Annotated in this window: 44 protein-coding genes; 14 read left to right on the top strand and 30 right to left on the bottom strand. The window is 42.2% G+C overall.

Translation table 11 applies throughout. The features are described from left to right. From ACLU24_RS05835 to ACLU24_RS05920, 18 genes are all read right to left on the bottom strand, one after another. A partial coding sequence (locus ACLU24_RS05835) for a DNA cytosine methyltransferase (protein ID WP_412610979.1) occupies positions 1-1,225 on the bottom strand: 1,225 nt, incomplete at its 3' end. After that, a complete protein-coding gene (locus tag ACLU24_RS05840; protein ID WP_412610980.1) occupies positions 1,218-2,474 on the bottom strand; it encodes a site-specific DNA-methyltransferase in 1,257 nt (418 codons plus the stop codon). The genes ACLU24_RS05840 and ACLU24_RS05835, both read right to left, overlap by 8 nt. Beyond that, positions 2,471-3,256, bottom strand: coding sequence for an S-adenosylmethionine synthetase N-terminal domain-containing protein (locus tag ACLU24_RS05845; RefSeq protein ID WP_412610982.1), 786 nt, complete (start codon positions 3,254-3,256; stop codon positions 2,471-2,473). Before ACLU24_RS05845 ends, ACLU24_RS05840 begins: the two co-directional genes overlap by 4 nt. A gap of 146 nt (positions 3,257-3,402) precedes the next feature. Further along, entirely contained in the window at positions 3,403-3,948 is a 546-nt protein-coding gene (locus ACLU24_RS05850) for a terminase (protein ID WP_412610984.1), read from the bottom strand. A 375-nt stretch (positions 3,949-4,323) separates the two neighbouring features. Further along, a complete protein-coding gene (locus ACLU24_RS05855) occupies positions 4,324-4,671 on the bottom strand; it encodes an HNH endonuclease signature motif containing protein (RefSeq protein WP_412610986.1) in 348 nt (115 codons plus the stop codon). Between the two features lie 94 nt (positions 4,672-4,765). Beyond that, positions 4,766-5,206 (bottom strand): hypothetical protein, encoded by a 441-nt coding sequence (locus ACLU24_RS05860; protein ID WP_412610988.1) that lies wholly within the window; start codon positions 5,204-5,206, stop codon positions 4,766-4,768. A gap of 186 nt (positions 5,207-5,392) precedes the next feature. Further along, entirely contained in the window at positions 5,393-5,902 is a 510-nt protein-coding gene (locus ACLU24_RS05865; protein WP_412610990.1) for a sigma factor-like helix-turn-helix DNA-binding protein, read from the bottom strand. Between the two features lie 104 nt (positions 5,903-6,006). Beyond that, on the bottom strand, positions 6,007-7,359 hold the full coding sequence (locus ACLU24_RS05870; protein WP_412611321.1) for a DEAD/DEAH box helicase: 1,353 nt from the start codon (positions 7,357-7,359) through the stop codon (positions 6,007-6,009). Beyond that, entirely contained in the window at positions 7,343-7,633 is a 291-nt protein-coding gene (locus tag ACLU24_RS05875; protein ID WP_412610992.1) for a VRR-NUC domain-containing protein, read from the bottom strand. Before ACLU24_RS05875 ends, ACLU24_RS05870 begins: the two co-directional genes overlap by 17 nt. Continuing rightward, the gene (locus ACLU24_RS05880; protein ID WP_412610994.1) at positions 7,620-7,940 is read right to left on the bottom strand and encodes a hypothetical protein; all 321 of its coding nucleotides are present in this window, start codon (positions 7,938-7,940) and stop codon (positions 7,620-7,622) included. The genes ACLU24_RS05875 and ACLU24_RS05880 overlap by 14 nt, the downstream gene beginning before the upstream one ends. A 142-nt stretch (positions 7,941-8,082) precedes the next feature. Then, complete coding sequence (locus tag ACLU24_RS05885; RefSeq protein WP_412610996.1) at positions 8,083-9,618, bottom strand: YfjI family protein; 1,536 nt, start codon at positions 9,616-9,618, stop codon at positions 8,083-8,085. A gap of 66 nt (positions 9,619-9,684) precedes the next feature. Then, positions 9,685-10,599, bottom strand: a complete 915-nt coding sequence (locus ACLU24_RS05890) for a hypothetical protein (protein WP_412610998.1) — start codon at positions 10,597-10,599, stop codon at positions 9,685-9,687. After that, positions 10,596-11,483, bottom strand: a complete 888-nt coding sequence (locus ACLU24_RS05895; protein WP_412611000.1) for an HNH endonuclease — start codon at positions 11,481-11,483, stop codon at positions 10,596-10,598. The genes ACLU24_RS05890 and ACLU24_RS05895 overlap by 4 nt, the downstream gene beginning before the upstream one ends. A 16-nt stretch (positions 11,484-11,499) precedes the next feature. Beyond that, on the bottom strand, positions 11,500-11,907 hold the full coding sequence (locus ACLU24_RS05900; RefSeq protein WP_412611002.1) for a DUF7768 domain-containing protein: 408 nt from the start codon (positions 11,905-11,907) through the stop codon (positions 11,500-11,502). Positions 11,908-12,082: 175 nt separating this feature from the next. Next, positions 12,083-14,059, bottom strand: coding sequence for a DNA polymerase (locus ACLU24_RS05905; RefSeq protein ID WP_412611004.1), 1,977 nt, complete (start codon positions 14,057-14,059; stop codon positions 12,083-12,085). Positions 14,060-14,128: 69 nt separating this feature from the next. Further along, positions 14,129-14,710 (bottom strand): DUF2815 family protein, encoded by a 582-nt coding sequence (locus ACLU24_RS05910; protein ID WP_412611006.1) that lies wholly within the window; start codon positions 14,708-14,710, stop codon positions 14,129-14,131. Between the two features lies 1 nt (position 14,711). Continuing rightward, positions 14,712-15,842, bottom strand: coding sequence for a DUF2800 domain-containing protein (locus ACLU24_RS05915; protein ID WP_412611008.1), 1,131 nt, complete (start codon positions 15,840-15,842; stop codon positions 14,712-14,714). Continuing rightward, positions 15,835-16,218, bottom strand: coding sequence for a DNA ligase (locus tag ACLU24_RS05920; RefSeq protein WP_412611010.1), 384 nt, complete (start codon positions 16,216-16,218; stop codon positions 15,835-15,837). Before ACLU24_RS05920 ends, ACLU24_RS05915 begins: the two co-directional genes overlap by 8 nt. A gap of 460 nt (positions 16,219-16,678) precedes the next feature. On the opposite strand from ACLU24_RS05920, the gene ACLU24_RS05925 reads away from it, so the two are divergent. From ACLU24_RS05925 to ACLU24_RS05950, 6 genes are all read left to right on the top strand, one after another. Beyond that, positions 16,679-17,518, top strand: a complete 840-nt coding sequence (locus tag ACLU24_RS05925) for a hypothetical protein (protein ID WP_412611012.1) — start codon at positions 16,679-16,681, stop codon at positions 17,516-17,518. Between the two features lie 56 nt (positions 17,519-17,574). Continuing rightward, positions 17,575-20,301 carry an ATP-dependent DNA helicase gene (locus tag ACLU24_RS05930; protein ID WP_412611014.1) on the top strand — a complete coding sequence of 909 codons (2,727 nt, stop codon included), beginning with the start codon at positions 17,575-17,577 and terminating at the stop codon, positions 20,299-20,301. Positions 20,302-20,474: 173 nt separating this feature from the next. After that, on the top strand, positions 20,475-22,664 hold the full coding sequence (locus ACLU24_RS05935; RefSeq protein WP_412611016.1) for a type I restriction-modification system subunit M: 2,190 nt from the start codon (positions 20,475-20,477) through the stop codon (positions 22,662-22,664). Beyond that, positions 22,661-23,971, top strand: a complete 1,311-nt coding sequence (locus tag ACLU24_RS05940) for a restriction endonuclease subunit S (RefSeq protein ID WP_412611018.1) — start codon at positions 22,661-22,663, stop codon at positions 23,969-23,971. The genes ACLU24_RS05935 and ACLU24_RS05940 overlap by 4 nt, the downstream gene beginning before the upstream one ends. Position 23,972: 1 nt before the next feature. Next, positions 23,973-25,142 carry a protein kinase family protein gene (locus ACLU24_RS05945; protein WP_412611020.1) on the top strand — a complete coding sequence of 390 codons (1,170 nt, stop codon included), beginning with the start codon at positions 23,973-23,975 and terminating at the stop codon, positions 25,140-25,142. Positions 25,143-25,162: 20 nt separating this feature from the next. Beyond that, positions 25,163-28,159 carry a type I restriction endonuclease subunit R gene (locus tag ACLU24_RS05950; protein WP_412611022.1) on the top strand — a complete coding sequence of 999 codons (2,997 nt, stop codon included), beginning with the start codon at positions 25,163-25,165 and terminating at the stop codon, positions 28,157-28,159. Positions 28,160-28,383: 224 nt separating this feature from the next. Here the strand turns inward: ACLU24_RS05950 and ACLU24_RS05955 are convergent, their stop codons facing one another. Together ACLU24_RS05955 and ACLU24_RS05960 are read right to left on the bottom strand one after the other, a co-directional pair. Continuing rightward, positions 28,384-30,102: a recombinase family protein gene (locus ACLU24_RS05955; protein ID WP_412611024.1), complete on the bottom strand. Its 1,719-nt coding sequence runs from the start codon at positions 30,100-30,102 to the stop codon at positions 28,384-28,386. Continuing rightward, complete coding sequence (locus ACLU24_RS05960; RefSeq protein WP_412611026.1) at positions 30,092-30,283, bottom strand: hypothetical protein; 192 nt, start codon at positions 30,281-30,283, stop codon at positions 30,092-30,094. Before ACLU24_RS05960 ends, ACLU24_RS05955 begins: the two co-directional genes overlap by 11 nt. Before the next feature lie 384 nt (positions 30,284-30,667). Between ACLU24_RS05960 and ACLU24_RS05965 the strand changes: the two genes are divergently transcribed. Beyond that, a complete protein-coding gene (locus tag ACLU24_RS05965; protein WP_412611028.1) occupies positions 30,668-30,919 on the top strand; it encodes a site-specific integrase in 252 nt (83 codons plus the stop codon). Between the two features lie 94 nt (positions 30,920-31,013). Here the strand turns inward: ACLU24_RS05965 and ACLU24_RS05970 are convergent, their stop codons facing one another. From ACLU24_RS05970 to ACLU24_RS05985, 4 genes are all read right to left on the bottom strand, one after another. Next, positions 31,014-31,769 (bottom strand): HD-GYP domain-containing protein, encoded by a 756-nt coding sequence (locus ACLU24_RS05970; RefSeq protein WP_412611029.1) that lies wholly within the window; start codon positions 31,767-31,769, stop codon positions 31,014-31,016. A gap of 99 nt (positions 31,770-31,868) precedes the next feature. Continuing rightward, positions 31,869-33,080: an NADP-dependent isocitrate dehydrogenase gene (locus tag ACLU24_RS05975; protein WP_412611323.1), complete on the bottom strand. Its 1,212-nt coding sequence runs from the start codon at positions 33,078-33,080 to the stop codon at positions 31,869-31,871. 5 nt (positions 33,081-33,085) lie between these two features. Continuing rightward, complete coding sequence (locus tag ACLU24_RS05980; RefSeq protein ID WP_412611031.1) at positions 33,086-34,426, bottom strand: citrate/2-methylcitrate synthase; 1,341 nt, start codon at positions 34,424-34,426, stop codon at positions 33,086-33,088. 167 nt (positions 34,427-34,593) lie between these two features. Then, positions 34,594-35,862 (bottom strand): HAD hydrolase family protein, encoded by a 1,269-nt coding sequence (locus ACLU24_RS05985; protein WP_412611032.1) that lies wholly within the window; start codon positions 35,860-35,862, stop codon positions 34,594-34,596. Positions 35,863-36,128: 266 nt separating this feature from the next. Between ACLU24_RS05985 and ACLU24_RS05990 the strand changes: the two genes are divergently transcribed. From ACLU24_RS05990 to ACLU24_RS06020, 7 genes are all read left to right on the top strand, one after another. Further along, a complete protein-coding gene (locus ACLU24_RS05990) occupies positions 36,129-37,445 on the top strand; it encodes a circularly permuted type 2 ATP-grasp protein (RefSeq protein WP_412611034.1) in 1,317 nt (438 codons plus the stop codon). Further along, complete coding sequence (locus ACLU24_RS05995; protein WP_412611036.1) at positions 37,427-38,095, top strand: alpha-E domain-containing protein; 669 nt, start codon at positions 37,427-37,429, stop codon at positions 38,093-38,095. The genes ACLU24_RS05990 and ACLU24_RS05995 overlap by 19 nt, the downstream gene beginning before the upstream one ends. Before the next feature lie 87 nt (positions 38,096-38,182). Then, entirely contained in the window at positions 38,183-38,926 is a 744-nt protein-coding gene (locus tag ACLU24_RS06000) for a transglutaminase-like domain-containing protein (RefSeq protein ID WP_412611037.1), read from the top strand. A gap of 5 nt (positions 38,927-38,931) precedes the next feature. Next, entirely contained in the window at positions 38,932-39,861 is a 930-nt protein-coding gene (locus ACLU24_RS06005) for a M14 family metallopeptidase (protein WP_412611039.1), read from the top strand. Positions 39,862-39,875: 14 nt separating this feature from the next. Then, the gene (locus ACLU24_RS06010) at positions 39,876-40,826 is read left to right on the top strand and encodes a M14 family metallopeptidase (RefSeq protein WP_412611040.1); all 951 of its coding nucleotides are present in this window, start codon (positions 39,876-39,878) and stop codon (positions 40,824-40,826) included. Between the two features lie 35 nt (positions 40,827-40,861). Continuing rightward, positions 40,862-41,569, top strand: a complete 708-nt coding sequence (locus tag ACLU24_RS06015) for a gamma-glutamyl-gamma-aminobutyrate hydrolase family protein (RefSeq protein WP_412611042.1) — start codon at positions 40,862-40,864, stop codon at positions 41,567-41,569. A gap of 24 nt (positions 41,570-41,593) precedes the next feature. Then, positions 41,594-44,158: a PEP/pyruvate-binding domain-containing protein gene (locus ACLU24_RS06020; RefSeq protein ID WP_412611043.1), complete on the top strand. Its 2,565-nt coding sequence runs from the start codon at positions 41,594-41,596 to the stop codon at positions 44,156-44,158. Positions 44,159-44,493: 335 nt separating this feature from the next. Here the strand turns inward: ACLU24_RS06020 and ACLU24_RS06025 are convergent, their stop codons facing one another. The 6 genes from ACLU24_RS06025 to ACLU24_RS06050 all read right to left on the bottom strand — a co-directional run. Continuing rightward, positions 44,494-46,260, bottom strand: a complete 1,767-nt coding sequence (locus ACLU24_RS06025) for a hypothetical protein (protein WP_412611045.1) — start codon at positions 46,258-46,260, stop codon at positions 44,494-44,496. Next, on the bottom strand, positions 46,257-48,665 hold the full coding sequence (locus tag ACLU24_RS06030) for a helicase-related protein (protein WP_412611325.1): 2,409 nt from the start codon (positions 48,663-48,665) through the stop codon (positions 46,257-46,259). The genes ACLU24_RS06025 and ACLU24_RS06030 overlap by 4 nt, the downstream gene beginning before the upstream one ends. Continuing rightward, positions 48,666-49,097 carry a hypothetical protein gene (locus ACLU24_RS06035; protein ID WP_412611046.1) on the bottom strand — a complete coding sequence of 144 codons (432 nt, stop codon included), beginning with the start codon at positions 49,095-49,097 and terminating at the stop codon, positions 48,666-48,668. A 42-nt stretch (positions 49,098-49,139) separates the two neighbouring features. Then, positions 49,140-49,268, bottom strand: coding sequence for a phospholipase D-like domain-containing protein (locus ACLU24_RS06040; protein ID WP_412611048.1), 129 nt, complete (start codon positions 49,266-49,268; stop codon positions 49,140-49,142). Between the two features lie 235 nt (positions 49,269-49,503). Then, complete coding sequence (fic, locus tag ACLU24_RS06045) at positions 49,504-50,073, bottom strand: protein adenylyltransferase Fic (protein ID WP_412611049.1); 570 nt, start codon at positions 50,071-50,073, stop codon at positions 49,504-49,506. Continuing rightward, positions 50,070-50,357, bottom strand: a 288-nt coding sequence (locus ACLU24_RS06050; protein ID WP_412611050.1) for a PD-(D/E)XK nuclease domain-containing protein, incomplete at its 5' end; no start/stop codon positions are given. The genes ACLU24_RS06050 and fic, both read right to left, overlap by 4 nt.

Consider the following 50,357-nt stretch of genomic DNA (forward strand, 5'->3'; position numbering starts at 1 on the left):
AAAATCCGCTGTTTGGATTGTCGCTTTTCATAGCGTTGCTGTCTTTTGAGCAGATACCGTATGCTTCTACTACTGCTATCCCGCCCTGATTGGCATCGGGAGGAATACCGCCCGTATCGACTGTTCGTGCAGTATTGGTTTCATATACATTCTGCCTTGCGTTTTTCGTACCTTCGGAAGTAAAGCGGACATCGTATGTTTTCTCTACCACGAAGGGCTGATTGTTGCCGCCCATACCGTATGTAGCACTCACGGTTGGTGCTATATCATCAAGCACTTTATATCTTGTATCTTGACTGTGGTTATCTATCACTGCGGCAGGAACCACCCCTGCACGGAGCGTTGGAGATTTTTCTTTTTCATAACCGATGGAACGGCTCTTGGCTGAATGCTCCGTACAAAAGCCTGCCGATTCCATAACCACAGGGGGATGATGCGATTCGGCACGGAGGGTACAGGTCTTTTCCTCCGTAACATCCATTCGGCTTCCACCCTGATCGTTCAGACAGATCTTGCCTGACGCTCCAAAGCCTTGCGTAATACCTCCGGCAGCTGCTTGCCACGAGCGGAAGCTCTCCGCAGAATACCCAGAGAGGCCTTCGGACTCAAATAATATTTTTCCGGCACATCTGTCATTAAAATCTGCGACAAGATAGATGCGTTTTCGTCTCTGTGGGATTCCCCAGTATTGAGAGTCAAATACCCTCCATGCGATTGAGAAATCATCTCCCAGAATTTCTCCCGCGTTGTGCCATTTTGCAGGTCGAGCCGCATCAATTTCACAGCCTTTGACCGAGCAGAAGCTTTCGAGGACTGCCTGGAAATCCTCTCCTTTGTTGGAGGAGAATGCCCCGCATACATTTTCCCAGACTGCGTATCTCGGATATTTGCCATTACTTTTACACCTCATTTCTTTTATGATTCTTATAGCCTGATAAAACAGACCGCTTCGTGAGCCGTCAAGCCCGGTTCTCTTGCCAGCTATACTCATATCCTGACAGGGCGACCCAAATGTGATAATATCCACAGGCGGCAGGTCAGCACCGTTCAGCTTGTTTACATCTCCGTAATGCTTTACCTCCGGCAGACGCTTTTCCGTTACACGGATTGGGAACGGTTCGATTTCGGAATTAAAGACGGGCTTTATCCCGGCAAGGATGCCGCCCAGTTCAAAACCCCCGGAGCCTGAAAACAAGCTACCGAGGGTGAGTTCTTTATTAGCCACTACGCTCCACCTCTTTCACGAGATCGGAATAAGGTATTTTTTCTCCGTTGCGGATTACATACACCCCGTCTGCATCACCTGTATCCTCTACATATCTGCGGAGAATAACAGAGGCGTATTTTTCATCAAGCTCCATCGTGTAGCATATCCTGTTCATTTTCTCACAAGCCATAAGGGTAGAGCCGCTGCCTCCGAAGGTGTCAATGACTACTGCATTTTCCTGTGTTGAATTTCCGATAGGATAACTCAGAAGGTCAAGCGGCTTGGATGTAGGATGATCGGCATTTCGCTTTGGCTTTGCGAAATTCCAGATGGTAGTCTGCTTTCGGTCTGAATACCACTTGTGCTTTCCGTTCTGCAAAAAACCGTAAAGCACAGGCTCGTGCTGCCACTGATAATCGGAGCGGCCAAGCACAAGACTATCCTTCACCCAGATACAGCACCCGGCAAGATGCAGTCCGGCATCAACGAAAGCTCTGCGGAAATTCAGCCCTTCGGTATCAGCGTGAAATACATAAGCAGCGCCGCCGCTTTCAAGATGCTCGACCATACGCTGAAAGGCAGATAAAAGGAAACTATAAAACTCCTCATTTTTCATGCTGTCATTCTGAATAGTCAAGCCGGAGGAGCTTTTGAAAGATACACCATACGGCGGGTCGGTCAGAATAAGATTTGCCTTTGTGCCGTTCATAAGAGCAGCAACATCCTCTGCGGAAGTTGCATCACCGCATATCAACCTATGCCTGCCTACAGTCCACATATCTCCACGCTGAACAAATGCCGCTTTTTCAAGGGCAGCGGTCAAATCGAAATCATCATCCTTTGCGCTGGATTTATCATCATCAGCAAACAGGTCAGCAAGCTCGCTTTCATCAAAACCCGTCATACCGATGTCAAATCCCATTTCCTGCAAGGATGCCATTTCTACTTTCAGAAGCTCGTCATCCCATCCGGCATCGAGCGACATTCTGTTATCGGCAAGGATATATGCTTTCTTCTGTGCCTCGGAAAGATGCTCCACAAATACACAGGGTACTTCATTTATACCTTCTTCCTTTGCAGCAGCAATTCTTCCATGTCCGGCAAGCACATTGTATTCACGGTCGATAAGCACAGGATTGATAAAACCAAACTCACGCAGGCTTGAGCGCAGTTTTGTTATCTGCTCCGGCGAATGTGTCCGGGCATTGTTCACATAGGGTATCAGCTTGTTAATGTCAACAAGCTGCATCTGAGTTGTCGTTATCATCTGATCAGCCCCCATTCTGCAAACTTCTCAAAGCCGCCCAGATCATGTATGTATTTTCTCGCGATCTCAACTATGTCGGAGTAGGGCTTGCCATCAATGGTATCATCACCGATTGCACAGCTTATCTCCACAGGTTCTTTTCTTGCCTGCGCTTCAAGGAAAGCATAAATATTCACGCTGACATCAGCCTTTGACAGATCCTTACCGTGCAGACCGCCGCCTGTTATACTGTCGCCCATATCACTGCCGAGCTTGCGGTTGGTTGAACCACAGTCCACATCACTTCCGCCTGTCCAGTCACCGAGGGGATTTATCTCAGCTGCCGGAAACATCTTACGGAGATTTTCTGTATCTGCGTTGCTCTGGCAGATGACAAGACGATCGCCGTCAAGGATGTATTTGCCATCCTCACCGAAAGCAAAATAAAACTGTTTTGCAATGGCTGTCAGTCGCTCCTGTTCACCAGTTACGGGAACACCTTTGAAGATGCCGTTATCTCCGCAGCGGATACGACCGCTTTGGTTCTCCGACAAAATCGCATCCTGCTTTGTTTCCAGATAGTCTGTCATAAGGTCGGGTGCAAGCCTCTTTACGATTTTTGATATTTCGCTGCTATCGAAATGCACAGAAGTTTCTGCCATAATATGGCAAACACCGTGTCCGAGCAGAACTTCTACTGCTATTCTCGGATCCTTTTCTTTTGCATACGCCAGATCAACTATAGCTCCGGCAATTCTATCTGCGATTTTATCAGGGTGCCGTGGATTCACCTTTTCGTACATAAATTTTACCTCCTAACCGAATTTCCGTTTCAGGAACTTTTTCAGTCCCTTACGGGTGTCAAATATTTTTTCCTTCATAACCTGCGCAGGGGCAGGTCTTATTTTTTTGTTTTCTTCTGTTTTTCGATACCGTTTCCTGTGCTGCATCACTTTCCCTCCCTTGCACGGAGCAGCTTCTCCATCGGATCAACCTCACCACCGCTGTCAATATCCACAGTACAATTCTCTTTAACGACCTGGTATATTTGCAGCCACATCTGCTGCGCCTGTTTGAGATAGTTGTGACTCATTGATACGAACGGGCTTTGCACCACCGATGTTGTTACTGTCGGATGCTTGCCGACAAGACCGTATCTCGTTATAGCTTCTTCGCACTGCATCCATCTTGCTGCACACATCGAGTATTGTTCAACAAGCAGAGGATTCACAAATATATCGCAGCCCAGCTTTCCAAGCCATCGGCACATTTTTGTGTATATCTCGTCAGCACCGAGCGGCTTTCCGTCACGCTGCATTGCCGAGAGATAATCACTCGGCTTTGGCATATCAACACCTTCGATGTTTTCAGGAATATCAAGCCGCCTTAAGGGGTGGTTTCCGGGATTGCCGGCATCGAGTTTTTCTTTCAGTGCTTTTGGCTTGCGCCCTGCACCCGGTCTTGCACCTCCGCGATTGGTTCCGTCTTTTGCCACTGATTCAGCACCTCTTTCCAGAAAGAATTAGAAAAATCAAACGATGTTTGAAAAATAATCAAACCCCGATTGAAAAAATTGCAGCAAAAAAGCCCGATTGCGGTCGGGCTGATGTGTTTGAATTCTGTTTGATTATTAGGTTGTTATGGGGCTTTTCAAATTAAAATGCCATTGAGAAAAAATTTTAAAGAGTTCCGGGGCATATACCGTCTTTGAATTTGCGATTTTTAAGTACGAGAGGGGCGCCCGTTCCTGTGTAATTCACTTTTTAGAGATAATCACCGCCCCTGGGGGGTGGAAAAATCCCTAAAAATAGCCATTTTTAACCCTGTTGTGGGTGATTCGCCCAAATTGACATATCAGAGTGTAAGTCTGCTATCTGTCGCCACGTCTCCTGTGTATCTGCTCATGATGGTGGAAACAAACGCTCATAAGATTTGACTCGTCATTCGTTCCGCCCTCTGCTAAAGGTTTGATGTGGTGTATGATGTCAGCGTGACCAATGTACCCTTCCTTTAAACAAAGCTCACAGAACGGGTGCAGCTTTACATAACGAGCACGAACCTTCTGCCATGTATAACCGTAGCGTTCACTCCGTTTATATCTCCTGCCGTATCGCTCGTATTGCTGGTTAACTATTTTCTTATGCTCCTCGCAGTACATACCGTCCGTCAGCTTCGGACAATTCGGATAAGCACACGGTCTTTTAGGTTTTCTTGGCATGGGTTCACTTCCTTTTTGGGTATAGAAAAAGCCCTCGCAGGATTTATCCCACGAAGGCTCGGTTTTATTCATTACAGCTTTACAGCATCAACCGTCAAATAACCGTTTTGTGTTTTTTCTTATTATCTTCCGGCATTACCTTTTCAATTTCCTTTACTGCAAGGATATGATAGTAATGAATTTTATCGGCATCCAACTTTAGCTCCACTGCAATTTCTTTCCAAGAGCAGAAGTAAAGATAACGCAGAGAAAGCAGCTGCTGATAAAAAGAGTTATCAATTCTGTCGATAACATCCATAACAGCGTGTCTTGCTTTTTCAATCTTACCGAATTCGGAAACTATCTCTTTCTCAATTTTTATGCTGATGTCCATACACCTTGCAACAGGATTTTCTACATCATAATCAAGATCTTCTGTTATGTCATTTTTTCTCAGGCTGTTTTCGAGTTCAGTCCAATAGGTTAGTTCTCTTAATCCGAGCTTGATCTTAGCGTCAATATTTTTTGCCTGTTCCAGATATTCTATAGCGGTCATAATAAACCCTCCTGTTTAATATTTTCTTGACATTTATTAGGCATAGAAAAAGCCCTCGCAGGATTAACTCCCACGAAGGCTGTATTTATTCTGTTTTCCTGATTATAATTATATCAGATTGATTTTTGATAGTCAATGGGACAATGTTGGACATTAGCGGACATCAGTGGACATTTGCGGCTTTTTTTATGCTGCCGTATAATCTTTAGGTATAACAACTTTGCTTAAGGCATTGTCATGCCAGCGGCGGATTGTCTTTTCACTTACATTAAGCTTTGCTCCTATCTGCTTCCATGTCATGTTATGAATGTAACGATAACGAAGCACCATCTGTTCGTCATGGTTTTCAATCATGTTTATTGCGGAACGAATACGGTCTTTGATTCTGACCAAACCATCAGTTTCTGTTTTGATTCGTCTCTCCAAGATATCAATACTTTCGATACCCTTAACAAAAGGGGCTTCAGTAGAGTGATTAGGATTATAGCTTTGCTCCAGACTTGGAGAGGAAACCGAATAAATCATTTTTCTCAAATCTGCAAGTTCCTGTAAATTGCTACGAATCCTGATATCTAAATAATTCACCTGCTCCAAAAATTCTTTAGCAGTCATAGTTCGTACCTCCGAAATAGTAAGATTCCACTCGGATTGACTATGATTGACTATTATTGACTGTAATTTTACTCTGATTTTCATATTTTTACTCTGTTGCCGAATATTATTATACCATATTGGTCAACAATTGTCATCTGCGAAATTACTTATTTTGAAGAAAAATTATATCACTGCAAAACAGAATTTCATATATTCGCTTTGACCGCATCAATAAGTGCGGACTGTGTATGCTCTTTTTTCTCCAGAGCCGCCATGATGTTTTCATCAATGGTGTTTCTTGCAATGATATGCTGAATGATGACCGTATTTTTCTGACCCTGCCGCCATAGTCTTGCAACTGTCTGCTGATACAGTTCCAGACTCCATGTAATGCCGAACCAGACAAGGGTTGAACCTCCGCTTTGAAGATTAAGCCCGTGTCCTGCTGATGCAGGATGGATTAGTGCCACAGGTATTTCTCCTCTGTTCCACTTCTCGATACTTTCGTCAGTATCGAGTTTTGCGAATGGCACTTTTATTTCTGACAGCCTTTTTTCGATGCGATCATAATCGTGCTTGAACCAGTATGCCACTAACAGTGGCTTGCCGTTCATACTTTCAATAATGTCCTCCAAAGCATCTATCTTCCGGTCGTGTATCTGAATGGCTTTTTTGTCATCATCATAAATCGCACCGTTAGCCAGCTGACACAGCTTGCCGGACAGAGCTGCTGCATTTGCCGCTGTGATCTCTTCATCATCAACAGGCAGAACGAGGTCTTTTTTCAGCTGCTCATATTTCTGTCTTTCCGTTGGTGACAGCTCCACTTCGTACCTGCTGCTGATAAGCTCCGGCATCTGCAGATGGTCTGTTGCTTTCATGGATATGGTGATGTCAGAGATCTTCTCGTATATTCTTTCCTCTGCTCCCGGCAGCGGCTTGTAGGAATACACAATCATGCCGTTCATCTTATCGGGCTGAAAGTAGGTACTGCGGTATTGTCCAATAAAGCGACCGAGCCGCTGTCCTTTGTCAAGCAGTTTGAATTCTGCGAATAAGTCCATCAGACCGTTGCTGCTTGGTGTACCTGTCAGACCTACAATGCGTTTAACCATAGGTCTGACTTTCATTAAGGCTTTGAACCTTTTAGCCTGATGATTTTTGAAAGATGATAATTCATCGACTACCACCATGTCATAGTCAAATTTGCTGTTCTCTATCAGCCACGGCAGATTTTCACGATTGATGATGTAAATATCAGTTTTCTGCTGTAATGCAGCTCTGCGTTCTTTTTCCGTGCCAATAGCAACACTCAATTTCAGGGATTTGAGATGCTCCCATTTATCCACTTCATTTTTCCATACCTGACCTACTCTCAGCGGACATACTACAAGCACCTTATGTATTTCAAACCTATCGTACATCAGATCGTTAATGGCAGTCAAAGTAATAATTGTCTTGCCGCAGCCGCAATCCAACAGCAGAGCCGATGCTGGATGATTGATTATGAAGTCCACACTGTATTTCTGATAGTTATGCAGGTCAGCCCTTGATAACATCATTGATTATCCCTCCAATCTGGTCTTTGTTATCCAGCACATACACTTTGAAGCCTAATTGGCGAAGCTGTTTGTGCCTGACTGTCTGTATTGCTCTCGGTCTTTTTCCTGGGGCTTTCACCTCAACAAAGCCCAGCCTGCCGCCCGGAAGTAAAACCAGACGGTCAGGCATACCGACAAATCCCGGTGATACGAGCTTCACGGCAATTCCGTCGTAGGACTTGACAGCTTTGTTGAGGGACTGTTCAATTGTTGTTTCTCTAAAAGAGTTCATCAGCCATTGTCCTCGCCATTTCAATTACTGTTCTGTCTACATCATTTCTTGGTGTTTCGTTAATGCTGCCGAAAAATACATCAGTATATGTCCCGTCAAGGTTCGGATAGTTGTGGAACATATTATCTTCGGCTTTCGTGCAAACCTCTCCAATCATTCTCAAGGCTTTCAGGAACTTGTCTGTATCTGCGGCAGACAGAACATAGCTCACATCAACTGCCACCCTGCCGCCAATAGTCTTAAGCAAACGCATCTCAGCACCTGCTTTCATATAACTCTCTAATGTTCTTTCTTTTTTGTTCAACATAAAAAATTCCTCCTTGTATTATTTTTGTCAGGCTGTCACGCATTTCTTTAGTAAACTCTATAAATAAATATTATTATTATTGTAAATACATATACATTACTCTGCCTACATCTCGGTGACAGCATGACAAAAAATGCTTTTTTTATTCAAAAATTTTTGGATTGACCGAATAAACGGCATTTTTTGGTCTGCCGCAGCGCAATTTGTCTGATGCATCAACAGAAATCATTTTGACGTAACCATAATCCTCAAGGTTGTTTAGGATGTTTTGTGCCTCATCAGCAGATCCTATCCAGCTGCAAAAACGCATAAGTTCTCTGCGTGTGATGTTTTCAGCTTTTTTCTCCTTCAGCTTTCCAACGACCATAAGGAGTGATTTGAAATCAGATCTTATTCCCATGTTGGCATAGGCGTTCACAGCATGGATGAGAAAGTATCTGCCTATTTTTATGGCGTTGCTCATTATGACATCATCTATCAGTACGGCATTGTCGCACTCGAAAATCGCATCCCCCACATCTTTTTTAAGAATACTGCATCTTGCAAGCACTCCTGCTATGCGTAATGTGTTTCCTACAAGTTTGCCGAGCCAGTCGCTGTACATAGAGAATTCACCAACAAGCCTTTTTTCCACCCAATCATAGTACTCGTTCAGAAGATACTTTGCTCTGCCTGTGAGATGTATTATTTCAGGTGTCGGACTGGAATTTTCCTGCAGGATGTTATAAATAAGTGATTTATACCTTGATGCTGTCGCAGCTGACACAGGTTCACAGTTAAGAGAACGGGAACCCACCAAGGATACCGGAGTTGTATAAAGAAACCTTGCTGTAAGCCCTCTATGCCTGAACTTTTTATTACTCATAAGGTCAGATATCACTATAGGCTGTGCGGAAAGCAAGATCGTAAGGCAGGCATTTTCTACTGATATAGATTGACGCATTATTCTGTCAACAGAAATGTTCTCACCTGAGTAGGCTTTAAGGAACACATCTATGTTAACCTTGTTTGAATATGTACCGGATAGAACATCAAAGATACCGCCCTCGGAAGAAATAATAGAAATTGCACTGTCGTTTTCAGCAAGAGCTTCTGTCAGTTTTTCGGGTGTTACATCGTCAACATATATTCTGATGGGCTTAATATCCTTGAAATTCACGATCTGATCCACCAAGCTTCTCAGTTCATCATCAAAATCTTCTGACGATTTATCCTCACCCTTGTTTTTTCTCTGGGAAATAAGAGCATTCTTTTTGTTTTCAAGCCGCTGTTTTTGTACCCTTGACATTTCTATTTCTACGCTGTGTGCCTTGTTATACTCTTTTACAAAATCATCAATGGGCTTTGTTACAAACCTTATGACCGATGATTTTCTTTCAGAAGGTTCTGCTATAATTACACTGTAAAGATTGGTGGGTTCGTGCCAGTCCGGCTTGCCTTCGACCTTATAATGATTTCTCATGCAAGCAGATGCCGCAGTGAGACAGGCTACAGCGGCCATATCCACAGGTGTCTGAGTTGATTTGCTTATTTCCATAGAGTAATCTCTGATAGTTGGCGGCAGAGCATCTGTCGGGAATGAGGGCATTTCTGCGTTTTCAAACGGCAGTGGATCATCCCAGGATGACGATATTACCTTGAAGTCATCTGACGCTTGCTGTAATCTTTCTTTTTCCAACACTTCCTTGACAAGCTCGTCATTTTCAGCAAGCTCACACATTTTCAGAAAAGATGTTTTATCATCCTAATTTCCGAAACGGTGGAGCCTTACAAGGTCAAAGGCATTGAGCAGCTTTCCGCCTGCGGGGTCTGTGGCATGGTGGCTGTATGCAAACTTATCATCGTATACAACAACACCTGCTGTACCTTCTCCTGGGATATAATCATAACGACCTTCCATAGCAGACGGTGCATATACATCTGACAGGAATTTGCTTATGGTATCCTGAATGGTATAGGTTCTGCAGAACACGCCCACAATTCCGTCCTTGGTGAGAGGGTCTTCCTGCTTTTTGCCGTCATGTGTTTTTATTTCTTTTTCCTTGCTTGATATAGGGAGCTTGGAGCAATCTCTCCAGTCCGGATAAGCGTCAAGAAACTTCATAGCATTGAGAAAAGGACCATTTACAACCTTGCAGATATACTCACCATCGGATGGTGTTGTAGGCCAGTACATCAGCTGATTTATGCGGTAGGAGCATTCGTCAAACTGGTCAATACCCCACATAGCCGTAAAGTATCTTGCGACAGCAGCATAGCAGTCCGGGGTTATATCCTCCTCAAACGGAAGTATTATTCTGACTCTTGGTGCATCGGGAGTATGTCCGTGAGTAGTATATATGACAGCGGCATAATCACACTCACGCACAAAGCGGTCAATAAACCCCGGCTGTGCCTTATCCGCATCAAGTGTGAGGAACGATCTGTATTCCACATTCTGCACAAGCCTTCTGCCGTCCTTAAGATAACCCCCGACAAAGCCGCCCTTGTCCTTAACAGCCGCTTTTTCTGTCTTGGTCATAGCTTTGTATTCTGCTGCTGTTTCTCTTGTACGGACAGTCGTTTTCAGCTTCGCACAAAGATCATCCCATGTGGTTACACTGTTTTTCCATGACTTCGCATTACTGCTTCTGCCGTAGGCTATTGATAATTCTCTCATAAACATTCCCCCTTGAATTTTCCTGTTCCTGATACAGACACCATATAATCCGCTAAAGTGTTTAAGTGCATATAATCAGTTTCTGTAAGATATTTGAATCCCGGAAGCGGTCTGATGCCTGCCGCTGCATCCAAGCCACAGTAATATAAAATAACTTCTCTCATGGATGGTCCGAAGCTGGTGCCTTCATCTTCACGCAATTTTTTAAGCGTACCTGTTGAAATTCCCAACACCTCAGCAACAGCTTTCCACTTTTCAAATATTAAGTATTCCGTTGTTACGATATCGTGAAGTTCCGCTTGTATTTGATTTCTTACATAATGCTCTATTTGTTGAAGGCAAATGAGCGTCACTCGGTTGGTTATTGTTTCGAGCAACATATCTGTTCTGTCCTCCACGCAATTTCTTGAATACCGTTTACGGCATAGTGCATTAACAGCTTTTTTAAGTACGCTCCAATATTTCTTTCCTTCCTCATCATCGGGCTGTCTTAAACTCATAAGAGCATCGAAACTTTTACCTCTGGACTTTTTGAGCCAATCAAAAACTATCGGTGCCAAAGCGACAGCATCTGTACGCATAGCTGCCATAAAATTATTACCCTCATCTTTAACTTCATCCATAGCCCAAGGGATGATACTCGGATCATAAATTTCTTCAGCTTTATCGTGGCAATCTCTGCAAAGGCTGACAAGATCAGACATATCTTCATGGGCGAAACGGTCATAGGTCAAATGATGTACATCACTTGCCTCTTTACCACAAACCTGACAGATATGACCGTCTATTTCAAGGCGGCATTCTGCTTTATTACGCCAAGCTGGGCTGTGGATGTACCTTTCGTATTCGGCATTCCCTTTTTTATATCTCCATCCTTTTAACATATAGTTATACCTCCAATTATTTATACTCTTTGTATAGATCAGTAAAGCGGCGAATTTTTATACATTTTTTATTCGCCTTGTTTATTTCCGCCTGCATCCCCGCCGTTATGGTATCGCCAAACACCCACAGCTGCTCACAGCGACCTATCAGCACCATATCCATAAACATTGCAAGATCACGCTCTTTTTCCTCATCCATAAACTGCGGAAACAGAAGATGTGGTGCAATGGGTATTGCATTGTTATCTACTGCAAAACGACAGTGTTTGATAGCTTTTTCTGTATTCCCGGCAATATCACCGGAGTAGGGGCTGCATATATAGACAAGCGGTCTGTATCTTGCAGCCTTTTCTTCCTTCTGTATTTTTGTTAAAGCATGATATGCTGTCGGGTCGGGGTACATTTCATTGTTATAGATATTCATTTGTTTCTCCTTTCGCTGAGCCTATAAAAGGCTAAATATCTTTATTTGCGGATAGAGTAACGAATCGTTACGGTATCTGCTTTTTGGAATACCGTCATAATTTGCGACGGTATTATTTCCGACAAGGGGTGAACGATTTGTTACTCCCTTTTAAGTAAAGCTGCAAATCATTGATTCAGTCTTTCTTGTAAAATTCACATTCGTAGCCATCAGCACGGAGCAAAAGTCCCGGAATCCATGGCGGCGTTCTGCTCATCTGCTTACATACTTCTTCTACTGACATACGCTTGTCGCACTCGATGATTATTTCATCGTGAACTGTTGCTACAATAAAACAGTGGGAAAGGGTCTTCATAGCATAACAGAGAATGTCACGAGCGATGGCTTGTATACAATTTTCCACAATTTTTGCTCCAAAAGTTTCTATGCGTTCCCACTTTTTGGCTGTGCCTGTTCCTTCATAAGTGACAGATTCACTGCCAAAACGGTTAATGCCCATTTTAGGTTTCACATAAGCAAGCCTTCTGCCGCTTGGCAGAGTAATAAACAGCATACCGCTCTGATATGTAAAGCGAAGTCCGTGAGTTTCTGTCGGAGTACGCTTTGTAATGGTTTCTCTGACACAGCGGTCAACATCATACCAAAGCTGAACGATATGAGGGTTTGCAGCTCTCCACGAATCAACAAGGGGCTTTAATTCTTCTTCCTTCATTCCGGCTTCGATTGCTCCCATAGCTTTCAAAGCTCCGACAGATCCGCCATACGAACATGACAAAGTTGCCTGTTTGCCTTTGACTCGCAGTTCACTGTTAATACCATGTTTTTCTACCGGAACACCAAACATACGGCTTGCCGTTTCGCAGTAAATATCGCCGTTATCAGCAAAAACATCTGACACCCATTTTTCTCCTGCAATATGAGCAACCACTCTCGCTTCAATAGCAGAAAAGTCGGCTACGATAAACTTATAGCCATCTCTTGGAACAAAAGCAGTGCGGATAAGCTGTGATAAAACATCAGGAATATTATCGTATTTCATGGCAAGAGCATTATAGTTGCCGCTGCGGACTAGCTTCCTTGTTCCTTCTAAATCATCAAGATGGTTTTGTGGGAGGTTTTGCAGCTGAATTAAGCGTCCAGAAAATCGCCCTGAACGATTAGCACCGTAAAACTGAAACATACCTCTTGCACGGCTGTCGCTACATACAGCATTCTGCATTGCCTGATATTTTTTTACCGATGATTTGGCAAGCTGCTGACGGAGCATAAGCACCTTTGCAAGACCCGACGGAGCAGTTTTGAGCAGTACCTGTACTTCTTTTTTGCCGAGAGAATCAACCTCCAGACCATGCTGAGCAAGCCATTCCTTCATCTGCTGTACGCTGTTCGGATTATCAAGAGCTGTTATGTCCTGCATCTCATCCATAAGGTTATTTCTCGTTATTTCATCAATGCGTATTGCATTTCGTACAACATCCATATCAATTCTGATGCCACGATCATTTATTTCCTGATCAAGGAAAAACTCATCCCAGATATAGTCGGGAACAGGAAAGTTCTTTATTCTTTCTTCAATTGCTATTTCAGTTTCAACATCACGGATGTTATATGCTTTGAAAATCTCCCACTTTTCGGGAGCATCTTTACGGCTGTGAAACAGCGGAATGCCGTTTACTACATCGTAAGGAATGCAGAAATATTTTATAAGACCTTTACCTTCGGACATTTTCTGTTCTTCAAGTTTCAATACCTTTCCGACATCTGCGAGAGATGAAGGCAAGCCTAGATAACGGCAATGCACCATTGTGCAGTACCAACCGTGCGGGTCAAGGTAATCACCGACTGTATCTTTATTGATGCTGTATGATCTGAAATACTGCGGGTAGTTTGTACGCAAATATTTTGACAAACAAACTCGTTCAAAATTTACATTATGACTTCTCTTGATGACAGTTTCATCCGTCAGGGCTTTGAGTATCTCTACGGGAAGTTTATCCCCATTTGCTAAATCAAAAAGCTGTACTTTGCCGCCGTCGATAGATACGCTGAATAGAAGTATCTTGAAAAACGGTGAGTCGGTATAGGCATAAACACCGCACTTAGTAATGTCTCTGTCACTTCTTGTTTCCAGATCGATAACCATTTCTTTCATTAAAAAACACCTGCCTTTCCGCAATTTCCGGACGGTGGGAAAGCCCACCGCCGTACTCTTGCTTTTACATTAGTTCAGAAAATCGTCGCCATCATCTTCATCGTCAAGATCTGCGAAATCATCCTCTGCTCTTGCCTTGCCGCCGAGAGGTTCACCGTCAGCAATTTTCTGAAGATTGTTCAGACCGCAGGCGATACCCTTGTTGCCGTTGCTGTTGAAGGCATAGAAGGTGATTGATGCTCTGCCGTATACACCGCTGTAAACTTCTGATGTATCGATAATCGGCTGTCTGTCTGCGTCCACAATTCCGGGGGCATTCGGAGAGTTTGCATTGACGAAATAAGCGTTCTGATAGGCTTCATCGTCAGGGCGTTCAACATCTCCGTCACGCAATGGTGTTTTGATAGCTGCAAGCGGCGTCACTGACTTGCCATTGCCCTTGAGCTTTGACTGTCCTTCCTCATATGCTGCCTTTATCGCAGCCTTGATCTTTTGAATTGTCACTGTATCCGATTTCGGAATGATTAGGCTGACACTGTACTTAGGCTTTGCACCTTCAGCCATAGCCTTTGGTGTCCATACATTTGCATAGCTCCAGCGTGTTGTTGTTCCTGTGATCACTTTTGTCGGGTTTTCAAATTTCTTTTTCATATTAGTTGTCCTCCTCAAAATCCTGTGCAGCATTGGCTGCAATATTCATTTCCGGTCTGTCATCAGATTCCGATACTAGCGTAGGCTTGCCCTGCGGTTTTTCAACAAGACCGCTGAGAAGCTCTTCAAACTTTTTCTTGCCGAGCAGCTTTGACATTGCCGTGATACCGAGCACCTTCTTTTCGTATGGGTCATATCCGGCTTTTGTTACCTTGTCTGCTACTGCTTTTTCATCTGTGTATTTACGATTGGAGCGACCTTCGACAATCTTGTAGCCTCTCCACTTTTTGCCCTGTACTGCCTGATCCAGAGCGTAGGTTTTTATATCCTCCGCCCAGTCGATAAGCATATCCAGTTTTCCGAGAAGGCTTTCAATCTCGATATCCTCAAGAGTAGCCGGCATTTTGAAATCATACTGTGCGAGCTTAAGATTGTATTCAGCCCTTGCACGGCAGATTGTTTTTGCCTTGCAGAAGCGGCAGTGATTGCCGCATTTAAAAGTTCCCGTGCCCTGATATGCCATATCAGCCGCTGGCTTAAGAACGTTGAAAGCCCAATGATAAAGCTCGTCCTTTGTCATTTCAAATGTACTGATATTGCTAAGACGGGGTTGGAAGATCGTCATGATGACATGATTGATATCGAAGATGCCGTCAAACATCTCAAGAGCACCAATCGCATAAATCATCACTTGAGTGTTATTGACTGCGTTGACCTCTACACCTTTGCCGTATTTGAAATCAATGACATAGATGGTGTCGTTGTCGATAATGATGCAGTCAGAAGTGCCGAAACCCTCTTTGACGAATCTGGAAAAGTCAACTCTTTGTTCTACGAACATAAGTGGCTTTCTGCCGTTGTTTTCAGCAAGCAGCTCGTTTATGTAGTTGCGGTATTCTTCGGTGCAGTCTTCCATCTCCTCGTTATAGTAATCGAGATTTTCTCTGATATCCGACTGCTTATAACCGAGAAGCTCACGGAGCTTGTATTCGCACAGGCTGTGTGCAGCCGTACCCTCAGCAGCATATTCGCTGGGCTTTTCTTCAATGCCCTCCGACATTCTGACAGACGGCGGACAGGATATCCATCTTTCGCTTGATGATGGTGAAAGCAAAGCGTGTGTATCAGGCATTGCCGATCACCTCCAGCTCCTTCATCAGTGCAGGATAGTCAGCAGGATCTATCTCTGACAGCTTTTTTGCACCAAACTTTGTAATCAGTGCTTTGACCTCTGCCGTGTAGCCGTCCCTTGATTTCATACCAAAGGCTGTCTGTATTTCCTCAAAGGTCAGCGGCTTTGGTGTCTCTTCCGAGGGCTGTTCCTCCGGAATAATCTCTGGTGCTTCTTCTGGTTTTGACTTCTTCTTGCGTGTTTTTGTCTTGGGCTTTTCCTCGTCCGGCTCTTTGCTGTCGATCAGGTTATGCAGATCATTGTAAATACTGATAAGTGTATTGCCGCAGCTTTTGATCTCATCAAGCAGTGCCGATATCTCGCTCATTGTGCTCATCGCTTTTTCCTCCTTGCTGTGTTTTTTACTGTGGGTGATTTTTGAGTTGGTTCTTTTGATTTCATAAAAAGAGCCCTCCGTTCTTTATTGAATAGAGGGCTTGTAAACTGCGAATGGGCATAACAATATAACCGCACCCAAAAACAGAGCATCCCTCTATTCGGTATGCGGCTACCAGCTCAATTGGCAGCCTTTATATTCAATTTTTCTGTACTGATAGTTGAGCAGCCGGCGTCTATCGGCACAGAGGATAGTTTTGCGTCTTGTCCGGGACGTGAACGAAACTAACAGTTGACCACTTGATTTATTTAAAGAAATGTGCTAAAATCATAAGATTAAAGAACACTTTGTCAAAAAGTGATTCCTGTTTCGTTTCATGCACATAGTATAGCATTGTGTGCTATAAGGTGTCACGGGAAGCAAGGAAGCAAGCGGAAATAAACGGAAGTAGGTGATTACGGTGACTTTTTCAGAGTATTTCAATGGGGTATACTATCCTCTGAAAAACGAAGAGAAAAAAGCTGAATTTTTCGACAAAATGATTTCACACTTTATAGATGAAGATGCTTGTAAAGACTGTACTCTTTTGCATGTTGATCCTGAAACAAAGCCTCGCTATGTAAAAGAGAATAAACCAAATCCTGTCAAAGCTGATAATGCTAAATATTTGTATGCTCACCGTAATTTCAAAAGATATACAGATTGGATATATAAACGCATATCAGATATGGAAGCCTATGATGTTATTGAGGACTGGTTAAGTAAAAATGGTATTGAATTTGAGGATATAAGTGATACTTGTTATAAGCTGTTAGAGGATATTTTCTTTAATATAGGATTTCCCGATAACAATGAAAAAGCTATCGATCTTCCTGCCGCAGAAAATGATCCCCTGGAAAGTAATTCCGGATGGACTGAGCGTGACAATGCATTGGTATTAGATTTTAATTCCGACTATGATGAAGTGATACAGATGTGTATAGGCGACAGATATGCACAGGAGTATCTTATAGGAAGGCTGTCCAAAAAAATCAACACTCTATACAACTCAAAATGGAAAGACAAATCCGCCGAAATTGAAGATATATTACTAAGATCTGATGTTCTTGCCATACTTGGCTCATTGCAGGAACTTTGCGATGCACTGAACCCGAACAAGGATACAAAACCCGGACTATCTGTTCGCATGATAAGAATGAAGCTCCGCAATCTTTATGTTAAACTTCATCCGACCGGATATATTGGTATTTACCCCTATGAAGCATTTATTGATGACTGGAACGAAGGGGAATACTTTTGACGTGTGATAGTACAAGACAAATTAGTGTTTACGAGAAATGAAAGGAGATCTGGCTTTTGCCCACACTTGATGAAAGAATCAGAACCATAGATAATGCAATATGCCGCTACTTGGACAGCCTCGATAATAATGATTCCACCCGTGCGGTCATCTCTCAGGATATTCTGACACAACTTAGAAAACTTACAGAGCACCTTATGCTGAAATTCTATGCAAACGGCAATGATATCGGCATTACTGCTGACAATATAGAAAAGGCTGCGGAGTATTCGCAGTCTGACGGTGTATTAAAAGTGCTGTACCGATTCAGGAATTATCTTGAAATTGTCACAGCATATCTTACACTCGATGAAGAAAACTGTGAGCGTCTGATGTTAAAATACTATGATTATCTCCTTGAGATAAAGAATATTGTTTACTATAACTTCAATACTGTTATTCTTCATAATCTTGACAAATTTCCTTTAAATCAGGATACTGCACTTCTGGAATACTATTCCAAGATAGCAGAAAAAATAATGCTGTACCCGACCTTTACACCCACAGCCAGCGATAAGTACTATATTCAGAAACTAAAGCCTTTCTTTATCAATGGCCGCAAATACTATGAGGTAACGTTTACCCCCGCCACTGACAAAGTCAGCAAATCAAGGCGAGTCATAGCTTTTACAAGTCTGCCTGTTACCAGCAACTATGCATCAAAGTTTGCTCTTGTTGAAGAGCATATTGAAATACTCGGAAAGACTATGCCGATTCTGATTATCACAGGCTGGGAGGTATCGATCAGAGACTGTGAATTTAAGAACTTCAGTTCACTAATTACTGGCGACACTCGGAAAATATCATATCCTGAGCAAAAGGAAGTATGCAGCTATTTAACACGTAATGGTTACTCCTTAACAGAGATAATGGATTTTTCTGATGCCGCATATCAAAAGCTAACAAACTTATGGCGTGCGAATCTAAGGAGCGACAGATTTATTCAAATCCTGACCAGATGCAGAGAAATAATACGCTCTGAAAGACCGGGACAGAATATACTCCGATACTTGCTCTATTGTATGAACAACACAATAATCAAAGATCAACGGAATGATATTCCTAACAATGCCTTATCAAATCTATATCTTCTAAACGGCTGCAGACCCTTTGACAGAATGCCGTTTGTACAGTCTCCGCTAAAACACAATCCCAGGCTCGGAGCATTGTTTGAGGCAATAAAGAAAAAAGGGCGGGAACATGAGCTTCTTGCAAGACAAATCAAGAATAATACCGAGATCTCAGGAAGAATCTTCACTCCAGTTTCTGAACTGGCACATTATGGTGATGTTGCTGTACTTGCAAAAACATACTATTACAGACTTTGGGAAAGACATCGTGAAAGAAGCCAGATTATTGTCAATAACGGCTTTGCTTACATTAACGAGTATAAACTGGATACTTGCGATATAATCGACAAGCTGCTGACACTAAGTAACATCTATGATCCTGACTACAGAGAAATCATCTCATTCTGGCTTGAAGTTCTTTATGATAATGTTGACAGCGAGGAGAAACGTCAGATATTGATGTCGATGTTTGAGCAGTCAAAGGTGGCTATCATATACGGCTCCGCAGGTGTCGGAAAATCAACCATAATAAACTATATTTCTCACTTTTATGCAGATAAACCCAAGCTATATCTTACACAGACCAATTCGGCAAAAGATAATCTTATGAGAAGAGTCGATGCTAACCATGATAACTGTGATTTCAATACAGTGGCATCATTCATTAAATACGGATCACCTACTGAATATGAGCTTCTTGTCCTTGATGAATGCAGTACTATCAGTAACACTGACATGGTCAAAGTTCTGAATGCGGCGAAGTTCGAACGCATACTGCTTGTCGGAGATACATATCAGATAAATTCTATTCGCTTTGGCAACTGGTTTACTGCAATAAAGGCATTTCTGCCGCCAAGCTCCGTATTTGAACTGACAAGACCGTACAGAACCACTAATCTGCATCTTCTTGATATATGGGCAAAGGTTCGGAGAATGGACGCAGATGTGCAGGAATTTATAGAAATGGAAAGCTGCTCATTAAATGTAGATGATTCACTTCTTTCTACTTCAAAAAACGAAGAAGAAGTTATACTTTGCCTGAATTATGATGGTCTTTATGGTATTAACAATATCAACCGTTTTTTACAGGAAAGCAATCCGAATCCGGCATTCCAATGGGATATACAGTGCTACAAGGTTGGTGATCCGGTACTTTTTCTTGAAAACAACCGTTTCTACTCAATCATCTACAATAATATGAGAGGTACAATCGCAGGGATAGAAATTCTTGACAAAGATACTGTTAACGAACGAATCCAATTTGACATTGAATTAAATACAGCAATTGCTTCAGAAGACACCGATTATTTCGATATTGTATACTTAGGCGAATCTGAAGGAGGGAAATCTATCGTAAGGTTCGATGTGTATAAAAACAAAAATGTAGATGAGGATGACGACCACAGCACATCAAAAACTATGGTGCCGTTTCAAATTGCCTATGCTGTATCTATCCACAAGGCGCAGGGACTTGAATACGACTCCGTAAAAATCGTCATCACAGACGAAGTCGATGAGCTTATTTCGCATAATATTTTTTATACAGCAATCACACGTGCGAAGAATGATCTTCGGATATACTGGACAGCAGAAGTGGAGAAAAAGGTACTGGGCAGGATCGCACCAAGGAATATCGATGACGATATCGAAATTCTTAAAAAGATAAAGCAGTGATCTGTCGGCAATGAAATGACCCGATGTACAATAAACCGTGCATCGGGCTTTTTTCTGGAATTTTGCGTATTGATATTCACTATGCTTATGGTTTATAATAGAATATATGTATCATAGTTAAACTATTCGTTAATTTTTTATAAAAGTCCTACAAAACGGAAAGGATAATAAATATGGATAATCAGATTCATAATGCAATAGTAAGTTTTATTTGGGGAATCGCAGATGACTGTCTGAGAGATGTATATGTACGAGGCAAGTATCGTGATGTTATTCTACCGATGACGGTTATTCGCCGCTTAGATGCACTTTTGGAGGATAGCAAAGAAGAAGTGCTTGCTATGAAAAAACGACTGGACGATGCCGGAATAGACAATCAGTGGGCAGCATTGAATATTGCTTCCGGACAAGCGTTTTGCAATATATCGCCGTATCGTCTGCGTGATCTTACCAGCCGAGCAAAAAAGCAAACTCTAAAGGCTGATTTTGAATCATATCTTGACGGCTTTTCTCCGAATGTTCAGGAGATCTTGGAGAAATTCAAGTTTCGCAATCAGATCGACACCATGATTGAAGCTGATATACTTGGAGCAGTTATAGAAAAATTCGTGTCATCTGATATTAACCTTTCACCGAATCCTGTGTATAAAGATAATGCCAAAACAATTATCAGACATCCCGGATTGGATAATCACGGTATGGGTACTATCTTTGAGGAACTTATACGCAGATTCAATGAAGATAATAACGAAGAAGCCGGAGAACACTGGACTCCACGTGATGTTGTAGAACTGATGGCTGATCTTATTTTTATTCCTGTTGCTGACCAGATAAAGGACGCTACCTATTCCTGCTATGACGGAGCCTGCGGAACCGGCGGTATGCTTACCGTGGCACAGGACAGACTTTTAACACTTGCCGAACAGCACGTTAAAAAAGTTTCTATTCATCTTTTCGGGCAGGAAGTAAACTCTGAGACCTATGCTATAGCTAAAGCAGATATGCTTTTGAAGGGTGACGGAGAACAGGCTCAACATATAAGTTTCGGTTCTACGCTTTCCATTGACGGAAATGCTACAAGGCAGTTTGATTTTATGCTCTCCAATCCACCCTACGGAAAGAGCTGGAAAACCGATGCTGAGAAAATGGGAGGAAAAAAGGGTATACTTGATACCCGTTTTAATGCTTATACCGATGATGGCGAACCCCTCGCTATGATTCCCAGAACAAGCGACGGGCAGCTTCTTTTTCTTCTCAATAACATATCAAAAATGAAAAAAGATACACCGCTTGGCAGCCGTATTGCCGAAGTACATAACGGTTCGTCAATATTTACAGGTGATGCCGGCAGCGGCGAAAGCAATGCCAGAAGGTATATTATTGAAAATGACCTTGTTGAGGCAATCATCGCTGTGCCTGAAAATATGTTTTACAATACGGGTATTGGAACATATATCTGGATTCTTTCCAACAAAAAAGAAGATCGACGCAAAGGTAAAATACAACTGATTGATGCCACAAAGATGAAATCTCCCCTCCGCAAGAATATGGGCAACAAGAACTGCGAATTTACACCTGAAATACGAAATGAAATCGTGCGAATTTTTATCGAGATGGAAGAAAGCAAAGTCAGCATGATTTTTAATAACGAGGAGTTCGGATATTGGAATATTACCGTTGACAGACCTATGCGTTATCGTGTGACAGTTAATCCCGATACTATAAAGGAAACCCTTGCTATGTTCAAAGGAGTATATAATGTTGATTTACAGTTTGAAGAAAAAGATATTCCCGAAGTATCAGCGTCAGATGTATTGTCTTTCACGCAGGCAAATCCAAATGTGCGTACAATCAAAGTTCCGAAAACGGTTGGACAACAGAATTTTGAAACGGTTTGTCATGCATATATGATGGCTATTATCAATCTTATTGCCATAGAGCCATATATGGACTACAATGAATTTCTGAAGAAATTTTATAGCCAGCCGTCCATTGCAAACTGTCCTTTCAAATTCAAGCAATGGGAAGAATTTATGTTCCCTCTTCTGACCAAAGACCCCGAAGCCGAAATTGTATATCAAAAAGGCAAGCCTGTTGTTGATACCGAACTGCGTGACACTGAAAATGTGCCTTTCACATACGAGGGCGGCATTGAAGGTTTCATGCAGAATGAGGTACTGACATACGCTCCTGATGCTTGGGTAGATAAAAAGAAAACACAGATTGGCTATGAGATCAGCTTTGCAAAGTATTTTTACAAACCAGTTGAACTGCGTGAAATGAGCGAAATACTTGCAAGCCTTACCGCTTTGGAAAGAGAAGCAGACGGTGTGTTGGCGAATATCATGGAGGGGATTGTATGATTTCTTATGAAAAATATAAAGCATCTTCATGTGATTGGATAGACTCCATTCCGTCACATTGGGACACACACCGAGTCAAGATGCTTTTTAGTCTGCGTGACGAACGCAATTATAAACCTTTAAACGAAGTAAATCTAATATCACTTTACACGAGTTTGGGAGTAAGACAGCACAAAGATATTGAACATACTACTGGAAATAAAGCCCGTAATGCAGATGGTTATAAAATAGTGCATCCTGATGATATGGTTGTAAATATTTTACTATGTTGGATGGGAGCAATCGGACGATCTGACTATTATGGTGTTACAAGTCCTGCTTACGATATTTATAAACCAAAAACCAAGTCGGTTAACACAAAGTATTACAACTATTTAATGCGCACACCTATGTTTGCACAACAATGCTATCGTGCTGGCAAGGGGATTATGGCTATGAGATGGAGAACATATTCTCCGCAGTTTTCTAATATTGTAGTTCCCGTTCCGTCTCGTGACGAACAAGACCAGATTGTACGGTTTTTGGACTGGAAGGTATCAGGGATAAATAAGCTGATTCAAGCGAAACAAAAACAGCTATCGTATGTACAACAAGTTGTAAACAAGCAGTTTGAGATAGTATCAAAGAAATCGTTACAAAAAGCAAAACTAAAATACCATGTATGCTTGCTTAATGACTTTATAGAGCTTGAAAATAACGAATATTATAAAAAAACAGGTATGTATAATAGAGGACGCGGAATTTTTCGTAGGAATGAAATACTTGGATCCGATATGGGCGATTCAAAATTCCAGCGTATACACGCAGGTTGTGTCATGATTAGTGGTCAGTTTGCTTGGGAAGCTGCAACTTATGTTACAACTAATGAGGACGAGCAAGGAGTAGCTTCACATCGATACTACTTATTGAAACCTAAAGACAATATTCCCCCAGAATATATTTGGTGTTTTTTAATGTCAGATTACGGTCAGATGTTAATGAAATTGTGTTCTCATGGTGCAGCCGGCAGAAATCGTCCCCTCAATATCAAAGAATTGCTCAATACATATTTTCCGATTCCACAAAACAGTGATGAACTTAATTTATTAGTGAAAAATGTGCAAGGATTAATGATGTTAAGAAAAAACATATTAGAACAAATAAATACACTAAAAGAATTAAGGAATCGTCTTATTTCCGATGTCGTTACTGGAAAAATCGATGTGCGTGGTGTTGAGATTCCTGAATATGAATATGTAAATGAAGATATGACAGATACTGACGAAGAAGCCGAAAACGAAGAACTCACGGAGGAACAGGAGGAATAATATGGCAAAAGAAAAGCAAAATGGAGATTTAATACCTTTTTTGAAACAGAAAGACTACATAATGGTCAATAATAATCTCGGCAGCGGCTCGTTTGGCAAAACTGTTTTACTGCAAGATCCTTTTATAGACGAGTTATTCGTTTGCAAAAAATATGAACCAGAGTCTGAAGATATAAAAGAATTATTTTACAAAAACTTTCTTGCTGAAATCAAGATGATGTATAAGCTCAATCATCCTAATATTGTAAGAATATATAATTATTATGCTTATAAAGATGCATGTACAGGTTATATTCTCATGGAATATATCGATGGTAAAAATATCGGTGATTTTTTCTCGGAATATTTTCCTCCGTTTGAAAGCATCTCTTTAGATAATGTTTTTATTCAGTTGATTGATGCCTTTTGCTATATAGAATCCTGTGGTATTATTCATCGTGATATCAGAGAAGGAAATATTCTGATTGACAATAACGGCACGGTTAAAGTAATTGATTTCGGTATAGGAAAGGTTTTCTCAAAACCCGAAGAGGCTACAGACAGTCTTGTCGATGATATATTTAGAGGTGCATCGGATACTCTTCCGCAGGAGTATTATGATGGTGTCTATACAAATCTTACAGATATGTTCTACTTAGCTGAATTGTTACATCGTTTGATAAACAACTCAGAAAACTGCAGTTGGGATATCTTCTCTTACCAAGATATTTTAGATAAGATGATGGAGAAACATCCCGAAAATCGTTTTGAATCTTTTTCTGCAGTAAAAGAAGCCATCGGAAAACATGATTTTATAAATATGGATATATCGGGCAAAGATAAAAAAATTTACCAGGCGTTTACAAATTCCATATATAAATCAATTGTTTCATATAATGCATCTCCGACTTTTGTTTCTGATCCCACTATTTTTATTTCAAAGTTAGAAAATGTCATAAAAGTAAACGCTTTCGAGGATACTATTCAAAATAATGAAGATGTAATCAGTTGCATAGTAACCGTTTGTTATACCTATACAAATGCTACATCAATACCGTGTAAATTGGTCAATGACTTTTTATGTTGGTTTAAATCCGCCACACAACAATCACAAATCTTGATATTGAACAATTTTATTTCTAAACTTTCAAGAATAAAGGTTGAAGAATCTGATGATGAATTACCATTTTAAGAAAGTATGAGGTGAAAACAATGTTTACTAATACTAAAGAAGATGGTTTTGAAACCCTGATTGTTAAATGGCTTGTTGAACATAATGGTTATGAAGAGGGCAGCAATGCCGACTATAATAAGGAATATGCTGTAGACGAAACACGGCTGTTCCGCTTTTTGCAGGATACTCAGCCGACTGAAATAGAAAAATTGGGTGTATTTCATTCAGAAGTAAAAAAGCGTCAGTTTCTCAACCGTTTGCAGGGGGAGCTTGCAAAGCGTGGTATTATAGATGTACTGCGTAATGGTATAAAGGTGTACCCGGCAAACCTTATTATGTTCTATATGACCCCGAGTGAAAATACGCCAAAGGCACAAGCTCTGTATCAAAAAAATATTTTCAGCATCACACGGCAGCTCCGTTATTCTATTGATGCCGGCAAACTTGCTCTTGATATGTGTATATTTATAAATGGTCTGCCTGTCATTACATTTGAACTGAAAAACCAGCTTACCAAACAGAATACAGATGATGCTGTTGAGCAATACAAGAAAGATCGCAGCCCAAAAGAATTATTGTTTTCTTTCAAACGCTGTATGGTGCATTTTGCCTTAGATGATGCCCGTATCAAGTTCTGCACGAAATTAGCCGGCAAGAATAGCTGGTTTCTGCCCTTTGACAAGGGATACAACGACGGTGCTGGTAATCCGCCCAATCCCGATGGAATAAAAACGGACTACCTTTGGAAAGACATATTGACAAAGGATAAACTGACACTCATTATCGAAAACTATGCTCAGGTAGTCGTTAATATTGATGAGGAAACAAAGAAGAAAACAGAAATACAGATATTCCCGCGTTATCATCAGCTGGATGTGGTCACCAGGCTTCTCGCAGATGTTCAGAAAAACGGTGTCGGTTTGAAATACCTCATTCAGCATAGTGCAGGCAGCGGGAAATCAAATTCTATTGCGTGGCTTGCACATCAGCTTATCGGACTTGAGTGGGACGGTCGCCCGATGTTTAATTCTATAATCGTTGTTACAGACCGCCGTATCCTTGACAAACAAATCAGAGACACAATAAAGCAGTTTATGCAGGTCAGCAGTACTGTCGCATGGGCAGAACATTCAGGTGATCTTACAAAAGCTATCACAGACGGCAAACGAATTATTGTTACCACTATTGAAAAGTTTCCTTATATTGTTCCGCAAATCGGAGCAGATCATGTAAATAATCATTTTGCTATAATCATTGATGAAGCGCACTCCGGTCAAAGCGGACGTAATTCGGCACAAATGAATCTTGCATTATCGGGTCTTGCATCCGATGATAAAATGGATAATGAGGATAAAATCATTGCATTGATGGAAGGTCGCAAGTTGTTGAAAAATGCTAGCTATTTTGCCTTTACTGCAACACCTAAGAATAAGACGATTGAAATTTTCGGAGAGCTTGTACTGGATCAATACGGCAATCCTGTACTTGATGAAGATGGCAAACCAAAACGACATCCCTTCCATGTATATACAATGAAACAAGCTATTCAGGAAGGATTTATTCTGGATGTGCTTCAAAATTACACCCCAATTGACAGTTTTTACAAGTTAATGAAAACTGTTGAAGACGATCCTATGTTTGATAAAAAGAGAGCACAAAAGAAACTCCGCAGCTTTGTGGAGGGAAACAGCTATACCATAGCTAAAAAAGCCGCTATGATGGTCGAACACTTCCACGAACAAGTTATTGCCAAAGGTAAAATAGGCGGACAGGCTCGTGCAATGGTTGTAACGACAAGTATTCCGCGCTGTATAGAATACTATTACGCTATCAACAAGTGCCTTTCTGAAAGACACAGCCCATATAAGACAATTATTGCTTTTTCCGGTGAATGCAAATACAATGGTCAGGAACCGCTGCTGACTTCTGCCGGCTTGAATGGTTTTCCCGATGCGAAAATACCAAGGGAGTTCAAGAAAGACCCATACCGTATTCTTATAGTAGCGGATATGTTTCAGACGGGCTTTGATGAGCCACTGCTTCATACAATGTATGTTGATAAAATGCTCACTGATATAAAAGCTGTACAAACATTATCAAGACTTAACCGCTGTCATCCGCAGAAATATGATACATTTGTACTTGACTTTGCCAACAAACCGGAATCTATAGAAAAATCATTTTCACGCTATTATCGAACCACTATTTTATCCGGCGAAACCGATCCTAACAAACTTTATGACCAAGTAGCAGACATGGAAGAATACCAGGTATACTCCGCAGAAGATGTTGAGCGTATAGTAAACCTTTATCTGAACGGTGAAAGCAGAGACAGACTCGATCCTACTCTTGATGCCTGTGCATCTGTATACAATCAGCTTGATACAAATGATCAGATAAAGTTTAAAAGTGCAGCAAAGTCATTCTGTCGTACATATAGTTTTCTTGGAGCAATTCTTCCATATGGAAATGCCGAGTGGGAAAGGCTTTCAATATTTCTGAATTTGCTGATACCCAAATTACCTTCTCCCCGCGAGGATGATCTGACACAGGGGATTCTTGAAGCAATCGACCTGGAAAGCTATCGAAACGAGGCCCGCGAGTCTATGTCAATGAAACTGGATGATTCTGATTCCGAGGTTACTCCTGTTCCCACAGGCAACGCAGGCCATATTGTTGAGCCGGAGATGGATCTGTTATCTGTTATTTTATCCGACTTCAATGATATGTTTGGCAGCATACACTGGAATGATTCAGATAATGTTCGCCGACAGATACTTGAAATACCTGCGATGGTATCAAAAGACGAAAAATACCAAAATGCCATGAAGAATTCAGATGAACAGAGTGCCAGACTTGAAAGTGAGAGAGCTTTGCAACAGGTTATTTTTTCTATAATGGCAGACAATATGGAACTATTCAAACAGTTTCAGGATAATCCTTCTTTCAAAAAGTGGCTTTCAGACCTTGTATTTAACATAACCTATAACAAGGAAGGTAAGCCGTATACTCCTCAAAACCCGTCAAGTCAATGAGAAATAAGTTCAACCATCACAGTGTCTCTATAATACCCGACATCTTTTCACAGAAACAAAAAAGTGCAGTATCTCGGAAGAAAATTCCCAGACACTGCACTTTTTGACTTTACGAGCAGCTGTTCCTTGATGCGGAGAAGTAACGAATCATCAAGAATACATTCACTAAACGACTCTATTGAGAACTCCATAGGGATACAAATAAAATACAGACAAGAAATCTCTCACATTCCAAACCTGTCCGCAATATAGCACTCATGGCTGCAGTATTTCCTGTGCTTGTTACCATACACCGTGATGATCTTCCCGCAGTGCCGGCAGGTGATTTCGTAGTAGGCTTTTCGGTTCACCTGGTCGGGATGCTCATTCCACCACTGATTCCGGCACTCACTGCAGCAGAACCTCTGCGGTTTCCGCCCTGCGTTTTGTTGGATAGCAACTCCACAGTTATCGCATTCTGTTATGCCGGTTGGTGTCTTTGATGTATGCTTATTTGTAGGCTTCTTCTTTTTCTTCTGAACTTTCTGCTTCTTTGCTTTGTACTTAGACGGATGGAAAGTTGGAAAAGTGTACGGAATAACACTCCCATCGATCAGATGCACCTGTGCTGTACCGTCTTCCATGACTACGATTTTGTTAATGATCAGTGAAATGTCATCTTCGTCTGACTGTAACCTCCAAATATCTCTCAAATGGAATTTTCGCATCCAGTCGAGTGCCTTTTTCTTTCTTTCATCCGTGAGGAGCGGCAGCACTGCCTCTGCCACAGTCTCTTTAATATTCCTATTGCAGATGATGTTCATCGCTATCTCATGTACCGTGAAATGAAGCAACTTGTCATATATGTTGAACGCAAGGCACTTGTTTTCTTTGATATGCCTGCGGCGGCATTGCCAGACAAGATTATTGTAGCTTGTGGAATGCCACGGTTTGGGTCCGTAGATTGAGCCGCATTTGCCGCAGATTAGTTTGCTGCTGAACAGTGCCGAACCGCTGTACCTCGTATTACCGATTTCAGACCGTGCGCCCAGCCGTTTCTGCACATAATCAAAAAGCCACGGGCTGATGATGGGCTCGTGGTCTTCTTCGACGTAATATTGAGGAAGCTCTCCTTCATTTTTCTTCATTTTCTTTCGGAGATAATCTACTGTGAATTCCTTTTGCAGAAGAGCGTACCCCTTGTACTTTTCGTTCGAGAGCATCCGCCGGACGGTCATGCCGCTCCATTTGTCACAGCCACACGGTGACGGCACTCTGTCCTCCGTTAGCAATGCCGCTATCGTATGCGGTGTATAGCCTTGCAGGAACATACGGAATATCCTACGGACGGTGAGAGCCTGCTCCTCATTGACGACCATCGTATACTTTTCTGAACCCTTGTCATATCCGAGAAACTGGGTGTAGGCTATACTGACCTTGCCGTCAGACATTCGTTTTCTCTGTCCCCAAGTCACATTCTCCGATATGGAACGGCTCTCCTCCTGAGCAAGCGAGGACATTAAGGTCAGCAAAAATTCTCCCTTGGAATCCGTAGTGAGGATATTCTCTTTCTCAAAATAGACACCCACGCCTTTTTCTTTCAGCTTCCGGATTGTAGTCACCGTATCCACTGTGTTCCTCGCAAATCTCGATATGGACTTCGTCAGCACCAGATCAATGCATCCGGCAAGACAGTCCTCAATCATATGATTGAAGCCATCTCTGCGGCTCGTACTCAAACCTGAGATTCCATTGTCCACATAGATTTGCACAAACTCCCATCCGGGATGCTCCATGATTTTCTTCTTGTAATAATCGGTCTGTGCAGCGAGACTCGTTTCCTGTTCTTCATGTTCTGTAGATACCCTCGCATATGCAGCCACTCTCCGAACTGCCTTTGCTGCCTCTTTGAATGTGACGGGTCTGGGCATAGATGCAAGCTTGGTTACGACTTTATCTGGCATCCACGATCACCCCATCTCCGATTGAACCGTCCAGATTCTCTATCTCAAGAAACGGCGGTTCATAGTGTTCTGCTATATTGATCCAGGCAAGACGCAGCTCATCGGATGTAATGATGCCGTCCTTCTCTATATTGAGGAGCAGCCATTTAGCAAGCCTGTAGTCAACTTCCTTTTCAAGCATTGAAATTCCTCCTTCAGATGTAGTATCTATACATCACTCAAAGCGACAGGAAAGTCAAGGGGATTAAGTGTTTTCCTATGTCAATTCAATGTTATCGACAATTTGCACACTTCGCATAAAGGTAGCTTTTGTGTATAGTTATGCAGTCCGACCAAATAAAAAAAATAAAAAACACAGTGCAGTACCTTAATCTATCCTCAAAAGGTACTGCACTGTTTTCTTGTCTTTCTCAAACAATTTATAAGCGAATAATTCTACAGTGGAATAAATGAAATATAGACCCTGCCCGTTGATATTTATTTTGTTCAGAGGGATATATAGTATACTGTAAGCGTTGCTGTTGCAAACTATATATATGTAAACTTCTGGAGGCGTGAAATCATTATGGACGAGCTTGTTATAACCAAAGAAAGAATAGATGAATTCAAAAAGCACTTGCACTTGGAAGAAAAAAGCGAAAACACCATCGAAAAGTATATGCGTGACATTAAGGCATTCTGGCAGTATGCTGGGACACAGGTGATTACAAAGGAACTTGCGATAGCGTATAAGGAAAACCTGCTGTCAAACGAGTACGCAGTTCGCAGTGTCAATTCTATGATTGCATCAATTAACAGCTTTTTCATCTTTGTCTGACTTCTCTTTGAAAAAGCCGTGTCTCCCGAACATCAAAACGGGAAACACGGCTGAATTATTATTCACTTTCGTCAAAGATAGCTATTTTATGTTTTTACTGATTTGAATATGTTTTGCCATCATTTACAATTGAAAGCATAATATCAGTGAAAACCGGATCAAACTGACTTTCTTTTCCTGCTGCTAATTCCTTAATGATATACTCCTGTGTAAAATTGTCGTTGTAGCACCTAGACGATGGCATTGCATCATACGCATCCGCAACAGATATTATCCTTGCTTCCTCCGGAATATCAGTTCCGATCAGTCCGTCCGGATAACCATTTCCGTCATATCTTTCATGGTGCCACCTTGCGCCTATACCAAGACGAGGCATATCAGTGATATTGTTCAGTATCTCATATCCCACTACAGGATGTGTTTTTATCAGATCATATTCTTTATCGGTTAATTGTGACTTTTTTCTGAGGACCTTATCCGGTATGCCAATTTTTCCGATATCATGTAAAAGTGCCATCATATAGATTTCTATCTGTGCTTTTTCCGAATAACCGTATCGTCTTGCAATTTCCAACGAATATAATGCAACACGGCTGGAATGACCTCTGGTATAGCTGTCTCTGGCATCCAATGCACTGGCAAGTGTCTGAACGATCTGAATGGAAAGTCTTTCATTTTTCTTTTGCTCAGAGTCAAGATCATGCAGCAGATCTACGACCCCCATAATATCAGATGTAATGCTGTAGCCTGTCAGATCGGCAAGATATCTTGTGATACTTTCGAGAGTGATATCACTGCTGTCTTCATAGGGGAAACTGAATTCATTATTACTGGCAAGATTATTGCTCAAGACCGTCACCACCTTCTCAGTAGCATTTTACATTACAAAACGAGTATTGTCCAATCGTTTTTTTGAATAATAGAGTATAGGAAACTGATATACTTATCCTTATAGACTGTTGCTCAGACGAGTATTGATCTCATTAAGAAAAGTTTCGGAGTCAACCGTCCTTTTATTGGTTAGCTTTGAGATAGCTGCCAGATCTCCTGTCATAATACCATCGCTGATAGTTTTCAGTACAGCTTTTTCAAGCTTATCAGCAAAGCCGCAAAGTCCGGAAATACCGTCAAGCTCACCTCTTTTGCGAAGTGCACCTGTCCATGCAAAAATAGTTGCTACCGGATTAGTAGAGGTCTTTTCACCCTTGAGATATTTGTAATAATGACGCTGTACTGTTCCGTGGGCTGCTTCATATTCATATATACCGTCAGGAGAAACAAGCACTGATGTCATCATAGCAAGGCTGCCGTATGCAGTTGCCACCATGTCGGACATAACATCACCGTCATAATTCTTACAAGCCCAGATAAATCCACCCTCCGAACGTATTACTCTTGCTACGGCATCATCTATAAGTGTGTAGAAATATTCAATACCCGCTTCTTCAAAGCGGCTTTTGTATTCGCTTTCATATATTTCCGTAAAGATATCCTTGAATCGGTGATCGTACTTTTTGGAAATAGTATCCTTTGTTGCGAACCACAGATCCTGTTTTGTATCAAGGGCATAGTTAAAGCATGAACGGGCAAAGCCTTCAATGGACTTATCCTTGTTATGAAGTCCCTGTATGATACCTGCACTATCCGAAAAATCATAGATCATCTCTGACTCTTCGCTGCCGTTTTCATCAATTACCTTAAGCATTGCTTTGCTGCCTTTTTTTATCTGCATTTCTGTATTCTTATAAACATCTCCATAAGCGTGTCTTGCGATAGTAATTGGCTTTGTCCATGTAGGAATATACGGAGTAACACCCTCAGCAAGAATAGGCGCACGGAAAACTGTGCCGTCAAGTATTGCCCTTATCGTTCCATTTGGAGATTTCCACATTTCCTTCAGATCATATTCTGTCATTCTCGCTGCATTAGGTGTAATGGTAGCACACTTGACGGCTACTCCATATTTCCTTGTTGCTTCGGCAGATTCGACCGTCACCGCATCATCGGTTTCGTTTCTGTGAACAAGCCCCAGATCATAATACTCCGTTTTCAGATCAACATAGGGCAGGATAAGTATATCCTTTATCATCTTCCATAAAACACGAGTCATTTCATCGCCGTCCATTTCAACAAGCGGTGTTGTCATTCTGATTTTTTCCATCATAATTACCTCTCCTCCAGATCAATGTATTCTTTTACTTTGGATATGGACTTATATGCAGGACGGATGATCCTTTTGCCGCTGTTTATCTCCTCAAAGCGGTGCGCACACCATCCCGCCATTCTTGACACGGCAAAAAGCGGTGTAAAAAGCTCCTGAGGAATATCAAGCATTTTATACACAAAGCCGCTGTACATATCAATATTAGCACACATTGCCTTGTCAGAATGTTTGACCTCCTCAAAAACCTTTGGTGTCAGTCGTTCGATGGATTCGAGCAGATGGAATTCCTTTTCAAATTCCGTGTTTTGTGCCATCCTTCCTGCATATTTTTTCAGTATTACAGCACGTGGATCAGATAGTGTGTATACTGCGTGTCCCATACCATAGATCAGTCCGCTTTTGTCGCCGGTTTCTTTTCTGAGTATCTTCTTCAGAAACTCTGACAGCTCCGTATCATCATTCCAGTTTGTGACATTCGCTTTTATAAGCTCCTGCATTTCTATTACTTTATGATTTGCTCCGCCGTGTCTGGGTCCTTTCAGAGATCCTACTGCGGCGGAATAGGCGGAATACGGATCGGTTTCCGAAGATGTCAGCACACGGCAGGTGAATGTCGAATTATTTCCTCCCCCATGCTCCGCATGAAGCATCAGCATCAGATCCAGCAGCTTTGCCTGTTCATGTGTAAACTGTCTGTCGTGTCTGAGCGTTGACAGGATATTCTCTGCCGTCGACATTCCTTTTATCAGTGGGTGCAGTATCATCGTATCGCCCTTATAAAACCGCTTTTTGGCTTCATTTGCACAGATCATGATAACCGGCATTTTAGCGATAAGTGAAATTGCTGTATCCACCTCATGTTCGGCGGTTTTGGATTCAGGGTCAGGATCATATGAATATAGTGCAAGAATTGACCTTGCCATTTTATTCATAATGTCAGGCGAAGGGGCTTTGAGTATCATATCTTCAAAAAATGTTCCCGGCAGTGCACGATTGTCGGATAAAACTGTACTGAACTCCTCAAGCTCATTTTTATCAGGGAGTCTGCCGGAAAGCAGCAGAAATACTATTTCCTCGAACCCGTATCTGTTTTCCGACATCACTCTTTCCACAAGCTCATTGATGTTATATCCCCTGAAAATCAGTTTTCCCTGGGCAGGCTGTTTTTCTCCGTCATCAACTACATATCCGTGTACATTGCAGATATTCGTAACACCTGCCATGACACCTGTCCCGTCGGAATTTCTCAGTCCACGCTTGACTCCGTATTTTTCCATATACTCAGAGGAAATATTGTTGTTTCTCTCAAAAGCTTCATACATGGATCTTTTAAGCATACTCATATTTTCACCCCACCAAAAAAGGCACTCCTCCCTGATTTGGAAGAAGCGCCTTTGCTTAATTCTTATGCCGAAATAATACCACTTAAAAACGGAAATGTCAATAATTGATATTTCTAAACATAATGATTTTGTAAATCTCAGACAAAATCATTATTATTTTAGAAATTTTAATGTACAGAACCATTACGATAAAGTTTTTTCAGCTTTTTTATGGTTGCATTTCCTCCGCCGTCATGAATATAAACATCATATTCTCCTTTAATACTTCCGAATTTTACAACCTTCTCTGCTCCTGTATGTTCACGCAGCTTCTCTATCATTTCATGCTTTGTCGCCTTTGATGAAAACACTTTAAGGCAATTATAGCCCTCATACCCGCTGTTGCTGACTGTTACCCTGATATTATTTTCAAGTGATGTCAATAATTTCCTTTTCAGTATGGCAATATTATTTTCATCGGCAATAACAGTCAGACAGAGGAATTTTTCTCCCCTGTGTCTGAAAGTCTGACTTATAAAATTAATGTACAGCGAACGATGCATTTTATCAAAATAATCTTTTTCAGCCGGATTTTTCATTTTGCCATAATAGGTCAGAAGTGTCGAGTCACACAACGCACTTTCAAAATAGTGCAGATCGGCTTCTTCGATGATCTGTTCCACCATTGAGCATATATCATCTGACATGGGGATGGTTGCGATATAGCGGTTTTCACTGATATCATAAAGTGCCGCACCGTCCATTACGATTACAGGCTGATTTAATTCTACGCCATCCATTATTGACAGCAGTTCTGCCGAAGTCCTGACGGTGGAAATAGAAAATTTTACCCCACTTTTGATCAGTCTGTTAAGCTCAACCTTGCTGAATGGCATTATGTGATCATCGGAGGATATCAGAACATCATCTATGCCGCTGATATATAGCGTCTCGTTGTCATGCTTTATCGGTATATGAAATTCGTTTATACCTACTCCGATGCCTATTCCGATGAAGGTATCCATCACTCTGTTAAAAACAAAAATATATGGATCCTGATCGAATGAATGTGTCAGGGCTATGCTCAGAAATACTACACACGAAAAAAATGAAGCATTTCTCTTTTTCAGCACTACAGTTGAATATATGACCGGGATCACCACAGCACTTGCGAGAAGGTAAACACATATTGGTTCTGTGATTTTGGAAAAATACAGAAAATTCAGAAATACAAGTCCGTAAGCCGCTCCTGTTACTGTGCCGAATGTTCTCTGACCGGCGTTGTTTTTTGTGGTGTCAACAGATGGCTGCATACACCACAGTGCTGCAAGGGCACTGTAAAAGGGTATTCCGTTTTCTATCGGCAGCAGACTGCGGATATGATAGACTATCATGCAAAGTGCCACTGCCACTGCAGATTTTATTATCCTTTGACCTATTGGAGGAAACCTGTTCATTTTTATCACTTCCGATAAGGAGTATTTTGTCGTGTCAAGTATACCATAACAGTTCTGATTTTGCAATATATTGTTTATTCTATTGCAAAAAATATCGTTTAATTTTACTTTTTATCTATAAAATCGCTGAATATTGAATTTCTGCTGTAAGAAAGTTGCAAATAGTAATTGACAAATTTTGCAATTCGTGATAATATATATCCATCAAACAAGGGTGTTTGTCCACAGAGGATGAGCACCCTTGTCTTTTTTCAGGAGGGATAAAAGTGAATGATCTGATCAGAAATGCAGAAACCATTAACAAGCTGCTGTCAAGATACGGAGTAAAATTCGGCATTTACAAAAACGGCGAATTCAGAGAACAGCTCTTTCCGTTCGACCCTATACCAAGAATTATCGGAAACGATGAATTTTCATATCTTGAAAAGGGCCTCCGGCAGCGTGTTGATGCACTGAACTGTTTTTTATCCGACATCTACGGCAAAAAACAGATCGTCAAAGACAGGGTGATACCGGAGGAATTTATTTTTTCGGCGAAGGGTTTTCTTGTACCGTGTGACGGGGTAACACCGCCAAAGGGTATTTACAGCCATATTTCCGGTATAGATCTTGTTCAGTCAAAGGATAATAACTGGTATGTTTTAGAAGATAATCTGAGAGTACCGTCGGGTGCGTCATATCCGATGATAGCAAGGGAGCTTCAAAGGCGAAGTGCCCCTGATGCTTTCACTAAAAACGACATTATCGACAACCGCAACTATGCGGACTTGCTAAAGGAAGTTATGGATCATGTCAATACAGGCGGAATCAATGTCATACTGTCACCCGGCAGGTATAATGCAGCTTTTTTTGAACATTCCTATCTGGCAGAAAAAACAGGAGCAGTACTTACCACAGGAAAGGATATCGTCTGTGAAAACGATAATCTGTACTATATCGACTACAATGGTAAAAAACAGCGTGTGGGAGCTGTTTACAGAAGAATATCTGATGAATATCTTGACCCGATGACTTTTTATGAGGAATCGGTGATCGGTATCCCTCATATCTTTGAAGCTTACCGAAAGGGAAATGCTGCACTGCTCAATGCACCTGGAAATGGCGTGGCTGATGACAAGGGCATCTATTATTTCGTTCCGAAAATGATAAAGTATTATCTCGGAGAAGAAGCAATACTGATGAATGCTCCTACATATCTTCCTTATTACGAAAAGGATATGCAGTATGTCCTCGACAACTTTGATAAATTAGTGATCAAGGACGTTGCAGAGGCAGGCGGCTACGGTGTGGTTTTCGGAAGTTCTCTCACAGCTGAAAAGAAGTCAGAATTTATTGCACTGCTTAAAGCAGAACCGAGAAGATTTATTGCACAGGAGGTTATTGACTTCTATGATCTGGATATTCTTGATGAAAACGGAACAAAGGTCCCGAGGAAAGCGGATCTTCGTGCCTTTGTCCTGACAGGACGCACAACAAAGGTATGGGCAAGCGGACTGACAAGATTTTCAAGAAATCCTGATTCATTCATCGTCAATTCATCACAGGGAGGAGGTTTTAAAGACACATGGGTATTATCACGATAGACAAAAGCGATCACCTTTTCTGGCTTGGCAGATACACAGAAAGGGTTTATACAACACTGAAGGATTATTTTAAATCGGCAGATCTTATGATAGATTCCGATCCGGATTATTATAAGGTTTTGTGCAGAAAAATCGGCATTGCTGATATTTATGGATCAAGCGACAACTTTAAAATAAAGTATGCTTTTGATGAAGCTGACCCCCATTCCATTATCAGCAGTCTTAACAGGGCATATGACAATGCCATCGTTATGAGGGATTATATCGGCACAGAAACAATGGCATATATCCAGCTTGCCATAGACGATATCAAAAATGCGGAGAACAGCAATTCCACCATCGCCGATCTGATGCTTGTGATCGACCATATCCTCGCTTTCTGGGGATGTGTCAATGACGGTATAGATGATGAACAGATACGGAATATTATCAAGCTTGGCAAGGGCATAGAAAGACTGGACCTGTATCTGAGTCTGGAAAAGCCTGCTCATGAGGTTCAGATGGTGTATAAAAGAACGAAGGGCTTTCTGAGTAAGGCAAAGCTCAGGTATGATGAAAGCGTTATATATACAATGGATAATATGCTTTCATCACCTGATTTCAGCTATGACAATGTAAAGAATCTGCTGAGAAAGCTGATTCTTTCGTAAGGGGGCGGTAGTATCAGACATTTAGTCTTTAATTATAATCTGACTGCATCGTACAGCGAGGCAGTTAACAACCACAGTTTTTCTGTAATGTTTATTCCGCAGGATAATGAAAGACAAAAAATAACGGAGCTGAAGATCTCCTCCGGTTACGATACCTGCTTCAGTATTACCGATGATGTTTTCCATAATAAGAAGCTGTACGGCAGGATCGAAAAGCCGCATGATAAATTTGAAATATCCATAAGCGGCTGTGCCGATACAGGTCTGAATGTTTTTGAGGAATTTATAAGCACAGAATCTTATCCTTACTGTCCTTTCAGTACGACAGTTTTCGGAGTGCAGACCAGACTGACAATGCCCGGAATAAACATCTGGAAACTTCATAAATCCCTATGTCTGAATGAAATCACGGAACCATATGACAAAACCATGAAAATAATGAAGGCTGTTGCGGAGGTTCTGAAATATGACGCCGGTGCGACAGGAGTACATGAAGCGGCTGAAAATGCCCTTAGTCTCAAAAGCGGAGTTTGTCAGGATTTTGCACATATTATGATCTCTCTTCTCAGAATGGCGAATATTCCGGCAAGATATGTTGTGGGAATGATGCTCGGAGAGGGAGCGTCCCATGCCTGGGTAGAGGCTTTTTGCCGGGGTTACTGGTACGGCTTTGACCCGACAAACAACAAACTGGTCAATGATGAGTATATAAAAGTATCCTACGGTAGAGATTCAAGTGACTGTCCTGTAATCAAGGGCAATTTCTACGGAAACGGAATGCAGACACAGAAAGAAGAAGTGAATGTTGAAGAAATACATGCAAAGGAATGATGATAATGGTTCAGGTAGTGGCATCTGTCGGTCTGCCGATAGATGAAAGCTTGATGATAAAGAAAAACCGCCTTGTACCTGAAAACGGACTCAGCGGAAATGAAAAGCGTATAAGCATTGTTACGGGAACACACGGAGATGAACTCGAGGGACAATATGTCTGCTATGAACTGCAACGGAGAATAAAAGAAAACTACAGCAGACTGACAGGAATAGTGGACGTCTATCCTGCGCTCAATCCTCTTGGAATAGATTCTATCACCCGGGGCATACCTGCATTTGATCTTGATATGAACAGACTGTTTCCCGGTTCGGAAAACGGTTCAATGCCGGAATATATCGCATCCAAAATAATCAGTGACCTCAGCGGCAGTGCTGCGGTCATAGATATCCACGCAAGCAATATCTTTCTTGAAGAGATACCGCAGGTCAGGATCAATGAGCTGTCAAAGGAAACGCTCATACCGCTTGCAAAGAAACTGAATATGGATTATATATGGGTACATTCTGCCGCAACGGTTCTTGAATCCACGCTTGCTTATTCGCTCAATGTCATAGGCACACCGACTCTTGTTGTTGAAATGGGAGTTGGTATGCGTATTACTAAAAAATACGGCGACCAGCTTGTTGACGGTATTTTCTCTTTGATGAAGGAGCTGGGAATATGGAACGGTGAAATCATAACACCAAAAGAGCCTATCATCTCAGAGGACGGAGAAGTATCATTTATCAATGCAGGAAACTCAGGAGTATTTGTTCCTGCCGTTGAGCATTGGAAAAATGTAAAAAAAGGAGATCATATCGGAGATATATTAGATCCCCTTACGGGCGAAATCAACGAAACGATTCATTCGGAAACGGATGGGATAGTTTTTACGCTGCGTGAATATCCTATTGTTTCCGAAGGCTCGCTGATTGCGAGAATACTGTCGTAAGGGAGGTTTTTCAGATGGAAGAAAAAGTACTGTTTGAGCTTGGCTCGGTCCACAGGGACAATATGCGTGTAAAGGGCTATTATTTCGGCAGCGGAGAACATTCCGTCTGCATTGTCGGTGCAACAAGAGGAAATGAGATTCAACAGGTGTATATATGTTCAAAGCTGATCTCTGTCTTTGAACAGCTCGAAATAACAGGAAAGATCAGGGAAGGAAAATCAATAATGGTAATTCCCTGTGTTAATCCGCATTCCATGAATATCGGAAAAAGATTCTGGTCAACAGACAATACAGATATCAACCGGATGTTTCCGGGCTATTGTCTTGGTGAAACAACTCAAAGAATAGCCGATGGTGTTTTCAGCAATGTCAGCGATTATGAATATGGCATACAATTTGCAAGCTTTTATATGCAGGGCAGCTTTATCCCTCATGTAAGAATGATGAAAACAGGCTTTGAAGATACAGAGCTTGCAAAGGATTTCGGATTGCCATATGTTTACCGCAGAAAAGCAAAGCCGTATGACACCACCACTTTAAATTATAATTGGCAGATATGGGGAACAAAAGCGTTTTCCATATATACCAATGCTACAGACAGCATTGACGATGACAGTGCATCGGAGGCTGTCAACGCCGTGCTGAATTTTCTTAACAAACATGATATCATTGAATACGATTGCCACGAGGGGTATATTTCCCGACTGATAGAGGGCAGTGAGCTTGTCAATGTCAAAAATGAAACAGCCGGTTTTTTCATCCGCCGTGCAGGAGTCAATTCAAGGGTAAGGAAAGGCGATATTCTTGCAGAGATAACAGATCCGTATACAGGCAGAATCCTTGAAGAAATCAAATCACCCGTAAACGGTATTGTCTTTTTCCATGCAGGACAGCCGGTAATATATTCCAACACTCCGCTGTATCGTATCATCCCGACCGGAGTGCCTTCGGTGCCTGTTCGCTGACAGGTGTTATGAATGACATAAAGTAAGGAGAACAGATGAATATGAAACCCATTATCGGTGTCATGCCCCTTTGGGATGAAGAAAAGAAAAGTATATGGATGCTGCCGGGATATATGAACGGGATCATTGATGCAGGTGGGATCCCGATGGTGCTTCCGTTTACGGATAACGAGGATGTGTTTTGTCGGGCATTGGATATATGCAGCGGATTTCTCCTGACAGGAGGACAGGATGTTGACCCGATGATCTACGGAGAAAGAAAAAGATATGATAATATCGTCACCTGTACGCTGCGTGACAAGCTGGATGCGATCGTTCTGAACAAAGCCGTAGAGCTTGACAAGCCTCTGCTTGGAATATGCAGAGGTATCCAATTTATGAATGCTGCATCAGGCGGAACTCTGTATCAGGATATTCTTTTAGAAACCGGAACTTCAGTAACACATCACCAGACGCCGCCGTATGAAAAACCAGTTCATGAGGTTATGATCGTGCAGGATACACCTTTAGGGCAATTACTTAAAAAGCAAATACTTACCGTGAACAGTTATCACCATCAGAGCATCAAAGACTTATCTCCGGTACTGGAATGTATGGCTCGTGCAGAAGATGGGCTGATAGAAGCTGTGTATATGCCGCGAAAGAAATTCATCTGGGGTGTTCAATGGCATCCCGAATTTTCTTATAAGGCAGACGAGGACAGCCGCAAAATATTCAAAGCATTTATTGAACATTCATGTTGAAAACTTGTAAAGGAGGCAGTTGAAATGGCAGCATTTGACAGAATACTATCAGGCATACCGGAGATGGATAAAGCGTTGGACAATATCAGACTGGGTGATAATGTTGTATGGAGAGTATCAGACCTGAGTGAATTCAGATTATTTATGGAGCCGTATGTCAGACAGGCAGTCAAGGATAAGCGAAAGATAATCTATTTCCGGTTCGCAGCACACGAGCCGTTCATTACAGATATACCGGAGGTAAAAACTATTGAGATACCGCTTTCTCATCGCTTTGAAAACTTCACTGTGGAGATACATAATGCGATTGAAAGAGAAGGCAGGGATGCTTTTTATGTTTTTGACTGCCTTTCGGAATTGCAGACCGCATGGGCAACAGACCTGATGATGGGTAATTTTTTCAGAGTGACCTGTCCGTTCCTTTTTGTGCTTGATACAGTCGCATTTTTTCCGCTTATCCGAGGCAAGCACTCGGTTCATTCCGTTAATAAGATAATCGACACCACTCAGCTGTTTTTGGATGTTTATACGGGAGAAAAGGATATTTTCGTTCGTCCCGAAAAGGTATGGAATCGTAATTCTGATACTATGTTTCTTCCGCATATATTTGAGCCAAACTCAGGTAAATTCCGTCCTGTTACTGACGGTGTAAGATCGAGCAGATTTTATAATATACTCGGAAAGCTGCGCCGTGGAACGGATGACAGAAATACAGATTCATGGGATCGTTTTTTCAATAATGCAAAGATCAGACACAGCACCGGAGCTGACATATCAGACGAATGTGAATATATTTGCAATATCATGATGACCCGTGATTCAAAAATGCGTCAGATGGTAAAAAAGAATTTTACCCCGGAGGATTATTTTGAAGTCCGCAGCCATATGATAGGTACAGGAATGATAGGAGGAAAAGCTTGCGGAATGCTGCTGTCCAGAGCTATTATCCGCAACAGGGAGCCGGATATAAACAATACCCTTGAACCGCATGATTCGTTTTATATCGGATCGGACGTTTACTACACATATATAGTCGATAACGGCTTCTGGGATATGAGGATAAAGCAGAGAACCGAGGAAGGCTATTTCAGGCTTGCGGATGAATTCAGAGAGCTGCTTCTGAACGGAAAGTTTTCCGATGTTATGCGTGAGCAGTTCGGAAACATTATTGAATACTACGGTCAGGATCCATATATAGTTCGCTCCAGCAGTATTCTTGAGGACGGCTTCGGCAATGCTTTTGCCGGAAAATACGAATCTGTATTCTGTGCAAACAGAGGAAGCTATGAGGACAGGCTTGCAGAATTTGAAAATGCAATAAAAAACGTTTATGCCAGCACAATGGGGCTTTCTGCTCTTGATTACAGAAAAAGACGGGGACTTGACAAGCGTGACGAGCAGATGGCGCTCCTTGTTCAAAGGGTCTCGGGGTCGTATTACGGTTCCTACTATATGCCCTGTGCGGCAGGGGTCGGTTATTCCTATAGTCCCTACAGATTTTTACAGACTGCCGATCCGGGGACAGGTATGCTCAGACTTGTAATGGGGCTCGGAACATCTGCCGTTGACAGGACAGAAGGGTCATATCCGAGACTTGTAAGCCTTGATATGCCTGAAAGAACACCATATTCGACCGCTGCCGACAAGCATAAATTCTCACAGCGCAATGCTGAGGTTATCAATACCTCAAAGCATGATCTTGAAAGAGTAAGCCTTGATACAATGCTGCCCGTAATTCCCCGCTACCTTGGAAATATTCTTTTAGAGCACGATTTCGAGGCAGAGCAAAGGCTCAGAGAAATGGGAAGAGATCGTGACATCAGATTTATTTCCTGTCAGGGTCTTGTGAAGAATAAAAAGCTGATGGAGAGTATGCGGCGGATGCTTGCTTGCATACAATCTGAATATGATTATCCGGTGGATACAGAGTTTACGATCAATGTTTCTGATGACGGCGAATATACTATAGACCTCCTACAGTGCAGACCGCTGCAGGTGATTAAGGGAAATAACACGGTCACGATGCCCGAAAATATTACAGATGAACATATCCTGCTCCACACTAAGGGTGCATCAATGGGACTATCAAGAACAGAGCAGCTTGACTATATCGTATATGTTGATCCGATAGGGTATTACAATATGCCGTATAATGATAAATCTGCCGTTGCGCGTCTGATAGGAAAGATCAACTGGCATTTCCGGGGTTCCGAGGAACATCTTATGCTTATGGTACCCGGAAGGATAGGGACTTCATCAAAGGAACTCGGAGTACCTACGATGTTTTCGGATATCAGCGGGTTTGATGTTATCTGTGAGATGGAGGAAAGCAGAGCAGGATATAATCCGGAATTATCCTACGGCAGTCATATTTTTCAGGATCTGGTCGAGGCTGAAATATTATATACGGCTGTATTCGACAACAAAAAAACGCTAGCTTTTTATCCTGAAAAGCTAAATCGTTTTGAGAATATCTCGGATTTGTTTGATGATGGCGGAGAGCTTTCGGAAATAGTCAAAGTATTCAAGGCACAAAACTGTACGCTTTATCATGACATCAATAAAGAACAGTTACTAATAGTTATATAATATATCCGTGTGTTATATATCCGTATGTTCTCTTTTTTTCGATTATAAATACTATGGTTGACACACAACAATTTTGCGTAAATACCAATTTTATTAATCTGACTCTGTGTGAAAATTTGATTCTTATCTTTAAGATTATTCTTTTTATCTCCACTTGTGTACCTGAATTAACACTACCATACAGTATAATCCTTGAACGAACCCCTATATAATTACACGAACCTCCTTTTAGTTCGTTCATTTATGCACCCAAACCTTAAGCTGCTTTTCAGCAGCCACCCGGACAGCACCAAATACCAAATACGCAAAAGAAAAAAGGCTTGAAAACAAGCGGTTTACGCTGATTTCAGCTCTTTCTTTTGTATCAATCCCGCTACTGTTTTATCGCAGATGGTCAGCTTGAGAATTTCATCCGCAGTTTTTCCCTCAAGAAGCTCCTTCAGAGCATACTTAACCAAGCACTTGGTCAAAACCTCTGGTGTGTAGTAGGATGCAGATTTCTCACGCTCTCTACCTGCCAGACGATAAATGAAAGTGCCTTTTTCATACATACGAAGCTTGCCTTTTTTCTCGCCGGACTCATAGCGGACACGTTCCTCTTTGTCATACTGCTCCAGCTCACTTTCGGAGACAAAGTAACCTACATCCAGTTCATTGAACGTGTCGCCCTTACGCTTGACTTCATACAGGTCCTGCTCTGCAATAAACCCACGGTAAGACAGTAGTGCTTCGTAAACTGCACCCATCTGGTTGATGCCCAAATTTGCATAGGAAATACGACCACGGCGACCATTTTTTCTGCCCGTAGCTCTGGTCAAACTCATTAGATCAATAATACGCAGCATACAGCTGTTGCGCAACTTCGCCGCAGTAATCATCTTGGTATATTCCGGATCGAAGATATGTGCCTTCAGCGGAGCAATCAGGAACATATCATGCAAGCTGTCGGAGCCTGTTGCTTTTTGTAGCTCATCTTCTGTCTTCGGATAGCCGTCATAAATCAATTCATAGAGCTTTGCCAGAGTTTCATGCAGGTAGTATCCGTCACCAACATCATCCCGAATGTTGTCGGCGATATCCCGCAGACTCTCCAGAGAATAACCAGAGTAATAGCTCTGTGCTTTGATCGGTGCATAGCCAAGTTCCGGTCTGGACTCAATAAAGAGCACAAACAGCATACGATACATATAGCGCAGACACTCTAAAGTCAACTGTCCGGCATCTACAGGGTCTGCATCAAGATCACGACCAAGGCGTGCCTTCATATCATAAAGGACTTCGTTACCGAGCAATTCAATACTTTCACGGAGGGCGTACTTCAAGTCTTGCGATACGCCGGAAGCATTCTTCTGGCTCTGTTCATCCAACTCATCCAGCAGAACTTTTCCGTCATCAGGACAAAGAGAAGCCTTATGAAGCAGGACAGACATTGCCTGCAAAGTCGTGTTTTCCAGTCGAGAAAAGATTTCCTCAAGTTCAAACTGAAGATAGCGCTTTTCGTTCCACTTGCTGCGGTCGATAAGAGCGATCTGATTCATGCCAATTAGCATAATAAAACGAGGAGGTTCAGCTGTGCCAAAGAGGATTTTTGTAACCAAGTCCTCGTTTGCCATCTCGCCCAAAATGCCCTTGTAAAGTGTACCGGCAGCATCGTCGTCCACATCGTCGGCATTGAACACAAAGCTCTCCATAATGCCCGCATCCGATTCTTTAGATGCTGATAACAATACCCACAGCAATGGTGCGCCATTGCTCTTTGTCATTTCAAGATAAACCGGAACCGACAGAGAATCGTCCACTGCCACAACTTCTGGCTTTGCTTCCGGATAGCCCAACGATTTCAGATAGTTACCTGCAAGTGCCTTGATATTTGCAAGCACTTGTAAGTTTACAGAAGAACGGACAAATTTATCATGTGCCGTATAATACTGTCGGGCGTTCTGACGCAGAAGCGACCAGGGAGTTTTGATTTCTTCGGACTCTCTTGCAGCTGCATTCCAATCACTGATAGTAGCACTCGTGTTTTCTTCAAACACAGTGGAAAAATAATGGTTGGTATAGTATTCGTTTTTATTGGTGATACCTGTTAAATCTATGCTCATTGCGATACCCCCATCAGCACAGATACAACTCTGATGTACGGGTTGTTCTGTATTGTCAAAGTTTCTTTCACCCAGCTCATAAACTGATCAAAGAGTTCATCTACCCGGCGCTCCTGCTCTTTCAACTTTCGCTCATGCTCAAACAGAGTCAGCTGGTAGTATTCTTTATGCTTCTCTTGAAGATCAATCAGCTTATCAACTTCTTCATCCAAAAGCGGGCTCATTTCTGTCTGATATCTCATATAGTGTTCATCCAAGTATGTCTTGGCATGGGCGACCACATCCTGCATCAATGCGTCTGCATCGGAGATTTTAGATTCCGTAATGCAGTTGGTGTTAGGAATCTTGGAATTGCTGAGCCCTGCTTTCTGAACCACTTCATTCATAGACATCACCTTAACAAACTTACCGTTCTGGTACAGCAAACCAAACCACTCGTCAACCAGAGGAGTAGACTTCAAGTTCGGTATACTGCCGGTGACAATAAAGATAATCTCACCGGCTATCAGTTTGCCCGGAATTCCTATCACAGGCGCTTCATTCCTCTTAAACAACAGACTCGCCTTGTTATTAACCCAGCTCATAATCGGATGAAGCTTCCAGAGATATTGCGTGGTAGGCCAGGCGGACTCATCCATATTCTTCTGCATACTGTTTCTCATCTGTTCCATGCAGAATGCCTTGTCATCAGAAACGCGGAGCGTTTCACCCTGAGGAAGCGCTTCTTCCGGCACAACTGCTCTCAAACGGCGTTCCATATCCGGTGTCATTTTGATATCTAGGCCAGAAACAGTTTGCAGCCTTTCAACAGGATGGCTTTCCGTTTGATTGAGATACATAAGCGCTTGATACAGATATTCCAAATCAGAGAACAAAGTCTCATCTGTTACGATTTCGGATTTCTTTTCTTCTTCAGCCTCGGCTTCTCCAGCCGCCGCCATTAATGCTTCAAACGGGTCGAAATCGTCCTCTCCTGCATCCAGTGTCTGTTCAAAAGCATCAGCATTGGAACCATCTTCAATCGCTTCTGCCACAACAAGTTCTTCATCCTCAATCGTAAATTTGCCCAACAGCAAGGAGGGATCGCCAATATTCTTCAGCGCCTGTTCTTCTTTCGTAATCAGGATTTCGATAATGCGCATATCTCCCTTGATCCGCTTGTTATCACTCTCAATGAGCATATAGCGAATATCGGGACGTTTCTGCTGCCCATATCTGTCAATACGCCCATTCCTCTGCTGGAACACCATCAAAGACCACGGTATATCAAAATGAATCAGCCGATGGCTTAAATAATGCAGGTTCAAACCTTCTGAAGCAACGTCAGATGCGACCAAAACACGAACCGGTGATTCAGTACGACCGAAGTCTTCAACGATATGCTGCTGTTCAGCATCACTCATCCCACCGGAAATCTCTTGAATCGCATTTGCGTTCAAGCCAAGATCCAGACGAAGTCTTTCGGCAAGATACTTCATGGTCTCAATACGTTCCGTAAAAATGACCACACGGTCGCCAGTATCTGCCGGGTTCCAGCCGTATTCCTTGCTGCGAAGGAGTTCCAGCAGCTTTTGATAACGCGTAAACCCGGCAGGCGTAATTGCTTCCAGCGCGGTTTTCAGTTCTTCCAGTAAGCGAATATCCTTGATGTCATCTGCGGTATATTTTTTATAAAGTTTCTTCAGCCGCGCATCAATACTCTTAATGCATGCAGCGGGACTGGAGAACAGAGATTTTTCCAGACTGGTCTTGAACAACTGGCCGGTTCCCTTGGTTTTGCCCAAATCCATTTCCAGCTGCATCTCTGCAAAAATATCAAAAGCATATTCTTCCTGAGCAGAGGCATGGCAACGCTCAAGTGTGATTTTTCTTTCCAGGAAAGAGCCGCTGACCTGGTCTTTGACATCTTTTTTGAAGCGACGGATGCACAGTCCTTTTATATCTTTGGGCGTATAGTTTTCCGGATCTGCAATGGCAGTAGGATCAAGCATATTCATCAAAGATGCAAAACTCTTTGCCCGACCGTCATGAGGCGTTGCAGACAGCATAATCATCGTATCACTCCGATCTGCAAGCAACTTGGCGAGACGAGAACGTTGCGCCTGATGATCTCCGCGTTCCGCAACATTCTGCGCTTCATCGATAACGATGATATCCCAATATGCATTTTCCAAATGAGTGCGGTATTCAACATCACGTTTCAACGTGTCAATAGAAATAATCGTCTTATCATAATAGAAAAACGGATTATAGTTTGACGGCAAGTTGGCTCGAATCTTTTGGATACGATTAGAATCAAGGCGCACCAAAGGAATGGTGAAGCGGTTCCACATTTCCTTTTGGAACTGCGTCATCATACTCTTGACAGTAACGACCAGTATTCTTTTTCCCTTACCGCGGGCAATCTACTCAGACATCAAAATGCCCGCCTCCAGTGTTTTACCAAGACCAACGGTATCTGCTATAAGGATTCTCTGTCTCGGCCTCTGCAAAGACAATTTTGCGGGGTCAAGCTGATACGGCATCAAGTCCATTGCTGCTCGATGACCAATATGTAAGTTGGAATCGGTAGGAATCTGCTGACGCCACTGACTTTCCAAATATAGCAACGCTCTTTTGTAGAATGGAGAATAGTCGGCAACCAGTTTCACTTCAGCAGGATCAACGACTTGAATCTGCTCCAAATCAGCGAGAAAGATTGCTTCTCTATCCTTGACCAGCGGAGAAACACCAACGCAATATAAAGTCTTATTACCAAGACTGTTTGTCTCAATCTTTTTAATCATCCATTCTTCATCTCGGATGATCGTTCTCATACCTGGAGCAAAATCTACCATTTCCTAACCTCTCTCTTTCAAAGGAAACTATTCAATCATCAGTCACAGCGCATTGCTTTTCACTGCAGCAATAGAGAAGCAGGCCGCTGCAATGGACACTTTGCTGCCTTGCTTGATCTCTACAGACAGATCGTCTTTAAGAGTCTTTGTCATATTATTTATAAGCTCCATAACTGAATTCTTCCACGTTTCAAATCAGTTCTTGCTGCTCGGCATCGGGAAGTATGCAACCAGATCCTAGAAGCGTGTTCTGTCTACAATCATTCCCAAAGTGCCAATTTGACACTTTGGAACCGCCGTGTTGGCACTTTGGGATTCCGCCAAAGTATCAAATTGATACTTTGGAAACTGAAAGCTGATACTTTGGGCTTTACAAATCTCCTGCCCGGAAGGCCGTGAGTCCCTCTTAATAATAGCTTTGGTCGATGCCACTCAAATAGACCTTACGGCTGTTAATCTCACCGGTCAGTGCCGCCTTCAGCAACACCTTGATCTCCACATCCTTGATGGGACTGCGCTCCATTGCAAGGATATAATCCTCTTTATCCACCCTGCTCCAGTCCACGACCTTGCCAATTTCGGTTTTCAGAATATGGTCAAGCCAGATGCGGGTGCTGCGTCCATTGCCCTCCCGGAAGGGGTGGGCAATATTCATTTCCGCATATTTTTCGATGATCTCATTAAAAGTGGACTGCGGCATCTTGTCGATATTGGCCAGCGCCGCTTCGAGATACATCAGCGGTGCAAAGCGAAAATTGCCCTTCGCCAGATTCACCGTGCGCAGCTCACCGGCAAAGTTGTAAATATCTTCAAACAGATATTTGTGAATCGTCTGCAAAGTCGAGAATTTACCCGTCGGCAAGGTATCAAGTACGCCGTTTTCAAACAGTTCTACCGCCTTTTTCTTGCTGATGCGTTCTTCTTCACGGGCAAGATTGGCGGAGTTTGTCAGCCCCAGTTTATTTTCAATTTTCACCCAACCGCCACTTCAACCTTTTTACCGCTGAAGGCCACGCCGTATTTATAAATCGTCCTAACCCCGGCGGTCGTCAGCTCGGTTTCGTATTTCTTGTCGTTGATCTGCTGCAAGGCCGTCTCGGACAGCTTTTTCAGCTTTTCGTCGCTGCAATTTTTCTCCGCTTTCAGCTCAATCAGGATGCCCGGAAGTCCCTTTTGCGTGGGCTTCAGCTGAATGTCATAGCGCCCGTCGCCCGATTCCCGGTTGGAGGTCACGAAAGCGCCGCCCAGCAGGGCGCACAG

It is taken from the genome of Pseudoruminococcus sp., from assembly GCF_047012705.1.
Lineage (GTDB): Bacteria > Bacillota > Clostridia > Oscillospirales > Acutalibacteraceae > Pseudoruminococcus.

Excerpts from the sequence above, each read along its gene's own strand:
- ACLU24_RS05840 (WP_412610980.1), bottom strand. The coding sequence starts at position 2,474 with ATGATAACGACAACTCAGATGCAGCTTGTTGACATTAACAAGCTGATA.
- ACLU24_RS05845 (WP_412610982.1), bottom strand. The coding sequence starts at position 3,256 with ATGTACGAAAAGGTGAATCCACGGCACCCTGATAAAATCGCAGATAGA.
- ACLU24_RS05855 (WP_412610986.1), bottom strand. The coding sequence starts at position 4,671 with ATGCCAAGAAAACCTAAAAGACCGTGTGCTTATCCGAATTGTCCGAAG.
- ACLU24_RS05860 (WP_412610988.1), bottom strand. The coding sequence starts at position 5,206 with ATGACCGCTATAGAATATCTGGAACAGGCAAAAAATATTGACGCTAAG.
- ACLU24_RS05865 (WP_412610990.1), bottom strand. The coding sequence starts at position 5,902 with ATGAAAATCAGAGTAAAATTACAGTCAATAATAGTCAATCATAGTCAA.
- ACLU24_RS05870 (WP_412611321.1), bottom strand. The coding sequence starts at position 7,359 with ATGTTATCAAGGGCTGACCTGCATAACTATCAGAAATACAGTGTGGAC.
- ACLU24_RS05875 (WP_412610992.1), bottom strand. The coding sequence starts at position 7,633 with ATGAACTCTTTTAGAGAAACAACAATTGAACAGTCCCTCAACAAAGCT.
- ACLU24_RS05880 (WP_412610994.1), bottom strand. The coding sequence starts at position 7,940 with ATGTTGAACAAAAAAGAAAGAACATTAGAGAGTTATATGAAAGCAGGT.
- ACLU24_RS05890 (WP_412610998.1), bottom strand. The coding sequence starts at position 10,599 with ATGAGAGAATTATCAATAGCCTACGGCAGAAGCAGTAATGCGAAGTCA.
- ACLU24_RS05895 (WP_412611000.1), bottom strand. The coding sequence starts at position 11,483 with ATGTTAAAAGGATGGAGATATAAAAAAGGGAATGCCGAATACGAAAGG.
- ACLU24_RS05900 (WP_412611002.1), bottom strand. The coding sequence starts at position 11,907 with ATGAATATCTATAACAATGAAATGTACCCCGACCCGACAGCATATCAT.
- ACLU24_RS05905 (WP_412611004.1), bottom strand. The coding sequence starts at position 14,059 with ATGAAAGAAATGGTTATCGATCTGGAAACAAGAAGTGACAGAGACATT.
- ACLU24_RS05910 (WP_412611006.1), bottom strand. The coding sequence starts at position 14,710 with ATGAAAAAGAAATTTGAAAACCCGACAAAAGTGATCACAGGAACAACA.
- ACLU24_RS05915 (WP_412611008.1), bottom strand. The coding sequence starts at position 15,842 with ATGCCTGATACACACGCTTTGCTTTCACCATCATCAAGCGAAAGATGG.
- ACLU24_RS05920 (WP_412611010.1), bottom strand. The coding sequence starts at position 16,218 with ATGAGCACAATGAGCGAGATATCGGCACTGCTTGATGAGATCAAAAGC.
- ACLU24_RS05935 (WP_412611016.1), top strand. The coding sequence starts at position 20,475 with ATGGATAATCAGATTCATAATGCAATAGTAAGTTTTATTTGGGGAATC.
- ACLU24_RS05940 (WP_412611018.1), top strand. The coding sequence starts at position 22,661 with ATGATTTCTTATGAAAAATATAAAGCATCTTCATGTGATTGGATAGAC.
- ACLU24_RS05945 (WP_412611020.1), top strand. The coding sequence starts at position 23,973 with ATGGCAAAAGAAAAGCAAAATGGAGATTTAATACCTTTTTTGAAACAG.
- ACLU24_RS05950 (WP_412611022.1), top strand. The coding sequence starts at position 25,163 with ATGTTTACTAATACTAAAGAAGATGGTTTTGAAACCCTGATTGTTAAA.
- ACLU24_RS05955 (WP_412611024.1), bottom strand. The coding sequence starts at position 30,102 with ATGCCAGATAAAGTCGTAACCAAGCTTGCATCTATGCCCAGACCCGTC.
- ACLU24_RS05960 (WP_412611026.1), bottom strand. The coding sequence starts at position 30,283 with ATGCTTGAAAAGGAAGTTGACTACAGGCTTGCTAAATGGCTGCTCCTC.
- ACLU24_RS05965 (WP_412611028.1), top strand. The coding sequence starts at position 30,668 with ATGGACGAGCTTGTTATAACCAAAGAAAGAATAGATGAATTCAAAAAG.
- ACLU24_RS05975 (WP_412611323.1), bottom strand. The coding sequence starts at position 33,080 with ATGGAAAAAATCAGAATGACAACACCGCTTGTTGAAATGGACGGCGAT.
- ACLU24_RS05980 (WP_412611031.1), bottom strand. The coding sequence starts at position 34,426 with ATGAGTATGCTTAAAAGATCCATGTATGAAGCTTTTGAGAGAAACAAC.
- ACLU24_RS05985 (WP_412611032.1), bottom strand. The coding sequence starts at position 35,862 with ATGAACAGGTTTCCTCCAATAGGTCAAAGGATAATAAAATCTGCAGTG.
- ACLU24_RS05995 (WP_412611036.1), top strand. The coding sequence starts at position 37,427 with ATGGGTATTATCACGATAGACAAAAGCGATCACCTTTTCTGGCTTGGC.
- ACLU24_RS06000 (WP_412611037.1), top strand. The coding sequence starts at position 38,183 with ATGTTTATTCCGCAGGATAATGAAAGACAAAAAATAACGGAGCTGAAG.
- ACLU24_RS06005 (WP_412611039.1), top strand. The coding sequence starts at position 38,932 with ATGGTTCAGGTAGTGGCATCTGTCGGTCTGCCGATAGATGAAAGCTTG.
- ACLU24_RS06010 (WP_412611040.1), top strand. The coding sequence starts at position 39,876 with ATGGAAGAAAAAGTACTGTTTGAGCTTGGCTCGGTCCACAGGGACAAT.
- ACLU24_RS06015 (WP_412611042.1), top strand. The coding sequence starts at position 40,862 with ATGAATATGAAACCCATTATCGGTGTCATGCCCCTTTGGGATGAAGAA.
- ACLU24_RS06020 (WP_412611043.1), top strand. The coding sequence starts at position 41,594 with ATGGCAGCATTTGACAGAATACTATCAGGCATACCGGAGATGGATAAA.
- ACLU24_RS06025 (WP_412611045.1), bottom strand. The coding sequence starts at position 46,260 with ATGAGCATAGATTTAACAGGTATCACCAATAAAAACGAATACTATACC.
- ACLU24_RS06035 (WP_412611046.1), bottom strand. The coding sequence starts at position 49,097 with ATGGTAGATTTTGCTCCAGGTATGAGAACGATCATCCGAGATGAAGAA.
- ACLU24_RS06040 (WP_412611048.1), bottom strand. The coding sequence starts at position 49,268 with ATGGAGCTTATAAATAATATGACAAAGACTCTTAAAGACGATCTGTCT.